Raw genomic sequence first — 50502 nt, 5'->3', positions numbered from 1 at the left:
GGATTACCCCCCACAATTGCGTGGGGGGTAATTCTATTTGCGAGAATTCATGGCCGAATTCTCAAGCGTGGTCGTATCCGGTAGAAAGGCATACGTGGCTCAGGACAGGCAAGGCGGCAACGGCGGGCGCCGTCCGCGTTCTTCGGCACCGCGCACCTCGGGCCCTGACCGGGCTCGGCGCTCGCAGCCGAAGCCCGATCGCGAACCGTCCGGCCCGCGGCTCCCGGAGACCGTCGAGGCCAAACAGCTTTCCCCCGAAATACGCCGAGAGCTCACAACTTTGGACCGTGCCACCGCGGATCTGGTGGCTCGCCATCTGGTGGCGGCCGGCGAACTTCTCGTCGACGATCCGGAGGCCGCGCTCGCGCATGCCAAGGCCGCCAAGACCCGCGCGAGTCGTATCGCGGCCGTACGGGAAGCCGTCGGCATCGCCGCATACCACTGCGGCGACTGGGCGCAGGCGCTCGCAGAACTGCGCGCGGCACGGCGCATGGGAAGCCGCTCGCCGCTGCTGCCGCTGATCGCCGACTGCGAACGCGGCGTCGGCCGTCCCGAACGCGCCATCGAATTGGCACGCAGCGACGAAGCCGCGCAACTGAGCGGTGACGATGCCGACGAACTGCGCATCGTGGTGGCCGGCGCGCGGTCCGACCTCGGCCAGCACGAACAGGCGCTCGCGCTGCTGTCGTCGCCGCAACTCGACCCCACCCGCACCGGGCAGACCGCGGCCCGGCTGTTCTATGTCTACGCCGAGACCCTGTTGGCCCTTGACCGCAAAAGCGATGCGCTGCAATGGTTCATCCACGCCGCGGCCGCCGATGTCGACGGCGCCACCGACGCCGAAGACCGGATCACGGAGCTGAGCTGACGTGGGCGCGCTCGTTCAGGACCATGATTGTCTGCTGCTCGATCTCGACGGCACCGTCTTTCGCGGCCACGAGGCTACGACCGGCGCCGTCGAAACGCTCGCGACGGTCGACGCCCGCACGCTGTATGTGACCAACAACGCCTCGCGGGATCCGGCCGAGGTCGCCCAGCATCTGGACGCCATGGGCTTCGCGGCAACCGCCGACGATGTCGTGACCAGCGCGCAAAGCGCCGCGAACTTGTTGGGAAGCCAGTTACCCTCGGGCGCAGTGGTTCTCGTCGTCGGCACCGACGCGTTGGCGGCCGAACTACGCCGCGTCGGCCTCAAACCGGTCCGGCAGTGGTCCGACGATCCTGTCGCGGTGGTACAGGGACACTCGCCCCAGACTGGCTGGCCGGATCTGGCCGAAGCCGCGCTGGCCGTCCGCAGCGGAGCGCTGTGGGTGGCGGCCAACGTCGACCTGACGCTGCCTTCCGAACGGGGCCTGCTGCCGGGCAACGGTTCGATGGTGGCGGCACTGCGCGCGGCAACCGGCGCCGACCCGCAGGTGGCCGGCAAGCCGCAACCCACGATCTTCGCGGATGCCTTGGCACGCGGTGACTTTCGCACACCGCTGGTGGTCGGCGACCGGCTCGACACCGATATCGCAGGAGCCAACGCTGCCCGTCTGCCCAGCCTCATGGTGCTCAGCGGGGTCAGCACCGCCGACGACCTGGTGCGCGCCGCGGCAGCCGAGCGACCCGACTACCTCGCCGCCGATCTGCGCTCGCTCTACGCCCGCCCCGACGCGCTGCGCATCGACGCGCACCCCGCCTGGCGTGTCGACGTCGACTCCGGCGAAGTGGTCGTGCACTCCACCGGACGTGATCCCGCCGATCCGCTGTCGGTCGTGCGGGCCACCGCCAACGCGGTCTGGACCGCCGATCTCGACGGGGCCACCCTCACCGTGACCGCCGGTGACGACACCGCACGCCAAGCACTGCACCGGTGCTCCCTGCTCAGTCCGTCGCATCGACTAGCGTGAGTACCGATATGAGTACCGACCCGGACCAGATCCGCGCTCAGATCGCCGCACTGCTGGCTGATCTGCCCGACCCCGCCCAAGACGGTGTCGAGCTGGCCGACGCCGACGTTGACGCCCTCGCAGCCCGGCTGGAAGAGGCCCACGAACTGCTGGTCCAGGCGCTGGAATCGGTCGAGAAGGGATGACCGTCAGTGACGCGGCGGGCACGTGTTGATGCCGAGCTGGTGCGACGCGGGCTGGCCCGCTCCCGCCAGCAGGCAGCCGAGCTGATCGGCGCCGGACGGGTGAGCATCAACGGTATGCCCGCCGCAAAGCCGGCGACCGCGGTCGCCGTCACGGCCACCCTCACCGTCGAAGCCGACGAACGCAGCTGGGTATCCCGCGGCGCCCACAAACTGATCGGCGCACTGGACAGCTTCGGGCTGACGGTCGAGGGTCGGCGCTGTCTGGACGCCGGGGCCTCGACCGGGGGCTTCACCGAAGTCCTGCTGGACAGGGGCGCCCGCGAGGTGGTGGCCGCCGACGTCGGCTACGGCCAGTTGGCCTGGCCGCTGCGCCGCGACCCACGGGTGACAGTGATGGAGCGCACCAACGTGCGGGAATTGACCGCCGACGCCATCGGCGGCGCCGTCGATCTGGTGGTGGCCGACCTGTCGTTCATCTCACTGTCCACGGTGCTGCCGGCGCTCACCTCCTGTGCCGCCGCCGACGCCGATATCGTTCCGATGGTGAAGCCCCAGTTCGAGGTCGGCAGGGACCGCGTCGGCGCGGGCGGTGTGGTCTCCGATCCGCGCCTGCGCGCCGAGGCGGTGCTGGCTGTCGCCGATCGCGCGGCCCAACTGCGTTGGCACACCGTCGCTGTCACCGCAAGCCCGTTGCCCGGCCCGTCCGGCAACGTCGAATACTTCCTGCACCTGCGTGCCCGCACAGACCGCGCCTTACAGGGCGAGACGCTCACGCAGGCGGTGGCCGACGCCATCGCGGAGGGTCCGCTATGACCAACGGCCGCGCTGTCCTCTTGGTCGCCCACACAGCACGCGAAGACGTCACCGAGGTGGCGCGTCGCGTGCACAAGGTCCTCGGCGACAACGGAATCGGGCTACGGATGCTGTCCGCGGAAGCCGTGGACCACCGCGGGCCCGCCAACCTGTCACCCGATGACATCCGGGCCCTCGGCGTCGAAATCGAGGTGGTCGACGCCGATGAACGCGCCGCCGAAGGCTGCGAACTGGTCCTCGTCCTCGGCGGCGACGGCACGTTCCTGCGGGGCGCCGAGCTGGCCCGCAACGTCGAAATCCCGGTGCTGGGCGTCAATTTGGGCCGCATCGGGTTCCTCGCCGAGGCCGAGGCGGACTCCATCGACAACGTGCTCGAGCGCATCATCAAACGTGACTACCGCGTGCAAGAACGGATGACGCTCGACGTCGTCGTGCGCGTCGAGGGCAAGATCGCCGACCGTGGCTGGGCCCTCAACGAGGCCAGCGTGGAGAAAGGCCCCCGGCTCGGGGTGCTCGGCGCGGTGCTCGAGGTCGACGGGCGTCCCGTGTCTACCTTCGGCTGTGACGGTGTGCTGGTCGCGACGCCGACCGGATCTACCGCTTGGGCGTTCTCCGCGGGCGGACCCATCGTGTGGCCGGACCTGGAGGCAATCCTGGTGGTGCCCAACAACGCCCACGCGCTGTTCGCGCGGCCGATGGTGACCAGCCCTGATGCGGCGATCGCGATCGAGATCGAGGGCCACGGCCACGACGCGCTGGTCTTCTGCGACGGCCGCCGCGAGATGGTGGTACCTGCCGGCGGCCGCGTCGAGGTCACCCGCTGCGGCACCCCGGTCAAGTGGGTTCGTCTCGACAGCGCACCGTTCACTGATCGTCTGGTGCGCAAGTTCCGGTTGCCGGTCACGGGGTGGCGCGGACAGTAGTGCTATCTGAGATCCGCATCGAGGCGCTGGGCGCCATCGGCACCGCAACCGCCGAGTTCGATCGGGGGCTCACGGTGCTGACCGGCGAAACCGGCACCGGCAAGACGATGGTGGTCACCGGCCTGCACCTGCTCGGCGGGGGCCGCGCCGACGCCACCCGCGTGCGCACCGGAGCCAACCGCGCAGTGGTCGAAGGCCGGTTCACCACAACCGAACTGGGCGACGGGGTGGCCGCAATCGTCGACGAGATCCTCGACACCTCGGGAGCCGAACGCGACGACGACGGCAGCGTCATCGCCGCCCGCTCGGTCAGCCGGGACGGGCCGTCACGCGCCTACCTCGGCGGGCGCAGCGTGCCGGCCAAATCGCTGAGCAGCTTCACCACCGAAGTGCTTGCGCTGCACGGCCAGAACGATCAACTGCGACTGATCCGTCCCGACGAACAGCGTGGCGCGCTGGATCGCTTCGCCGACCTCGACACCAAACTCAAGCGTTACCGCACGGTGCGCGACGACTGGCTGGCGGCGCGCAGGGATCTGACGGAGCGCACCGACCGCGCACGCGAAATGGCGCAGGAAGCCGATCGGCTCAAGTTCGGTCTCGACGAAATCGACGCTGTCGCACCGCAACCCAGCGAGGACGACACGCTCGTCGAGGACATCAGGCGGCTGTCGGAACTCGACGCGCTGCGCGAAGCCACCCAGATCGCTCGCGCCGCGCTGGCCGGTGCGCCTGAGGACGACCCGTCGCACGACGCCACGTCGGCGACAGAGCGCGTCGGGCAGGCCAAGTCCGGGCTGGAAAGCACCGACGACCCCGCTCTGCGAGCACTCGGCGACCGGCTCGGTGAAGCGCTGACGACGATCACCGACGTCGCCTCCGAACTCGGCGACTACCTGTCCGAATTGCCCAGCGACGCCAGCACGTTGGAAACCAAGCTGACCCGGCAGGGCGAACTGCGCACGCTCACCCGCAAATACGCCGCCGACATCGACGGTGTGCTGCAGTGGGCCCGCGACGCCCGTGACCGCCTGGTGCAGCTCGACGTGTCCGAAGGGGCGCTCGCGGAGCTGGAGCGCCGCGTCGCGGAGCTGCAGACCAAGGTCGTCGCCGCCGCGGCCGAACTCACCAAGGCGCGCACCAAGGCCGCCAAGGGCATGTCCAAAGCCGTCACCGAGGAGCTGGCCGGCCTGGCGATGGCAGGCGCCGAGTTCACGGTCTCGGTGGCTCCGCTGCCGGCACGGGCCGACGACTCCGCGCCGCTGACCCTGCCGTCGGGACAGACGGTGCACGCCGGTCAATACGGCGTCGACGCCGTCGAGTTCGGTTTCGCCGCCCACAAGGGCACCGAGCTGCTCCCGCTGAACAAGAGCGCCTCCGGCGGCGAGCTCTCGCGCGTGATGCTGGCCCTGGAAGTGGTGCTGGCCGCCTCGGCCGAGGGCACCACGATGGTGTTCGACGAGGTCGACGCCGGCGTCGGCGGCCGCGCCGCGGTGCAGATCGGACGTCGGCTGGCCCGGCTGGCCCGCACCCATCAGGTCATCGTCGTCACCCATCTGCCGCAGGTGGCCGCCTACGCCGACGTACATCTCATGGTCGACAGCGGTAATGGCCGCAGCAAGGCCAGCGTCGTGCGCCGCCTCGACGACGAGGACCGGGTCGCCGAATTGGCGCGCATGCTCGCCGGATTGGGGGACTCCGACAGCGGCCGCGCGCACGCCCGCGAACTGCTCGACGCGGCACAGAAAGAGCGTGTCGGCTGATCGACACTGCGGCCAGATCGTCAAAACCGCGAAAGCGGCGATCTCTACGCAGTCTCGACACCTCGACGTGTTGCAATTGTGACAAAACATAACTTGTGGGGCTGGTGTTACGGCGCGCCTCCGACGGATAACGCCGGTGCCTCGACAGAATCGCCGCATGAAGATGTCTGCCCTGCTATCTCGTAATGCCAGCTCACGCCCGGGCATCACCGGCACGGCCCGCGTCGACCGCGACATCGAGAGGCTGTTGCGACGAATCACGCCGGGCGACATCGTCGTCATCGACGCGCTGGACCTGGATCGGATCACCGCCGACGCGCTGGTGGAATCCGGCGTCACCGCGGTCGTCAACGCCTCGCCGTCGATCTCCGGGCGCTACCCGAACCTCGGCCCTGAGGTGCTGGTCGGCAACGGCGTCACCTTGTTCGACAACACCGGCGAGGAGGTGTTCAAGAAGGTCAAGGACGGCGCCCGGGTGCGCCTGCACGACGGCGGCGTGTACTCGGGGGACAAACTGCTGGTGCAGGGGGTGGAACGCACCGACCACGACATCCACGAGCTGATGCATGAGGCCAAGAGCGGGCTGGTGGCCCACCTCGAAGCCTTCGCGGGCAACACCATCGAGTTCATCCGCAGCGAGAGCCCACTGCTCATCGACGGGATCGGCATCCCCGACATCGACGTGGACCTCAACCGCCGCCACGTGGTGATCGTCGCCGAGGACACCAGTTCCGCCGCCGACCTCAAGGCGCTCAAGCCGTTCATCAAGGAATACCAACCGGTGTTGATCGGTGTGGGCTGCGGCGCCGACGTGTTGCGCAAGGCGGGGTATCGGCCTGCGCTCATCGTCGGCGACCCCGACAAGATGAGCGCTGACGTGCTGCGCTGCGGCGCGCAGGTGGTGCTGCCCGCCGACGCCGACGGCCACGCGCCCGGGTTGGAACGGATCCAGGATCTGGGTGTCGGCGCGATGACGTTCCCGGCCGCCGGGTCGGCCGCCGATCTCGCGCTTCTGCTCTGCGATCACCACGGCGCCTCGCTGATCGTCACCGCGGGCCACAGCGCAAGCATCGAAGAGTTCTTCGACCGCTCACGCCAGCAGAGCAACCCGTCGACGTTCCTCACCCGGCTGAAGGTGGGGGAGAAGCTCGTCGACGCCAAAGCCGTCGCCACCCTGTACCGCAGCAGGGTGTCGGGCGGGGCGATCGCGATGCTGGTGCTCGCGATGATGGTCGCGGTCATCGTCGCCCTGTGGGTGGCTCGCGCCGACGCGGCCCTGCTGGACTGGGTCGCGGATTACTGGAACCGGTTCCTGCTTTGGGTGCAGGGCTGGGTCACCTAGGAGTAGCGTGTGATATCCCTACGCACACACGCGATCTCACTTGCCGCTGTCTTCCTCGCCTTGGCGATCGGCGTCGCGTTGGGATCCGGTCTGCTGTCCAACACGGTGCTGTCCGGTCTGCAGAGCGACAAACGCGACCTGCAGCACCAGATCGACACGCTGAACACCGACAAGAACGCGCTCAACGAAAAGCTCAGCGCGGCCGATGAATTCGATGCGCAGATGTCTCCGCGGATCCTTCGCGACACGATGAGGGACAAGTCGGTGGTGCTGTTCCGCACGCCCGACGCCACCGACGGTGACGTCGACGCGCTGACCCGGTTGATCGGACAGGCAGGCGGAACGGTCACCGGAACCATCGCGCTGACCCAGGAATTCGTCACCGCGAACTCGTCGGAGAAACTGCTGTCGGTGGTGAACTCGCCGATTGTGCCCGCAGGCAAGCAGTTGAACACGTCCTCGGTGGACCAGGGGTCGCAGGCCGGCGACCTGTTGGGCATCACGTTGCTGATCAACCGAGACCCGAAGGTCTCGCCGGTCGACGATATGCAGCGCGACACCGTGCTGGCGACGCTGCGCGACACCGGTTTCATCACCTACGGCGACCAACGGATCGGCTCGGCCAACACCGCGCTGGTCGTCACCGGCGGCGCGCTCGGCGAGGACGCCGGTAACCGCGGACCCACCGTTGCACGGTTTGCGGCCGGGTTGGCGCCGCACGGTTCCGGCACCGTCCTCGCGGGCCGCGACGGCTCCGCGTCGGGCACCGCGGCCGTCGGGGTGGCGCGCTCGGACGCCGGGCTGAACTCGGCGGTCACCACCGTCGACGACATCGACGTCGAGGCCGGCCGGATCACCTCGGTGCTGGCGCTCAGCGACCTCGCCAACGGCGCCCGGCCCGGTCAGTACGGCATCGGCACGGGCGCGACGTCGGTCACCGTGCCGCAGTAACGGCCCTCGGCGCGTCCCCGACGCTCAGGCCCCCGGCGCGTCCCCGACGCTCAGGCCTCCGGCGCGTCCCCGACGCGGTGTCGCCCTCGGTGTTAGGGTGGGGTTCCGTGGGCTGGCAGGCCCCAAGCTCTAGGAACGGCCTAGAAAAGTAAGCCCTGCCCGTCGTCACGGAGGTTGCTCTTGCCAGCGTTACGCAAGCACCCGCAAACCGCCACCAAGCATCTCTTCGTCACTGGCGGGGTCGTTTCGTCCCTCGGCAAGGGCCTGACGGCGTCGAGCCTCGGCCAACTGCTCACCGCCAGGGGTCTGCACGTCACGATGCAGAAGCTCGACCCGTACCTCAACGTCGACCCCGGCACCATGAACCCGTTCCAGCACGGTGAGGTGTTCGTCACCGAGGACGGCGCCGAAACCGACCTCGACGTCGGGCACTACGAGCGGTTCCTGGACCGCGATCTGACCGGCTCGGCCAATGTCACGACGGGACAGGTGTATTCGACGGTCATCGCCAAGGAGCGCCGCGGCGAGTACCTCGGTGACACGGTCCAGGTCATTCCGCACATCACCGACGAGATCAAGCGGCGCATCGTGGCGATGGCCGAACCCGACGCCGACGGACATCGGCCCGATGTGGTGATCACCGAAATCGGCGGCACGGTCGGCGATATCGAGTCGCTTCCGTTCCTGGAGGCCGCCCGGCAGGTCCGCCACGAGGTCGGTCGGGAGAACTGCTTCTTTCTGCACTGCTCGCTGGTGCCGTTCATGGCGCCGTCGGGTGAGCTCAAGACCAAGCCGACGCAGCACTCGGTGGCCGCGCTGCGCAGCATCGGTATCACCCCGGACGCGTTGATCCTGCGCTGCGACCGCGATGTGCCCGAACCGTTGAAGAACAAGATCGCGCTGATGTGCGACGTCGACGTGGACGGGGTGATCTCCACGCCCGACGCACCATCGATCTATGACATCCCCAGGGTGCTGCACCGCGAGGAACTCGACGCCTACGTGGTGCGCCGGTTGAACCTGGCGTTCCGTGACGTGGACTGGACGCAGTGGAACGATCTGCTGCAGCGTGTCCACGAGCCCCACGAGACCGTGCGGATCGCGTTGGTGGGCAAGTACATCGACCTTTCCGACGCTTACCTTTCGGTGACGGAGGCGCTGCGGGCCGGTGGCTTCAAGCACCGCGCGAAGATCGAGTTGCGCTGGGTGGCCTCTGATGACTGCGAATCCGAGAACGGGGTCGCGGCGGCACTCGACGACGTGCACGCGGTGCTGATCCCCGGCGGGTTCGGTATCCGCGGTATCGAAGGCAAGATCGGCGCCATCAGCTACGCCCGCAAACGCAAGTTGCCGGTGCTCGGGTTGTGCCTCGGCTTGCAGTGCATCGTCATCGAGGCGGCGCGCTCGGTCGGGCTCACCGAGGCCAACTCCGCCGAGTTCGACCCCAAGACACCCGATCCGGTGATCTCCACGATGGCCGACCAGCGCGACGCGGTCTCGGGTGCGGCCGACCTCGGTGGAACCATGCGGCTAGGTGCCTATCCGGCCGTGCTCGAACCGGATTCGATTGTGGCGCAGGCCTACGAAGCCACCGAGGTGTCCGAGCGTCACCGGCACCGCTACGAAGTCAACAACGCCTACCGCGACCGCATCGCCGAAAGCGGGCTGCGGTTCTCCGGAACCTCGCCGGACGGCCACCTGGTGGAGTTCGTCGAGTACGACCGCGATATTCACCCGTTCATCGTCGGCACCCAGGCCCATCCCGAGCTCAAGAGCAGGCCCACCCGGCCGCATCCGCTGTTCGTCGAGTTCGTGCGGGCGGCGCTGAACTACAAGGCAGAGGAACGGCTTCCGGGCATGGACATCCCGGAGCACGCGAACGGATCCGAGCATCCCGAGGAGATCGGGCAACTGCTGACAGAGCCCGAACTGCAAAAGTCGCAAGTCCGTGGCTGAGCACGACTTCGAGACCGTCGACTCCGAGACCCTCTACGTCGGAAAGATCTTCGCCCTGCGTGCCGACGAGGTGCGGATGCCGGGCGGTCACACCGCGCGACGCGAAGTCGTCGAACACTACGGCGCGGTCGCGGTGCTCGCGCTGGACGACGAGCGCAACGTCATGCTGGTCTACCAGTACCGCCACCCGTTCGGCCGCCGGCTGTGGGAGCTTCCGGCAGGCCTGCTCGACGTCGGCGGCGAGCCGCCGCACATCACCGCCGCGCGCGAACTGAAGGAAGAAACCGGTCTGGCCGCAACGACATGGCACACGCTCGTCGACCTCGACTCGGCGCCGGGAACATCCGACGAGAGCGTGCGCATGTATCTGGCCACGGGGCTGACCGACGTCGGCAGGCCCGAAGCCCACGACGAGGAAGCCGACCTCAAGCTGCAGTGGTTTCCGCTCGAGCAGGCGGTACAGATGGTGCTGTTCGGTGAGGTCGTCAATTCCATTGCGGTAGGCGGAATTCTGGCCGCACACGCGACGGGGGACCTGTCGTCGCTGCGGCCCGTCGACACGCCATGGACAGACCGTTCGACCGCGTTCGCGCGCCGCAAAGGCATGTTGTGACCACTTTTCGCACGGCGCTCGACGACCAGGTGCAGGGCTACCTCGACCACCTGACCATCGAGCGCGGCGTCGCGGCCAACACGTTGAGCTCCTACCGCCGCGACCTGCGGCGCTACACCGAACACCTGACCGGCCGCGACATCGACGACCTGGCCAAGGTGTCCGAAACCGACGTCAGCGATTTCCTGGTCGCGCTGCGTCGCGGCGATCCCGAGGCCGGAACGGTCGCCCTTTCGGCGGTGTCGGCGGCGCGCGCGTTGATCGCCGTACGCGGCCTGCACCGGTTCGCCACCGCCGAGGGGCTCACCGAGAACGACGTGGCCTGCGCCGTCAAACCGCCGACGCCGAGCCGGCGCCTGCCCAAAAGCCTGACGATCGACGAGGTGCTGGCGCTGCTGGAGGCCGCAGGCGGTGACAGCGAGGCCGACGGGCCGCTGACTTTGCGTAACCGGGCGCTGCTCGAGGTGCTCTACTCGACCGGCGCCCGCATCTCCGAGGCCGTCGGCCTCGACGTCGACGACGTCGACACCCAGGCCCGGTCGGTGTTGCTGCGCGGCAAGGGCGGTAAACACCGGCTGGTGCCGATCGGCCGACCCGCGGTCACCGCGCTGGACGCGTACTTCGTGCGGGGCAGGCCCGATCTGGCGCGTCGCGGCCGCGGCAACGCGGCGATCTTCCTCAACGCCCGCGGCGGACGGCTGTCGCGCCAAAGCGCATGGCAGGTGCTGCAGGACTCAGCCGAACGGGCCGGCATCACCGCCGCCGTATCGCCGCACGTGCTGCGGCACTCGTTCGCCACGCATCTACTCGACGGCGGCGCCGACGTGCGCGTCGTGCAGGAACTGCTCGGCCACGCGTCGGTCACGACGACGCAGATCTACACCATGGTGACCGTCACCGCGCTGCGCGAAGTGTGGGCAGGCGCCCATCCGCGGGCCCGCTAGCCGCCCAGGTACTCCGACTCCAGCACCAGGTCGGGCAGCATCGACTGGTACTCGACGTGGGTCTTGTGCTCGATGGTGCGCCACAGCTTGCCCTGCTGTTCCCGCATGTACGCCCGGTACTTCGGTGCGCCGGGGACCAGGACGTTGTCGGCGACGACGACCGACCCGGGATGCAGCCAGCCACGGTCGAGCACGCTCTGCAGATCGGAGAGGTACGCGCGTTTGTCGTGGTCGATGAACATCACGTCCAGCGTGCCCGCCGCGAAACCGTGGTCGTCGGCCAGCGCATCGAGGGTCTTGCCGCCGTCACCGAGCGTTCCCACCACGCAGGTGACCCGGTCGTCGACGCCGGCGTGCGCCCAGATGCGCCGCGCCACTTCGGCGTTGGCCGCGGAGAACTCGACGGAGAACACCTTGGCCGACGGCGCCGCGCGCGCCAGGCGCAGCGCGCCGTACCCGCAGTAGGTGCCGAGTTCGAGCACCAGACCGGGGTCGGCGCGGCGGACGGCGTCATCGAGCAGGGCGCCCTTTTCCTCGCCGACGTTCATCAGCATCGACTTCTGATAGGCGAATTCGTCGATGGTGGCAAGCACGTGCTCGACGTCACCGCGGCGCGCGTGGCGCACCACGTACGCCGCGCAGGCCTGCTCGCGGCCGTCGCCGATCTGGCCGGTCTTCGCGAAACCGGGCATGCCCATCGCGAAGCGCCATACCGACCAGCGTAGGAACGGCAGTTTCTGCTTGAGCGCCATGGCGACACTTTATGCCTCGGTGCGGCCCTATCGCCCCGCATGTGCCCAGCGGGTCTGCCTGACCAGGGACGCTTGTCCCGTTAAACTTGCCCGGATGTTCGCCATGCGGGTGCTGTGCCTGACCAGGGGTGGTCGCGCATGAGCGACGACGGCGAAAAAGCGGTGGGCCTGACCGGTCGTCCGCCCCGTCCGGTCCCCGAGCCCAAACCCAAGTCCGTGCACGGTCCGGCCAAGGTCATCGCGATGTGCAACCAGAAGGGCGGCGTCGGCAAGACCACGTCGACCATCAACCTGGGCGCCAGCCTCGCCGAGTACGGCCGCCGGGTGCTGCTGGTGGACCTGGATCCACAAGGCGCCCTGTCGGCGGGTCTGGGAGTTCCGCACTACGAGCTCGAACACACCGTGCACAACCTGCTCGTCGAGCCGCGGGTGTCGATCGACGACGTCATCGTCAACACCCGGGTCAAGGGCATGGACCTGGTGCCCAGCAACATCGACCTGTCGGCCGCCGAGATCCAGCTGGTCAACGAGGTGGGCCGCGAACAGACCCTGGCCAGGGCGCTGTACCCGGTGCTGGACCGCTACGACTACGTGCTGATTGACTGCCAGCCGTCGCTGGGCCTGCTCACCGTCAACGGTCTGGCCGGCAGCGACGGGGTGATCATCCCGACCGAATGCGAGTTCTTTTCGCTACGCGGGCTGGCGCTGCTGACCGACACCGTCGACAAGGTGCGCGACCGGCTCAACCCCAAGCTGTCGATCAGCGGCATCCTGATCACCCGGTATGACCCCCGCACCGTAAACTCCCGCGAAGTGATGGCCAGAGTTGTGGAGCGGTTCGGCGACCTGGTGTTCGACACCGTGATCACCCGGACGGTGCGCTTCCCGGAGACCAGCGTGGCCGGTGAGCCGATCACCACATGGGCACCCAAATCCAGTGGTGCGATCGCCTACCGGTCGTTGGCTCGCGAAGTCATCGACCGGTTTGGCGCGTGAACGCCCAGACCGAACCGGACCAATCCGAACAGTCGGGTTTCCAGGTCCGGCTGAGCAATTTCGAGGGCCCGTTCGACCTGCTGCTGCAGCTGATCTTCGCGCACCGCCTCGACGTCACCGAGGTCGCGCTGCATCAGGTGACCGACGACTTCATCGCCTACACCAAGGCGATCGGCCGCCAGCTCGAACTCGACGAGACCACCGCGTTTCTGGTCGTGGCCGCGACGCTGCTCGATCTGAAGGCCGCCCGGCTGCTGCCCGCCGGCGAGGTGCACGACGAAGACGACCTCGAACTGCTCGAGGTGCGTGACCTGCTGTTCGCGCGGGTGCTGCAGTACCGGGCGTTCAAGCACGTCGCCGAGATGTTCGCCGAACTCGAGGCCGCCGCGCTGCGCAGCTATCCGCGGGCGGTGGCGCTGGAGGACCGCTACCAGGACCTGCTGCCCGAGGTGATGCTGGGCGTCGACGCCGACAGCTTCGCGCAGATCGCAGCGACCGCCTTCACGCCCCGGCCGGTGCCCACCGTGGGCACCGAGCACCTGCACCAGGTGGCGGTGTCGGTGCCCGAGCAGGTCGCTAACCTGATGGGGCTGCTGGAGCGCCGCGGGGTGGGGCAGTGGGCGTCGTTCCGCGACCTGGTGGCCGACTGCGGGGCCCCGATCGAGATCGTCGGTCGGTTCCTGGCGCTGCTCGAGCTGTACCGGGCCAGGGCAGTAGCATTCGAACAACCAGAACCGCTTGGTGTGCTCCAAATTTCGTGGACCGGAGAACGTCCGACCGAGCAGCACCTCGCGGCGGAAGTGGACCACTATGACTGACGACAACGACGCCGAAACCGCGACCGATCTCGACCTCGGCATCGACGTCGCGACCGTGCCGGAGTTGGAGGATTCCGAACTGCACGCGGTGTTGGAGGCGCTGTTGTTGGTGGTCGACACCCCGGTCACGGTCGAGCAGCTGGCCGCCGTCACCGAACAGCCCGCCGACCGGGTCGCCGAGAAGCTGCAATCGATGGCCGATGAGCTCACCGCCCGCGACAGCGGCATCGATCTGCGCGAGGCCGGCGGCGGCTGGCGGATGTACACCCGGGCTCGCTACGCCCCCTACGTCGAACGGCTGTTGCTCGACGGGGCGCGTTCGAAGCTGACCCGTGCCGCGCTGGAGACGCTGGCGGTGGTCGCCTACCGCCAACCGGTGACCCGAGCGCGGGTCAGCGCGGTGCGCGGCGTCAACGTCGACGCCGTGATTCGCACGCTGGTGGCGCGCGGCCTGATCACCGAAGCCGGCAACGACCCGGACTCGGGTGCGGTGACCTTCGCGACCACCGAGTTGTTCCTGGAACGCCTCGGTTTGACGTCGCTGGCCGATCTGCCCGACATCGCGCCGCTGCTTCCCGACGTCGACGTGATCGACGACCTGAGCGAATCGCTGCACGACGAGCCGCGGTTCCGCAAGCTCAACGGGGCTCCGTCACCCGAGCAGCCGATGTCGTTTGATGTGGACCAGGATTCGGATGGCTGAACCTGACGGTGTGCGGCTGCAGAAAGTGTTGTCCCAGGCCGGAATTGCGTCGCGCCGCGTGGCCGAGAAGATGATTCTCGACGGCCGCGTCGAGGTCGACGACCAGGTGGTTACCGAGTTGGGCACGCGGGTGGATCCGGACGCTTCGGTGATCCGCGTCGACGGCGCCCGGGTCAAACTGGACGACACCCTGGTGCACCTGGCGATCAACAAACCCAAGGGGATGCACTCGACGATGTCTGACGATCGGGGCAGGCCGTGTGTCGGCGACCTGGTCGAGCACCGGGTGCGCGGGAACAAGAAGCTCTTTCACGTCGGGCGACTCGACGCCGACACCGAAGGGTTGATGTTGCTGACCAACGAGGGTGAACTGGCGCACCGGCTGATGCACCCGTCCTACGAGGTGCCCAAGACGTATCTGGCCACGGTGCTGGGCTCCGTGCCGCGTGGGTTGGGACGCACGCTGCGCTCCGGTGTCGAGCTGGACGACGGGCCCGCCAGCGTGGACGATTTCGCCGTGGTCGACAAAGCGCCGGGCAGAACGCTGGTGCGGCTGACCCTGCACGAGGGACGTAAGCGGATCGTGCGTCGACTGCTTGCGGCGGTGGGCTATCCGGTGGAGGAACTGGTGCGCACCGAGATCGGCAGCGTGTCGTTGGGGGATCAGCGGCCGGGCAGCATCCGGGTGCTCACCCAGAAGGAACTCGGTGAGTTGTACAGGGCGGTCGGACTGTGAGCGCGACGCTGGTGATCGCCATCGACGGCCCCGCGGGGACCGGAAAGTCCACGGTGGCAAGGGATTTAGCGCGCGCCCTGGGGGCGCGCTATCTCGACACGGGGGCGATGTACCGGATCGTGACGCTGGCCGCGGTGCGCGCCGGAGTGGATCTGCACGACACACCGGCCATCGAGACCGTCACCCGGGATGTGCCGCTGTCGGTCGGATACAACCCCGACGAGGACAAGGCTTACCTTGACGCAGAGGATGTTTCGGCCGAGATCCGCGGGGACGCGGTGACCAAGGCGGTCTCGGCGGTCTCCGCGGTGCCCGCGGTGCGGGCCCGGCTCGTGGGGCTGCAACGCGAACTGGCGTCGGGCCCCGGCAGCATCGTCGTGGAGGGCCGCGACATCGGCACCGTGGTGCTGCCCGACGCCGACCTGAAGATCTTCCTGACGGCCTCAGCGCAGGAACGCGCGCGGCGGCGCAACGCACAGAACGCGGCTGCCGGCTTGGCCGACGACTACGAATCGGTGTTGGCCGATGTGCAGCGGCGCGACTACTTGGACTCCACGCGCCCGGTGTCACCGCTGCGGGCCGCCGACGACGCCGTGGTGGTCGACACCAGTGATCTGTCGGCCCCCGAGGTCGTCGCGCGTCTGCTGCAGCTTGTCCGCGACCGTGCGGGGGCCACGCCATGACCGGTGACGGCACCTGGAGCGACGAAAGCGATTGGCAGGTCGGCGCGGACGATATCGCCGAGGCGGTCGAGGAGGCCGCGGCGCCACCGCCGGTGGTCGCCGTCGTCGGTAGGCCCAACGTCGGCAAGTCCACGTTGGTGAACCGGATCCTGGGCCGCCGCCAAGCCGTCGTGCAGGATGTGCCCGGCGTGACCCGCGACCGGGTGTCCTACGACGCGCTGTGGTCGGGCCGGCGGTTCGTGGTGCAGGACACCGGCGGCTGGGAACCCGACGCCAAGGGGCTACAACAGCTGGTGGCCGAGCAGGCGTCGGTGGCGATGCGCACAGCCGACGCGATCATCTTCGTGGTCGACGCCGTGGTCGGCGCGACGACCGCCGACGAGGCGGCGGCCCGGTTGCTGCAACGCTCCGGCAAGCCGGTGTTCTTGGCGGCCAACAAAGTTGACAGCGAGCGAGGCGAAGCCGACGCCGCCGAGCTGTGGTCGCTGGGCCTCGGCGAACCACACATGGTCAGCGCGATGCACGGCCGCGGGGTGGCCGATCTGCTCGACGAGGTCATCGACGCGCTGCCCGCGGTGTCAGAACTGGCCTCCAGCGGCACGGGACCGCGTCGGGTCGCGTTGATCGGCAAGCCCAACGTCGGCAAGAGCTCGCTGCTGAACCGGCTCGCCGGCGACGAGCGGTCGGTGGTGCACGACGTCGCCGGCACCACGGTCGACCCCGTCGACTCGTTGATCGAAATGGACGGCAAGCTCTGGCGGTTCATCGACACCGCGGGGCTGCGGCGCAAGGTCGGCCAGGCCAGCGGACACGAGTTCTACGCGTCGGTGCGCACGCACGGCGCGATCGACGCCGCCGAGGTGGCGATCGTGTTGATCGACGCGTCGCAGCCGCTGACCGAGCAAGACCAGCGGGTGCTGTCGATGGTCATCGAGGCGGGCCGGGCGCTGGTGTTGGCGTTCAACAAGTGGGACCTGGTCGACGAGGACCGCCGCTACCTGCTGGAGCGCGAGATCGACCGGGAGTTGGCGCAGCTGCAGTGGGCGCCGCGGGTCAACATCTCAGCCAAAACCGGTCGGGCCGTGCAGAAGCTGGTGCCCGCGCTGGAACGCTCGCTGGAGTCGTGGGACACCCGGGTGCCGACGGGACGGCTGAACACCTTCTTCAAGGAAGTCGTTGCGGCCCATCCTCCGCCGGTGCGCGGCGGCAAACAGCCACGCATCCTGTTCGCCACGCAGGCCACCGCACGTCCACCAACGTTCGTGTTGTTCACCACCGGCTTCATCGAAGCCGGCTACCGACGGTTCCTGGAGCGGCGGCTGCGGGAGACCTTCGGGTTCGAGGGCAGCCCCATCCGGATCAACGTGCGGGTCCGGGAAAAGCGCGGCCGTCCTCGCTAATTTGCGATTTCGGCGCGCTTATCGCCCGTCCGCGTCCATAACCGCGCCGAAACCGCTCGATTAGGGTTGGCCGGTGCCCGTCGTCAACATGATCGTGATCGCCTTGGCCGGCGTCGGCGCCGGTGCGATCAACGCGCTCGTCGGCTCCGGCACGCTGATCACGTTCCCGACCCTGGTGACGCTGGGCTATCCGCCGGTGACGGCGACCATGTCGAACGCCGTCGGGCTGGTGGCGGGCGCTGCATCCGGCACCTGGGGGTACCGGCGCGAGTTGCGGGGCCAAGGCAAACGGCTGGCGTGGCAACTGCCGGCCTCGTTCGTAGGCGCGGGGCTGGGCGCGTGGCTGCTGCTGCACCTGCCGGAGACGGTGTTCGAGCAGGTGGTGCCGGTGCTGCTGGTAGTGGCGCTGGTGCTGGTGGTGGTGGGCCCGCGGATTCAGGCATATGTGCGACGGCGGGCCGAGTTGGCCGGGCGCTCGGCCGACTACGTCTCCGCCGGGCGGATGGTCGCGCTGGTGGCCGCCACGTTCGCGATCGGCGTCTACGGCGGCTACTTCACCGCGGCGCAGGGCATCATGCTGATCGCGGCGATGGGCGCACTGCTGCCCGAGGACATGCAGCGGATGAACGCGGCCAAGAACCTGCTGTCGTTGGTGGTCAACATCGTCGCCGCGGCGTCATACACGCTGGTCGCGTTCGACCGGATCAGCTGGGCCGCGGCAGGGTTGATCGCGGGTGGCTCGCTGATCGGCGGCTACCTCGGCTCGCACTACGGGCGGCGGCTGTCGCCGAACGCGTTGCGGGCGGTGATCGTCGTGGTGGGAACAATCGGGCTGTACCGATTGCTCACTGTGTAGACGTCTTCGGTAAGCTGCGTTGATCCGCGACCGCGAGAGGGAGACAGGTGGCTGAACGCCAGTTCCGCATTGCACCGTCGGCCCTCTGCGCGCTGGAGCCGTTCTGGCCGTCACGGCGGCTGATGGCTTTCGACGAGTGGTGTTGCGCGCGCATCTGACGCGCCCACTAGTCCCTCCGGTCACGCCTGCTCGTGACCTCTTAGTCGAAAGCTGCCGAACCTATGCGTTCGCTTCTGATCTTCGCCCTCGTCGGCGTTGGCGCCCAGCTGGTCGACGGTGCCCTCGGCATGGCGTTCGGCGTCACCGCCTCCACGCTGCTGGTGCTCAGCGGTGTCGGTGCCGCGCAGGCCAGCGCCGCGGTGCACCTCGCCGAGGTCGGCACCACGCTGGCGTCCGGACTGTCGCACTGGCGGTTCAAGAACATCGACTGGTCGATCGTGTTGAAGCTCGGGGCGCCCGGGGCCGTCGGAGCCTTCCTTGGTGCCACGGTGTTGTCGTCGTTGTCGACCGAACACGCGGCCCCGTTGATGGCCGCAATCCTGATGGCCATCGGAACCTATGTGGTGCTGCGGTTTTCGTTGCGCAACCCGCCGGTGCTGCGGCACGGCGAGACCCCGCACCGGGCGAGGTTTCTCAGCCCGCTGGGGCTGTTCGGCGGGTTCATCGACGCGTCCGGCGGCGGCGGTTGGGGCCCGGTGACGACGAGCACGCTGCTGTCGCGGGGCAAGACCGCGCCGCGCACGGTGATCGGTTCGGTCAGCGCATCGGAATTCCTGGTGGCCGCTGCTGCGTCGGTGGGCTTCGTGATCGGCCTGCGCGACGAGTTCATCTCCAACCTGCCGATCGTCGCGGGTTTGGCGATCGGCGGGGTGATCGCGGCGCCGTTCGCGGCCTGGTTGGTCAGCAGGATCAGCCCCGCGCTGCTGGGCAGCGCGGTCGGCGGCGTGATCGTGCTGACTAACAGCCAAAAGCTGGTGCACTACTTCGGCATCGAATGGCCATGGTCGACGGGTGTGTACGCGACGATCACCGTGGCGTGGGCGACGGCGCTGGTGTTCGCGTGGCGGACGTCGCGCGCCCCGCGGTTCGTGCCCGACGAGCAGGCGCCGGAAGTGGCCGAGGACACGGCGACGACGGCGAAGCCGGGTTGGGGAGAGCCCAGCGCCCTGCGGTAGGCTTTTGACCGCTGCCGGCGATCCCGGCGGCGGTCGCGGGCTGTGGCGCAGCTTGGTAGCGCACTACACTGGGGGTGTAGGGGTCGCAGGTTCAAATCCTGTCAGCCCGACACAGAAAAGGTCTTTGACCTGCTCTTTTCTGAAGAGCAATAATCGAACCCAACGCCCCGCATCGAGGAGCTTGAAACACACGTCGCCGTCCCAGATCGCAGGCACCATCCGGTAGCCGCATCTGGCGGCGTACCCGTCGATGCGCGTCCGCTCGGCGACGATCACCCCGGAACCTCGATCCAGGACCAAAGTGGGCACCCATCAACGCTAAGACGCGGCGCGCGCCTCGAAGTGCAGAAAGTTCAAAGCACGAGAGTGAGTTGTTCTACACGTGCGGTGTTGATGGCGTCGCTTCTGGGGCCGAGGGAATGACTTTGATGGCGACTGCGGCGGCGATGGCGAGTAGGACCGCGGCGATGAGGGAGACAGCTTGGACCCCAAAAGTGAAGGCGTGCTGGGCTTCTGCGAGGAGGTCGGATGAGTTCTTCAGCTGGTAGGCGGCGCTGGCCAGGGAGTCGTGGAGGGCGTCGCGGTCGGGGGCGCTGATGTGTTCGGGGAGCCGCAAATTCGCGCGGTAGATGATGGTGTGCAGGGTGCCCAGGACGGCGATGCCGAGGGCGACACCGAATTCGTAGGCGGTTTCGGAGATCGATGCGGCGGCTCCGGCACGTTCGGCGGGGGCTGCGCTGACCACGGCATCGGTGGAGAGAGTCATCGCGGCCCCGACACCCAGGCCGATGACGGCCAGGGAGATGCCCATGCCCCAGTAGGTGGACCATCCTTCGGTGATGGCCAGGCCGACCAGTCCGAGGGCGGAGAGGCCGAGGCCGGCGGCGATGGCGCGGCCGCGGCCGAGGCGGGTGAGCAGGTAGCCGACAATTCCGACGACGACGACGATGGCGATGGTGGCGGGCAGCTCGGCCAGACCGGCCTGGAAGGGGGTCATGCCCATGACGAGTTGGAGGTGTTGGGAGAAGAAGAACATGACGCCGATGAAGGCGAAGATGGCGATGGTGTTGGCGGCGACGGCGCCGCTGAACGCGGGCAGGCGGAACAGGCTGACATCGACGAGGGGTTGGGTCAGGGCGCGTTGGCGGCATAGGAACGCCCACCCGGCACCAACGCCGAGCGCGATGGTGGCGGGTACGGTCCAGTCCAGCCCAGTGCCCACAGCGTGTTTGACGGCGAAGACGATCGACACGATCGCGGTGACCGACAGCGCCGCCGAGTACAGGTCGAGGCGGGTGCCGTCACGGTTTCTCGATTCGGGGATGAGCACGATGCCGGCGACCACGACGAGGACCATCAGCGGCACGTTGATGAGAAACACTGAGCCCCACCAGTAATGCTCCAGCAGGAACCCGCCGACAAGCGGGCCGAGCGCGGCGCCGCCGGTAGCACCGGCCGTCCAGGCGGCGATCGCGGTGGTGCGCTGCACGGGATCCTCGAACAGGTTGCGCGCGATCGAGAGTGTCGAAGGCATGATGGTCGCGCCGGCGACACCGAGCAGCACGCGCGCGGCGATCAACATCTCGGGTGTGGTCGAGAACGCGGCCAGCGCGGAGGCCAGACCGAATCCGACGCTGCCGATAAGCAGGAGCCGTTTGCGGCCGATGCGGTCGGCGAGGTTGCCCATCGTGACCAGGAGCCCGGCCAGGGCGAAGGAGTAGACGTCACCAATCCACAGCATCTCGGTGGCGGTGGGGGCAATGTCGGCGGTCAGCGCCGGGACGGCGAGGTAGAGCACGGTGCCGTCGATGGCGAGCAGCACGGTGGCGAGCATGAGGACGCCGAGTGCGGACCATTCGCGCGTCCCAGCTCTTACCGGTGCAGCGGCTACGTGGAGCGGGGCGTTCACGCGGTAGTGGGCTTTCCGGTGAGGGTGACGGGAAGGTGCGACATACCGCGCAGGCTGACGTTGGGCCGGTAGGTCGGCTCGCCGGCAAGCTGGGCGTGCGGGAACCTTCTGGTCAGTGCGGTGAGGGCAGCGGCGGCTTCGAGTCGGGCCAGGGGTGCGCCGAGACAGAAGTGTGCGCCGTGGCCGAAGGCGAGATGGCGGAACGCGGGCCGGTCGGGGTCGAATTCGTCGGGGCGGTCGTACTCGGCGGGGTCGCGGTGCGCGGCGCCCAGCAGCAGTACCGCGGAGTCGCCGGCGGGCACCACGGTGTCGCCGATGATCATGTCGCGCTCGGCGATGCGGTCGGACAGTTGCACCGGTGGATCCCAGCGCAGCGTTTCCTCGACCACAGCGGGCATCCGGTCGGGGTTCTCGGCGGCGGCGCTCCACTGGCCGGGGTGGGTCAGCATGGCCAGTGCGGCGTTGGCGATGAGGTTGACCGTGGTTTCATGCCCGGCGACGAACAGCAGCTCGCAGGTGGCCACGATCTCGTCCTCGGTGAGGTGCTCGCCGGATTCTTCGGCGGCGACCAGGGCTGACATCAGGTCGTCCCGCGGCGCGCTGCGACGCTGGTGGATCAGTTCGCGAAGGTAGTCATACATCCACGTGGCGGCGTCAAGACGTTCTTGCCGGCCCTCGTCGAGATCGCCGACAGCCGGGAGAAAGTCATCAAGGCCCTGGGCGATGAGCTTGGACGCGTGCCCGAAGCGCGGTTCGTCCTCGACGGGGACGCCCAGCAGCCGGCAGATCACGATAACCGGCAGCGGGTAGGCGAGGTCTACGACGACATCGCCGGTGTCAGCGACGCGTCCCAGGAGATCATCGACGATGGTGGCGATCTCCGGTTCCAGCTCGCGAATCCTGCGCGGGGAGAACGCCTTTTGGACCAGTTTGCGTAGCCGGGTGTGATCGGGCGGATCAAGGATCAGGAAGCTGTGGGTATCGAAGTCCGCAGGGTCGGCGCCGTCGCCGATGGCGTTGCGGACCATGGTGGATTTGCGGCGGTCAACGGCTCCGTCGGGGTGGCGCAGGATCTCGTCGCAATCGGCGTAGCTGCCGAAGACGACCATGTTGAATTCGGGCAGCGCGAACGGCGCGGCGTGAGCGGCCGCGCGGAACGCCGGGTACGGGTCGGCGCGCACGGCCGGGTCGAAGATCGCTTCGAAGCGCCCCTGGGGGCTGGTGGGGGTCGTCGAGGAGGACATGCTGGGTCAGCTCGCTTTCTGCATCATCGCGGTCGAGGTGGGGGTACTCCCGTGACGCATGACCGGCGGGTGGGTATCGGGACCGTTGGTGGTCGCGGTTGTTTCGCCCCAGCCGGGCGGCTGGAGCAGGTAATTGACGCGCCGACGCCAGGTCTTGGCGGTCCACACGTCCCGGGCTGCGCGGGCCAGTTCCCAGTAGTTGACCTTCTTTCTGACTGGCGCGGCGCTTGAAGCGGCGGCGCGCGACACCCCAATCATGTCTAGGTCAACTGACTAGGTCAAGTGACCTAAAGGTGATGTGCGTCCTCATCTGTTGGCGCTGGATGCGTGACCAGCAGTTTCGGTGGTCTGGCAGACTAGCCGTCATGACCGGCTCTGCGGCGCGAAGCACCGAGCGACGTGATACGAGCAAGCGCGATGCCTTCGTCGCGGCGGCGGTCCGGGTGATGGCACGAGACGGCGTGGCGGCGTTGACGACTCGCCGTATCGCCGAGGAGGCGAACCTGCCGCAGGGGATATTCCATTACTGGTTCGCCAGCAAGGCCGAACTCCTCGAAGCCGTGCTCTACGCAGTGATGGCCGACGCCGCCACTGCCGCCGCACCACCGGATGTCAACGACGATCCGGCCGCTAACTGGAAGGCAGCATTCCAGAAGATCCGTGAGGACGAGGCCGGTCGCCAGCTCGGCGCCTACGAACTCACCGCCATGGCCGTGCGCAATCCCGAGCTGAAGGACATGGCGCAAAAGCTCTATCAGAGTTATCACGACATGGCTCGCTCCGACGTTGCTCCACTAGTCGATGAACTCAACGCAGGCGGAGCCGAACTCGACGTCGACCTCACCGCAAGCCTCATCGCAGCGCTCTTCGACGGCCTCACGTTCTCGTGGCTGGCCAACCCCGACGGACCGCCCCCAGAGAATGTGCTCGACCTCGCTTTTCGGCTCCTGCGCAACGCCAGCACGGCTAGCGCAGCAGCGGCCCGCCGCAGATAGAAGCCGGCCAGGGCAACGAAGGTAATTGAGGTAGACGCAACGCATGTGCGGATAGTGCCGCCTTTGCATGCGCGACAAACTAATTCGCCCCAGGTCCGACTGTGGGTCACGTGGTCGCAGGTTCAAATCCTGTCAGCCCGACCATTTTCTTTCTGTTGCTCGACGGCACGTAGTACTACTCATGACCGCCGACCGAGTTTCCGGGCATTCTGAACGCATGCCGCTGACCACGCATCTGTCGCGCGTCGACAAGCTCGCCGCCGAAACCCCGCCGGACCGGGACCGCGCCATCGACGTCGCCCGGTTGGGCGCGCTCCTCGTCGTGATTTTCGGGCACTGCGCGCTGCTGCTGGCCACCATCGACAGCGGTGGTGTCCGGATCGGCAACATCCTCGGCGAGATCCCGGCGCTGACCCCGATCACCTGGGTGGTGCAGGTGATGCCGCTGTTTTTTCTCGCCGGCGGCGCCGCGGGGGCTTACGGCTGGCACACCGGACGAGCCTGGGGCACGTGGCTGTTCACCCGGGCGCAACGGCTGTGCCGGCCGGTGTTCTGGTATCTCGCGGTGTGGTCGGCGGCCCTGTTCGGCGTGCGGCTGACCCTCGGTGCGGAGTCCGCGGCCGATCTGGGCCGCGAATCCGTCGCGCTGCTGTGGTTCCTCGGCGTCTACCTCGTCGTGCTGGCATTCGTCCCGCTGCTGACCCGCCTCGACAGCGGCCGCGCCACCGCCGTCGTCGTCGCCGGGCTCGTCGCCCTGGCCGCACTCAACGACGCGATCCGCATCGCGACCGGCACCGCCATGGCCGGCGTCGCCAACTTCGTCGTCGTCTGGCTCATCGCCGTGTCGATCGGCGTCGCGTACGCCCGGCGGCTGATCGGGCCCCGGACGGCGCTCGGGGTCGCGGTCGGTGCGCTCGCCGCACAGATCACGCTGGCGATGGTCGGCCCCTACGAGGTGTCGCTCGTCGTCACCGGAACCGAGCGGTTGTCCAACGTCTCACCGCCCACCCTGCTTCTTGCCCTGCACTGCACCTGGATGTCATGCGCATTCGTCGCCGCCGCCGGCGCGATCCAGCGGTGGACACAGCGGCCACGCATCTGGTACGTGGTGGCCGTCGGCAACGGGGGAGCGATGACGCTGTATTTGTGGCACATCGTCGCAATCGCGATCGCCGCGTTCTCACTGCACGCCGTCGGCCTCGATGCCTATGACGTTGACGCAGCAGGGTTTTGGGGTCGCCTGGCGCTGCGGGCCGCGGTGTTCGCAGTGGTGATGTTCGCGATGTTCCGCCTGCTGTCACCGCTGGAGCACCGTCGGCTGCCGTGGTGGGACGCACCCGTTTCGGGTACCGGCGCGCGATCCGTGGCGGCGGGGGTGCTGGTGATCGCGGCCGGGGTGGCGCTGCTGCTGCTGGCCAAGAGCGGTCTGACCGGATCGGCCGGCTGGACCTTGCTCGGCTGCTTCGTCGGCACAGCCGCCGCTGCCCGAATCTGCTTGTGCGCTAAAGCTTGACGAGCCACGCGTCAGTCCGGCACCGTCTCTGAGGTCAACCGTTGCAGGTTTTCACGGGCAGAACGCGATGAGCGCGTTCTGCACCGCTCGCTCAGCGATATCCGTCCGGATGAACTCATCGGTTTGGACGTCTGGGTCGTCCGCGGAGACGGCGTGGCCCGAACCGCCGTCGGACCCGACGTACTTACCAACCGGATTTCCCGCGGTGGCGTCGTTGAAGGCCTCGACGGCCGCATCGACCTGGTCGGCAGGTAGCTTCTGACTGAGCAGGGCGGCGTTATCGCGATAGTTCCTCGGGCCCACGATCGCGCACATTTCCGGAAACTGCTCGGCGATCTGGTTCGCCGCCGTGACCAATTGCTGGTCTGTGATATCTGCGCAAACCAACGGGCTCGAGGTACCCCACTCGTCGAGGAACCTGGCGCCGTCGCTGCCGTACTGTGGCGCGCCACCACCCGGCGACGCTGTGCCGTGATCGAAGGCGCCGATCACTCGCATACCGGAAGTGCACGATGACGTCCCTTGTCCGTCTGGCTGTTGGCTCTGACTTCGCACACCGCTCTCACCGCTGCTGCAACCGCTCGTCAACGCGGCCGCGCCGAGCACCACTGAAACTGCAACGACGATCCACCTGCCGAATACGCTTACCCCACTTGACAACCCAAGACCCCTTCTTTTGTCGTGCCAAGGATATCGCCACATTGCACACAGCATCGGCTCTTTAAGGCGCAAACGCCTCCGCAATTACGCAACATTCTGTATGTTAAATGCCGTCCGCTTGCCCGTCGACGGAATCGAGTGTCATGTCGGTAACTCCACGCAGTGACGAGGCCTTCGACGCGCTGCTCGGCATGTTTCGCGACCTCGGGGAAGTGGTCCGCGAGGACGCCCGCGGTGACCGCGAACGTCTGGAGGGCTACCGCGTGCTTGCACGGATCATCGCCCTGTGCAGCGAACTGTCGCTCGACGTCGATCCCGAGGCGCCGCGGTTCTTCCCGATGGCGACGCCTTTTCGGCAGGTCGGCGGGCCGAACCCCGACGGCGAGTACGACCTGTGCGCGCTGACCCCGGGCCGCTCCTACCGGGTCCGCGGCCGCCGGGAGAAGGTGACCTATCTGGGTTTTCAGGTGATGGCCGGCACCGGCCTCACACCCCGCCGCCAAGCGGCGTATGTTTCGGACACCGACCTGACCGTCGGCGCCGACGGTACCTTCGAATTCGTGCTCGCCCCAACCGATCCCGGCACCGGCGAACACTGGGTGCCGATCCCCGACGACGCCTCGGCCATCGTCGTGCGGCAGTACGTCTCCGACCGCCAGAACGAGCAGATCGCCACCTACGAGATCGCCCAGATCCAATCAGCACAGCCCGTCGCCGCGCTCACCGACGAAACACTCGCCGACCAGCTGAGCGCGTTCATGTGGACGGCCTACAAGCTGATGACGCTGCACCGCACCGTCTTACCGAACCTGCTGGACGAACCCAACAAACTGGTGACGGCGCAGGCGGCGGCGCTGGGCTCGGAGAACACCACCCCCGACAACCTCTACATGCTCGGCGCGTTCGACCTGACCGACGGCCAGGCTCTGCAGCTCGACATCGAACCACCCGAAACCCGCTACTGGTCGATCACCCTGGAGAACGTCTGGCACGAGTGCCTGGAGCCGTTCCGCACCCGCAGTTCGGGCACCCAGGCCTCATTTGAGCCCCGCGCCGACGGCACCGTGCGCGTCGTCCTCGCCGGCCACGACCCCGGTGTGCCGAACTGGCTCGACACCGGCGGACGCCGCCGCGGCTTCATCGTGCTGCGCTGGCTCGACAACCCCGACCCACCCCGCGTCACCACCACCGTCCGCAACCTCACCGAGGTCACCGCATGAAATCCCAAGAGCTCATCGAATCCGCCATCGACACAACGGGTCTCACCGACTTCGGCGACGACGCCCTGTTCGGTGGCGACGGCTGGCGCACCGCGCTGGACGTGCTGGTCGACTCGCTCACCCGCGAGGCGAACCTGCATGAGATGGGGCAGTTGGTCATCCAGGGTGAGCTCAGCCAGTACCTGGTCAATCGGTTGCGTATCGTCGACCACCACCGCAGCCACCCCGAGATCCGCGAGCGCGACATCACCCCGCCGATCGTCATCATGGGTCAGGCCCGCACCGGCACCACCATGCTCTTCGACCTGCTGGCACAGGATCCCGACCACCGCGTGCCGCAGACGTGGGAGGTCGACCACCCGCTGCCGCCGCCGCGCACCGAGACCTACCTGACCGACCCGCGAATCGCCCAGACCGAGGCGACATTCGAGCTCGTCGACACCGTCATCCCCGAGTTCCGCGCCGTGCATCAACTCGGCGCCCAACTGGCCCAGGAGTGCGTGCGCATCACCGCAAGCCACTTCGTCTCCGCGATCTTCCCCACCCAGTACCAGGTGCCCTCATACCTGCAGTGGCTGCTGTACGCCGCGCAGGAGCAGGGACACGTCGCCGGCTCCTACACCTGGCACCGGCGCTTCCTCGAACTGCTGGCCAGCGAAGCCCCCGGCACCCGCTGGCTGATCAAAACCCCGTTTCACTGCTGGACGCTCCCCGAACTGATGGCCGAATACCCACAGGCGCTGCTGGTGCAGACCCACCGCGACCCCGCCAAGGTGATGGCGTCGACCACGAGCCTGCTCGCCACGCTGCGCAAGCTGGGCACCGACGACATCGATCAGCCGAGGATGGCCGCCGAGTTCTTCGAGTTCATCCTCGGCGGGCTCGAGCGCAGCGCCGACGCCCGGATCACCGGCGTCGTGCCGGGGGAGCGGGTGGTCGACGTCGCGTTCGCCGAGCTGATGAACGACCCGATCGGCGCCGCCAAGACCGTCTACTCCTCGTTCGGGTGGACGTTCTGCGCCGAGGTCGAGGACGCCATGACGAACTTCCTGCGCACCCACGTGCGCGAGGGCCACGGTCATCCGTACACGTTCGAGGCCACCGGCCTCTCGCTCGACGCGATCCGCGAACGCACCGCCCGCTACACCGAGTACTTCGCCGTCGCCGAGGAGTTGAGCTGACCCGCGCTGCCAACACCGGCCCGGGCCGGCCCCGCGATCCCCAACGGCACGAGGCCGTGCTGTCCGCCACCCGGGAACTGCTCGACGAACGCGGTTACACCGCGCTCACCTTCTCCGAGGTCGCCAAGCGCGCGGGCGTCACCCGGCAGTTGGTCTACCGGTGGTGGGCGGTCAAGGCGTCGTTGGTCTCCGAAGCGCTGTTCGGTTTCGGCACACCCGAGTGGCCGACAAGCTATTCGGGGCCGCTGGGGGCGGATCTGCGGATGTTTGTCGGGGCCATCGTCGACTACGCGTGTCGAGCCGATGTGCGGGCCGGTATCGCGGGGCTGATGACCGATGCCGACCCCGATACTCCGCTGCCGGGTCTGGTCGAGGGCCTGCTAGCTCCGTTGCGCACGTCACTGAGGGCGCTCGTCGATGCCGGCGTCGGTCGGGGTGACACGCGACCGGACGTCGATATCGATTTGACGCTCAACACGATCCGCGGTGCGGTGACGATGCACCTGCTGGCCGATCAGACCCCGCCCGATGTGGTGGTCGACCACGTCACCCAGCTCATGACCTGGGCGCTGACGCAGCCTTAGCGGCGGCGGTGTCCGGCTGGGGCACCTCGGTTTTGGCCCGTACAGCGATCAAGCCGCCTCCGATCACCAACGCCATGCCCACGTACATGTAGGCCGTCGGCGGTTGCTGCCAGACGATCCAGTCGATCAGCGCGGAGAACACGATCACCGAGTAGATGAACGGGCCCACCTTCTCTGCCGACGCGTAGCGATAGGCCACCACGATGAGAACCTGGGAGAAGAGTTGCGCCACACCAAGACCTACCAAACCTGGGAGCGCACCCGTGGGAATCGGTTGCCAGTCGAAGACGGCGATCGGGATGGTCATCACCGTCGACAGCAGAAAATAGTAGAAGAGAATCCTGGTGACCGGTTCGGTGGCGCCCAGCCATCGCACCGACATCATCGCCACGGCCAGCAGCAAAGCCCCGGTGAGCGCAGACAAGTCGGGGATACCGAAACCCTGGTTCTGCGGTTGCAGCACAAGGATCACCCCGCCGAAGCCGACCGCTGCCCCGAACCAGGTGGGCGCTGCGACCCGCTGCCGGGTCACCGCCCAGGCGATCAGCGGCATCCACAGCGGGGCGCTGTAGGTCAGCACCGTCGCGTTCGCCAACGGGATCGCCATGATCGCGAAAAACAGTGCGTACCAACACCCGGTGCCGGCAGCGGCCCGCAGGATGTGCAGCCCGACCTTGTCGGTTCGCAGCGACGACCAGCCGCCGCGCCACACCACCGGGATCATCACCAGCAGGCAGATCGCATTCTGGAACAGCAGAAGGACACCGGTCGAGGTGTACTGGCCCGAAATCTTGGCGAGCATGCCCACCAGCGCAACGCAGAAGAACGCCGCCGTCGTGAGAGCCGCTCCGGCAGCAAGGTTTTCGGTCCGGTACCCGGTTGGGCTACCGGCCAATGTCGGCGCTGCCCGTCTTTTCCAGCTGGGGCGTCGAGCGCTTCATGACGCCGTTGAGCAGCCGCGGCGACACGATATCGAGAGCCCGCAGCGGCAACGTCTTACGCGGTGTGATGCGCACCGGGCGTGCCCGCGCCGCCACCACCATCCACTCCGCGGCCTCGTCGGCGCTGAGCGCAGCCAGCCCGTCGTACGCCCGGGTGGGCGCGATCATCGGCGTGGCGACCAGCGGGTAGTAGATCGTCGTCGAGCAGATACCCAGCTCTGCCAGCTCGTTGTCGATCACCCGGCTCACCGCGCTCAGCGCCGCTTTCGACGCGTTGTAGACACCGAACAGCGGCGAGGACTCCGGCATCACCCGCCAGCTCGACACGTTGATGATGTGCCCGTCGCCGCGTTCGAGCATTCCGGGCGCCACCCCGCGGATCAGCCGAAGCGGCGCGTAATAGTTGAGCGCGATCGTGCGCTCGACGTCATGCCATCGGTCCAGCGATTCGAGCAGTGGCCTGCGGATGGACCGGCCGGCGTTGTTGATCAGGATGTCGACCGGTCCGACGTGTTGCGCCAGTTGATCGACGGCGTCGAGATCGGCCAGGTTCACCGGCATCGCGATCGCCGCGCCACCACGTGCGGTGATCCTCGCGACCACGTCGGCGAGGAGGTCCTCACGGCGCGCGACGAGGATCACGGTGGCGCCGTGTGCCGCCAGCTTCTCGGCGGCCACCTCACCGATGCCCGAAGACGCCCCCGTCAGCAGGATGCGCTTTCCGCGCAGATCGACCGGTGCGCGCGGCGTCAAGCGCGGCAGCGGGCGCATGCCGGCCAGCCGGAGCGCTTTGCGCACATTCTGTACCGAAAGCCGGTGCACCGCAGATGTTCTCGCCGAACCTGGGCCGACGACCAGGCCCGGAAGGATGGTCTCGATCGCGCTGGGGCCATCGGTTCGTCGTCCGGTCATCGGCCCCACCCCTCACTCGACCGGCGGTCGATTCCGCAAGCATATGGTCGGCCGAGTTAATTACGCGACACAACGAGGGCAATTGGTCCGTCAGCGTGGGCGCGCGACGATCACCGGCTTATGCACGGCCTGCACCACCGCCGAGCTGACCGAGCCCAGCAGCATGCCGGTGAACCCGCCGCGGCCACGGCTGCCGACGACCACCAGCTGCGCGGACTCAGCGTGCTCGATGAGTTGGCGTGCCGGCTCATCGCGCACCACCACCGGCCTCACCGTCACGTTGGGGTACCGCTCCCGCCACGCTGCCAGGTGATCGGTCAGCCGTTGCTCCTCGTGGGCCTTCACCGTCTCCCAGTCCAGCCCGGGCAGATCGATCACGGTGTCACTCCACGCCTCGAGCGCCACGACGTCTACGGCCCGCAGCGACGCCGCCTCGAACGCGATGTCGGTGGCGTAGTCGGCGCCCGCGGATCCGTCCACGCCGACCAGAACCGGTGCGGTCGCGGTGTCCGGCGTCGCCGATTCTTCATCGCGGATGACGGCCACCGGGCAACGCGCACGGTTCACCAGACCCGACGTCACGGAGCCGAGCAGCAACCTGCTGACCGCCCCACGGCCCTGGTTGCCGACCACGAGCATGTCGGCGGCCTCGGAGATCTCGACCAGGGTGGGCACAGTGGACCCGAAGAACACACTCGTGTTGACCTTGGCGGGTCGGCGATCGGTGGAGTGGGCCTCGACGAGCTCGACCGCGTCCTTTATATAGCGGCCGACCATCTCCTGTTGCCACTGTTGCAGGTCGACGGGCAGCGCAACGTGCGGGGACGTGGTGATGATCGGGTTGATCACGTTCACCAACGTCAGCGCGACGGCACGCAGCGCCGCCTCCCGCGCCGCCCAGCCGATGGCCACCTTCGACGTCGACGATCCGTCGACGCCGACCACGATGCCGGGATTCTCGATCAGAGCCGTCACGTCAGCCTCCTCGGTGCTCGGCGGAAAGCCGGTGGCCACAAGTGTGCACCGTGGACTGGCTCAGGAGACGGGTTGGTCACCTTTCAAGGCTCCGTGGCAGACCCAGCCCTCGGGGACCTGCGCGGTCGCGACCAGTTCGGTCAACTGGTCACGGTCGGCGGCCAACAGTGACTCGTCGGCCTGCGGATAGAGGATCCGCTCTTCCTTCCAGTTGTGCGATCCCAACTGGGTCAACAGTTCACGGCACAGCTGCACTGCGGTGTCGGTGCTGCCCCGGGCGACACAGTCTTCGAGTTGGTCCAGCAGCGGCCACATGTGCGCGTGCTCATGCACCATCACCATGACCGGGCCCACCATGCCCGCCGCCCGCAGCGGCGGAAACAGGTACTCCTCCTCGAGGTAGATGTGCCGCCGCAGCACGGCCACCGCGTTGCGCAGTGCGTCGCGGTGCTCATCGGTGATGCCCGCGGCGTTATCGGCGAACAGTTCGATGCCGCGGTCGATGATCTGGTGCTCGTGTTCTAGAGCGGCGCTCACCGTGTCACTCATGCCGACTCCCGGGCCAGCAATTGGGCGTTGACGCTGATCTTCGCGCCGGCGAACAGCCGCGACACCGGGCACAGCGCCGCGGCCTCATCGACTACCTTCTGAAAATCGGCGGCTGCGATCCCCTCGACTTCGGCCGTGATGTCCAGCGCCGAGGAGACGATCGTCGGCAGCCCGTCGACCTCGTCGAGCGTCACCGTCGCCTGCACGTCCAGCCGTTGCGGTTCGACCTGGTGTTCACCGAGTTTCAGCGCAAGCGCCATCGAGAAGCACGATGAATGCGCTGCGGCCGCCAGTTCTTCGGGGCTGGTCTTACCGTCGGGCTGTTCGGTGCGTGCGGCCCAGGTGACATCGCGTCCCGTGAGCGCCCCGCTGCCGGACTCCATTCGCCCAGAGCCGGTGGCCAGGGGGCCTGTCCAGACGGTGCGCGTGGTGCGATCAGCGATAGCCATGAGTTGTCTTCCCTTCAGCGACGACGGGGCTGGAGCCCCCGATTTCTACAAATATGTTTGTAGAAACGCTACTCCAGTATCGGCGTTACCGCGAGGACTGGGCCGCGAGTTGTCGGCGCAACTGCTTGGTCTCTTCGAATTTGGCGGTGACGTCGCGTAGCGTCGCCGCGAAACCCCACATCTCACCACGGACCTCGTCGCGCAGGGGATGGATGGTGAACTCGACCGAGATGGTCCGACCGTCGCTTCGTAAGGCGGGTACCGCGAGCAGATCCCCGGCGCCGTAACGGCTTTGCCCGGTGGCCATGACCTTCTTCCAGCCCTGCCAGTGCCGCGCCCGTAACCGCTCCGGGATGATGAGATCCAGCGACTGGCCCACCGCCTCATCGGCGGTGAAGCCGAAGATCCGTTGCGCCCCAGCGTTCCAGAAGGTGACCACACCCTCGCTGTCGGCCGCGACGATCGCATCGGGCCCGGACATGATCGCTGCCGCGATCGACGCTTCGTCCATTTCGCCATCTCCCGCTTCGGATTCGAGGACCCAGTATTGCATTAGGCAAGTCTTGCGTTATGCGCGGCTCGATGTCTGCAGCGCGGCGGCATCGGGGTTTCCGCCCCGGGGACACGGTCCGACCACTTAGGCTCCAGCCATGTCGATCGACCGTGCCGCGCTCATCGCGGGCAGCATCCGTCTCGCGTCAGGCATCTCATTTCTCGTCGACCCGCTGGCGGCCAACCGGTTGTGGGGCGCCCCTGACGACACGACGCCGACTACCCGACTGCTGTTGCGCTCGATGGGCTATCGCGACGCGCTGATCGGTGGTCTGCTGACCGCGGCGGCGCTGCGCGGACGCAACACCCGGGGTTGGTTCCTCGCCTCCGGAGGGGCCGACGCCGCCGACCTGCTCGGCGGGATAGGGGTGCACGACGAGATGAAGCCGTCCCAGCGCGCCCTCGGCCTCGGGGGCGCGGTCATCGGGATCGGCGTCGGGCTGTGGGGCGCTACCCGCAGACGCCCGCAGGCAGACGGGACTTCAGCGTCTGGCTAGCGGTTCGGGCCACGGCACCGGTCTCGGCCTTTCGCGCACCACCTGCGGCCACCAGAACCACTTGCCCAGCAGCGCTGCAATCGAGGGCGTCATGAAGGCGCGGATCACCAACGTGTCGAACAGCAGGCCCAGCCCGATCGTCGTACCGACCTGAGCGACCACGGTCAACTCGCTCACCACCATCGAGAACATCGTGAAGGCGAACACCAGGCCCGCGGCGGTCACCACAGATCCGCTGCCGCCCATCGCCCGGATGATGGCCGTGTTGACCCCGGCGGGCAGTTCTTCCTTCAGCCGCGCCACCAGCAGAAGGTTGTAGTCGGCGCCGACGGCCAACAGGATGATCACCGCCATGGCCATCACCATGAACTGCAGTTCGATACCCAGGATGTGTTGCCACAGCAGCACCGAGAGCCCGAAGGACGCGCCCAGCGACAACACCACGGTGCCGACGATGACCCCCGCCGCGACGATGCTGCGCGTGATCAGCAGCATGATCGTGAAGATCAGTGCCAACGCGAGGATGCCGGCGATCATCAGGTCGTAGCTGTTGCCGTCGCGCATGTCCTTGAACGCCGCCGCGGTACCGCCGAGGTAGATCGTGGAACCCTCCAGCGGGGTGCCCTTGATGGCTTCCTTGGCGGCCAGCTTGATCGCGTCGATGCGGTCGATGCCGTCCGCGCTGAGCGGGTCACCTTCGTGGTTGATGATGAACCGCACCGCGTGCCCGTTGGGCGAGATGAAGTTCTCCATGCCCTTCTTGAAGTCCTCGTTGTCGAAGATCTCCGGCGGCAGGTAGAAGGTGTCGTCGTTCCACGAGTTGTTGAACGCATCGCCCATGGCGGACTGGTTCTCCGACATCGCGGCCTGCTGATCCTGCATGCCCGCCTGGGTGGCATGCATGGTCAGCATCATCTTCTTCATGTTCTTCATCGTCTGGATCTGCTCGGGCATCAGCGCAAGCAGTTGCGGCATCAGCGCATCGAGGCGTTCCAGTTCGGGCAGCAGCGCCTGGACGTTGTCGGTCATGACGTTGACACCGTCGATGGTGTCGAAGATCGACCGCAGGGTCCAACAGACCGGGATGTTGTAGCAGTGCGGTTCCCAGTAGAAGTAGTTGCGGATCGGCCGGAAGAAGTCGTCGAAGTTGGCGATGTGGTCGCGCAGTTCGACAATGTCGACGGTCATCGTCCGGGTCTTTTCGACCATGCTGTGGGTGGTCGCGTTCATCTCGGCCATCAACGACATCATTCGGGTCATCGTGTCGATGGTCGTCTGCATCTCCTCGGCCTGCACCAGCATGTCGTCCATGCGGTCCTGCATGTACTTGCGGTTCAGGTCCTGGGTGACGCTGCCTAGGCTGATCTGGGCCGGGATCGTGCTGAACTCGATCGGCTTGCCGTTGGGCCGCGTGATCGACTGCACGCGGCCGATGCCCGGCACGTCGAACACGGCCTTGGAGATCTTGTCGATCACCAGGAAGTCCGCCGAATTGCGTAGGTCGTGGTCGCTTTCCACGAGCAGCACTTCGGGGTTCATCGTGGCGGGGGAGAAGTGCCGTTCGGCGGCGGCGAAACCTTCGTTGGCGGGCAGGTCGGGCGGCAGGTACTGGCGGTCGTTGTAGTTGGGCTGGTAGCCGGGCAGCGCCAGCAGACCGACGAGTGAGATCGCGACCGTCACGAACAGGATCGGTGCCGGCCACCGCACGATGGCGGCGCCGATCTTGCGCCAGCCCCGAATCCGCATCGCACGCTTGGGTTCGAGCAGGCCGAACCGGCTGGCCACGATGATGATCGCGGCGCCCAGCGTCAGCGCGACGAACACCGCAGTCGTCATCCCGACCGCCAGCGGCACGCCGAGCGACTGGAAATACGGCAGCCGGGTGAAGGACAGGCAGAACGTCGCCCCGGCGATCGTCATACCCGACCCGAGCACGACGTGGGCGGTGCCGCGGTACATCGTGTGGAAGGCCGAAACCCGGTCCTGTCCTAACGTGCGCGCTTCCTGGTAGCGGCCGGTGAGGAAGATCGCGTAGTCCGTCGATGCGGCGATGGCCAGGGTGACCAGTAGGTTGGTCGCGAACGTCGAGAGCCCGATGAGGTCGTGATAGCCGAGAAACGCCACCATGCCGCGGGTGGCCGCCAGCGCAAGAACCACCATCGCCAGCGTCAACAGCACGGTCGTGATGGACCGGTAGACCAACAGCAACATCGTGATGATCACGGCAAACGTGACGAACTCGATGATGCGTACGCTGCGGTCGCTGGCGATCTGTTGGTCGGCCACCAACGCCGATCCGCCGGTGACGAAGACCTCGACCCCCGGCGGCGGTGGCGACTGGTCGACGATGTTCTGCACCGTCTCCACCGACTCGTTGGACAACGCCTCGCCCATGTTGCCGGCCAGGTACACCTGCACGTAGACGGCCTTGCCGTCGGCACTCAGCGCGGCAGCCTCGGTCAGCGGGTCGCCCCAGAAGTCCTGTACGTGCTCAACGTGTTTGGTGTCGGCTTCGAGCCGCTCGACCAGCTCGTTGTAGTACGCCCGCGCCTGGTCGCCGAGCGGTTCCTGACCCTCGATGACGATCATGGCCGAGCTGTCGGAGTCGTACTCCTCGAAGACCGTGCCGATGCGCTTCATCGCGATCACCGACGGCGCTTCGTCGGGGCTCATCGACACCGAACGCATCTGGCCGACGACCTCGAGTTGCGGCACCGAGACGTTGAGGACCGCGATCAGAAGGATCCAGCCGATGATGATCGGCACCGCCAGGCGCCGGATCCAGGTGGCCACGTTGGACCGCAACGGCTGCTGTGCTGCAGGCGCGGAATCGACGGTAGGGGTGCTCACCTAGCCAACACCTCGGCTGAGCTCCTCCCTCGGAGAGTTAGATCGTCTTAGTTTTTACCAGATACGGCTGGCCTACGGCGAACTACCTCTGCCGACCAGCCACGCCGGTGTACGACGCGGCAGTGCGCAACATTGTAGGGGCCTTAGCTGAGGGCAATTTCACCACGGCAGTAACACGACGGCCCCTGCACCGATATTCGCGTTGAGGCACGGCGGATCAACAGAGATGGGGCAGCGGTGCAGACAGCGCTCAAGCTTTCGATGACCTCGACCGGTATCTCCTGGGTACTGGTTGCCGCGACCGGCGCGAAGTCGACCGTCCTTGATCACGACCACGTCGACATCGCCTCCGACGACGGCGACATCACCGGTCAACAGGGCGCGGTGCGCGGCGCGCTGGCCATCGCCGACGCCAGCGGCTATGCGGTGAGATCGGTCTCGCTGCGATACACCGACGACGTCGAAGCGAACGCGTCACTGCTTCGGAAGTGGTTGCGCGACACGGGTTTGGACAATATCGATACCCCACCTGTCGCCAAGCCGGCCCGTCGGCGGCGCAGGTTCGGTTCGCCCCTGCGCGCGGCCGCCATCGTGGTAGGCGGTGTGATCGCGCTGTTCGCCGTGGCGCCCGAACTCGGCGGGGGGCCGGAAGCCTCCTCGGCGGACAGCGATACGGCACCCATCACCACGGTGGTGGCGGTGACGGTCGCGCCGCTGAACGCGCCGGCGTCGTCGCTGAAGACCTACACGATCCCTGACGTGGCGCCGGCGACGCGGCCCGCGCCCACCTACACCAGCGCGCCCGAGGCCGTCGTCGCCGCTCCCGATCCGGTTGCGCCCGTGCAGGACCCGATGGCGGAAGTGTTGAGCTCGGTGGTCAGCGCCCTGCCGTAATCACCAGGTCCAGACGGACGGGTCATGGGGCGGGTAGTCCGCGCACACCTCGGTGCCGTGCGCCACCACACCCTTGTTGTTGAAGAACAGCTTCGCCCAGTTGGGCCACGCGAACGCCATCTGCTCGTAGTAGATGTTGGTGGCGATGTTCTCCGAGTAGGCGCGGCGACCGGGGTAGTCCATCGAGAAGTACCAGTGGATCCGGTCCCGTGCGCCCTGCTGGACCTGGGGCGACTTGTTCTTGTAGTCGATCATGTAGCGCTCGTAGTACACCGGGTCGGTGTCACGCACCGCGGCCATGTACTGGTCGACCGTGCACGTCGTCTTGAGCATCCGGTTGGGGATCGGGTAGTCCTCGGTGGCGTCCGCGGACGCCGTTGCCGGAAAGAGCACGGCCGCGCTGACGGCCGCGGCCAGGGCGATGCTGACTTTGCGTAACACTTCTGGACTCCTTGTTAGCGCGCCGCGTCGTCGAGAATCGGCAGTTTGTCGGGGCAGTAGGTGCGCAGCGCGGCGCCGAGGAACTGCCACGCCTGTTCGGTGGTGCTGCCGCGCTGCAGCTGGTCGAAGATGAACTCCGCGGAGTCGTTGGCGTTGCGGTCGACGTCGTTGCGCAACCGCTTGCAGCTGATCTTGGCGATCCAGGCGTTGAAGTCGCGCTGACCGTAGATCCCGTAGCTGTGCAGCTCCGAGGCGAAGGCAGTGTCGACATCAGCGGATGCCGGCGCTGCGAACGTCAGTCCGGCCGCGGCCACGGCTATTGCGACCATCGAGCGCTTCAAAGCTGCCCTCCTTGTTGACCCGCCTGTGTGAACTCTTTGGGTTTCGGCCACGCCGATGGTACGGGTCGCTGACGGACCCGTTGAGGCCACCAGAACCATTTGCCCAACAACGCCGCGATCGACGGCGTCATGAAGGCGCGGACCACCAGTGTGTCGAACAGCAAGCCTAACCCGATGGTCGTGCCCACCTGGCCGATTACGGTCAATTCGCTGACCGCCATCGACATCATCGTGAACGCGAAGACCAGGCCCGCCGACGTCACCACCGAGCCGCTGCCGCCCATCGCGCGGATGATGCCGGTGTTGATGCCGGCATGTAGCTCCTCTTTGAGGCGAGCCACCAACAACAGGTTGTAGTCGGCGCCGACCGCCAACAGGATGATGACCGACATCGCCATCACCATCCAGTGCAGATCGATCCCGATGATGTGCTGCCAGATGAGGATCGACAGGCCGAACGACGCGCCCAACGACACCACCACCGTGCCGACGATCACCGCGGCGGCCACCACGCTTCGGGTGATCAGCAGCATGATGATGAAGATCAGCGCCAGCGAGGCGATGGCGGCGATCGTCAGGTCGTAGGTGTTGCCGTCGGCCATGTCCTTGAACACCGCGGCGGTCCCGGCCAGATAGATCTTGGATCCCTCCAGCGGCGTGCCCTTGATGGCCTCCTTGGCCGCCTGTTGGATCTGGTCGATCTTGGCGATGCCCTCCGGGGTCATCGGGTCGCCCTCGTGGGAGATGATGAACCGCACCGAGTTTCCGTCGGGGGAGATGAAATTCTCCATGCCCTTCTTGAAGTCTTCGTTGTCGAACACTTCCGGTGGGAGGTAGAAGGAGTCGTCGTTCATCGATGCGTCGAACGCCTCGCCCATGGCGCTGGAGTTCTCCTGCATGGCCGCCATCTGATCCTGCAGCCCCTTCTGGGTGGCATGCATGGTCAGCATCATCGTCCGCATGGTCTTCATCGTCTCGATCATCGACGGCATCAGGACGACCATCTGCGGCATCAGCTCATCGAGGCGCTCCATGTCCGGGAGCATGTCCTGGATGTTGTGGGTCATCGTGTCGATACCGTCGAGGGTGTCGAATACCGACCGGAACGCCCAACAGATCGGGATGTTGTAGCAGTGCGGTTCCCAGTAGAAGTAATTGCGGATCGGCCGGAAGAAGTCGTCGAAATTGGCGATGCTGTCGCGCATTTCGGCGACGCTGACCGTCATATCCTTCATCTTGGTGACCATGGCGTGGGTGACGTCGGCCATCTCCGCGGTCAGCGCCGACATCCGTTCCATGCTCGCGATGGTCTTCGACATCTCATCGGCCTGAACCAGCATGTCGGCCATGCGGTCCTGCAGATACTTCTGGTTCATCTGCTGGGTGGTGCCCTGCATGCTGATCAGGAACGGAATCGAGGTGTGCTCGATCGGCTTGCCGTCGGGCCTGGTGATGGCCTGCACGCGGGAGATTCCGGGAACCCGGAACACCGCCTTGGCGATCTTGTCGATGACCAGGAAGTCCGCCGAGTTGCGTAGGTCGTGGTCGCTTTCGACCATCAACAGTTCCGGGTTCATCCGCGCCTGCGAGAAGTGGCGGTCAGCGGCCGCGTAGCCCTCGTTGGCGGGCAGGTCCGCCGGCAGGTAGGTCCGGTCGTTGTAGTTGGTGTGGTAGCCGGGGAGGGCGAGCAGGCCGACCAGCGACAGCGCGATCGTGGCGACCAGGATCGGGCCGGGCCACCGCACGACAGCAGCGCCGATCTTGCGCCAACCGCGCACCCGCATCGCCCGCTTGGGTTCGAGCAAGTTGCCGAACCGGGAGGCCACGGTGATGATCGACGACCCGAGCGTGAGCGCGGCGAACACACAGGTCACCATGCCGATGGCCAGCGGGACACCCAGCGACTGGAAGTAGGGCAGCCTGGTGAAGCTCAGGCAGAACGTGGCGCCGGCAATCGTCAGGCCCGATCCCAACACGACGTGAGCGGTGCCGCCAAACATGGTGTAGAAGGCCGATTCTCGGTCTTCGCCGGCACCGCGCGCTTCCTGGTATCGCCCGTTGAGGAAGATCGCGTAGTCGGTGCCCGCGGCGATGGCCAACGTGACGAGCAGGTTGGTCGCAAACGGTGAGAGCCCGATGATTTCGTGGTAGCCGAGGAAGGAGACCACGCCTCGGGTCGCGAGCAACTGCAGCACGACCATCACCAGCGTGATCACCACCGTGATGATCGAGCGGTAGACGAGCAGCAGCATCGTGATGATCACCGTGAAGGTGACCGCCTCGATCAGCCGCATACTGCGGTCGCTGGCGATGTGCTGGTCGGCCATCAGGGCAGCCGGGCCCGTCACGTACGCCTTGACGCCCGCCGGCGGCGGGATGCCGGCCACGATGTCCTGGACCGCCTGCACCGACTCGTTGGCCAGGCTCTCGCCCTGGTTCCCGGCGAGATAGGCCTGGACGTAGACCGCCTTGCCGTCGTTGCTCTGCGCGCCGGCCGAGGTCAGCGGGTCACTCCAGAAGTCCTGGACGCTCTGGACGTGCTTGGTGTCGGCTTCCAGCTCATCGACGATCTTGTCGTAGAACGCGCGCGCGTCGTCGCCGAGGGGTTCTTCACCTTCCAGGACGATCATCGCCGAGCTGTCGGAGTCGTACTCCTCGAAGACCGTGCCGACCCGTTTCATCGCGATCATCGACGGCGCCTCTTCGGGGCTCATCGACACCGCACGCATCTGGCCGACCGTTTCCAGCTGCGGCACTGCGACATTCAGCACCGCGATGAGCAGGATCCAACCCAGGATGATCGGCACCGCGAACTTGCGGATCATCCTCGGGATGAACGGACGTTGGGTGTGCCTCGCCGGCGGGAAGGCGTCTGTCGGCGCCTCGCTGGACGGCACGCTCATGCGGATTTCACGTAGCAGAAGGTCTGGGCGCTGACGCCGGTGGAGGTTCTCTCGTCCTTGACCTCGTCGTCGACGGTGATCCGACAGGTGATCGACTGTCCGTCACCCTGAGCGACGATGTTGGGCGCCGCAGACGGGGCGGTCGTCTGCAACGTCAGGGTCCACGGCAGCGACGCGCCGTCGACGCGGATCGGTTTGGCGTCGAGATCGAGGTAGTTGATGTCGGCGTAGGAACCGGTGCCGAAGATCTCGTAGGTCACGACTTTGGGGTCGAACGGTTCGGGGTCGTCGGCGAACACCGTCGGCGTGGTGATGATGCCCTCGGCGCCGAAGAATGTACGGATGCGCTGCACGGTGAACCCGGCGATGGCGACCACGACGATGATGACGAGTGGGATCCACACCCGCTTGGCGAGGCGGATCACGTCATTCGCCTTCGACCGTTGCCGTCCATATATCGCGCCCCTTGATTTCGTATCGGCTTAATTCCGGCGTGCGTACTTAGCCGGTATAACTTCTCATTTCGGCCTAGGTTAGCTCAAGTTAGTGTGTTGCTGGTCACTCCCAATGTGACCTTGCGGTTTAGATCACCCGCCAGGGATTTCGAACCGTTGCAGGTGGCGGTCGATGAACGCCTGGGCCTCGGCGTGACCTCGGGTGATGCCCAGTCCACGCTCCAGGAGCAGCACCCGTGCCAGGCTGGTCAAGATCATCGACATGACCACCGGCGGAAACGCGTCGACGTCGACATCGTGGGCACGCAACACAAGTGCCATGGCGCTTTCCTCCGCGTCGCCGAACCGATCGGCATACGCCGCGATCTCGCTGCGAATCTCTTTGCGGTGGTTGGCCAACGCCATGAACTCCATCCACAGCTGGGCGCCGTGGGTGCTGTTGAGCCGCCACAACGCGTGCAGGGGTTGATCCCCGGCCGTGGCTTGGCGCTGTTTGGCGAGGTTGGCCTCGGCACCCGAGCGCAACACCGCGAGGTAGAGGTCGTCCATCGTCGGGAAGTAGTAGTGCACGAGGGCGGGCTTGACCCCGGCCTTGGCCGCCACGCGGCGTGACGTGGCTGCGGCGTAGCCGTCTTCCAACATCACCTGGGCGGTCGCCTCGATCAACGCCTGTCGCGTCGCCGACTCGCGGCGGACCCTTGACCCCTGCTCAGCGGGGCTGCTAGACATAGCCTCAGCATAAATGTTGGGCGATCGCCCAACAATCGAGGGAGCGTGGATGGCCGGTCGGGTAGCTGGCAAGGTTGCGTTCATCACCGGTGCCGCACGAGGTCAGGGACGCAGCCACGCGGTGCGCCTTGCCCAGGAGGGCGCCGACATCATCGCGATCGACATCTGCCGCGGTTTCGAGGGTTCGCCGGCGCCGGCGGCCACCCCCGAGGATCTGGCCGAGACGGCCGACCTGGTCAAGGGCCTCGATCGCCGTATCGTCACCGCCGAGGTCGACGTCCGCGATTTCGACGCGCTCAAGGCCGCGGTCGACAGCGGGGTCGAGCAACTGGGTCGCCTCGACATCATCGTGGCCAATGCCGGCATTGGCACCGTCGGCGTCAAGCTGCACAAGATGGGCGAGGGGTCGTGGCAGGAGACGTTGGACGTCAACCTCGGGGGCGTCTGGAAAACCGTCAAGGCCGGTGTGCCGCACCTGCTGGCCGGCGGCCGCGGCGGCTCGGTGATCATCACCAGCTCGGTCGGCGGGCTCAAGGCCTATCCGCAGGTCGGCCATTACGTCACCGCCAAGCACGGCGTCGTCGGCTTGATGCGGACCTTCGCCGTCGAACTGGGACACCAGTCGATCCGCGTCAACACCGTGCATCCGACCCACGTCAACAGCCCGCTGTTGATGAACGAACCGACCTACCGGATGTTTCGCCCTGACTTGCCCGACCCCGGACCCGACGACCTCGCACCGGTTTGTCAGTCCTTCCATTTCCTGCCGACCCCGTGGGTGGAGACCGAGGACATCAGCAACGCGGTGCTGTTTCTGGCCTCCGACGAAGCCCGCTACATCACCGGTGTCACGCTGCCCGTCGACGCCGGCAGCATGCTGAAGTAGAGGAACCGATGCGCGTCCCCGACACCGGCTCAGCCACCGACGTCTACTACGACCCCTACGACGTCGACATCACCGCCAACCCGTATCCGACGTACGCGCGGCTGCGTGAAGAGGCGCCGATCTACTACAACGAGCGCTACGACTTCTGGGCGCTCTCGCGCCATTCCGACGTCGACAAGGCCCTGGCGAACTGGGAGACGTTCTCCAACCAGCGCAGCGACATCCTGGAGCTCATCAAGTCGGACTTCGACATGCCCAAGGGCGTGATGATGTTCGAGGATCCGCCCATCCACACGATGCTGCGCGGGCTGATGTCGCGGGTGTTCACCCCGCGCCGGATGGCCGAAATCGAAGACCAGATCCGCCGCTACTGTGTCGGCTGCCTTGATCCGTTGGTCGGCTCCGGCGGCTTCGACATCATCGCCGAACTGGCGTCGATGATGCCGATGCGGGTGATCGGCATGCTGCTGGGTATCCCTGAGTCCGAACAGGTTTCGGTACGCGACGCCAACGATGCCAACCTTCGCACCAAGCCGGGCGCGCCGATGAAGGTCGTCAACGCCGACAAGATCGCCGACGGCAGCATCTATGCCGACTACGTCGAGTGGCGCTCAAAGAACCCGTCCGACGATCTGATGACCGCGCTACTCAATGTCGAGTTCACCGACGAGGACGGTGTGACGCGCAAGCTGACCCGCAAAGAGGTGCTGCACTACACCCAGGTGGTGGGCGGCGCGGGCAACGAGACGACCGGGCGGCTCATCGGCTGGCTGGCCAAAGTGCTTGCCGAACACCCGGATCAGCGCCGCGAGGTCGTCGAGGACCGGTCGCTGCTGACCCGCACCGTCGATGAGACGCTGCGGTTCGAGCCGACCGGTCCGCACGTCGCGCGGTACATGGCGCGCGATTTCGAGTGCTACGGCACGACGGTGCCCGCCGGGGCGGCGATGTTGCTGCTGTTCGGCGCCGCCAACCGGGACCCGCGCCGCTACCCCGATCCGGACACGTTCGACATCCACCGGCCCAACATCGCCCACCTCACATTCGGCAAAGGGCTGCACTATTGCCTGGGGGCGAACCTCGCGCGGCTGGAGGGCCGTGTCGCCCTGGATGAACTGCTGAACCGCTGGCCGGAGTGGGACATCGATTACGAGACTGCACAACTGGCGCCGACGTCGACCGTGCGTGGCTGGCAGCACCTCCGCATCGTGGTGTGAAAGCGCGCGAGTGGATTCCACCGTTTCGTCGATCTAGGGGTTTCAACTCAACGGCTATGGGGCAGGATGAGCGCATGAGAAAATTCGTTCGTCGTTCGACAATCGTCGCCGCCGCGTTCGCGCCGGTGGCCGCGCTGTCGGTGATGGCGTCGGCCGTCGGCGCCGCTCAGCCGCTCAACTGCCCGGCCGGAGAGTGGTGGGACCCGGTCGACAACGTATGTCGAGGACCGGTGGCGACCGTCCCGCTGGCCTGCGCCCCCGGCGAATACTGGAACCCGATCACGAACGTCTGTCGTCCGCTCGGCCAGTACTAGACCGCGCGGCCGCTCAGTCCAGGGCGTAGTCGATGACGCCGCGGATGAGCTTGCCGTCCAACAGGTCGGCGTAAGCGAGCGCGATTTTCGCCGAATGTGTTGTCTGCGCGGTCATCCCGGTCAGCACACACGTTCCGCCTTTGCGGGTCAGCTTGAGATAGGCGTTGACGTCGTCGCCGGCGATCAGCGACGGCGACGTCGTGCAGTATCGCCGCGCGACTGCAGATGCTCACATGCGACCCGCGGCGCGAAACGTCACCGGAAGACGCGTGGGGGAGCGAAACGGCATGCCCACGATTCTGGTGTCGTCGTCGGCGACCAGTTCGAGGTCGGTGACCCGGTCGAAGAGGCTGTTCAGCATCGCCCGGGTCTCCACCCTGGCCAGATGCAGGCCAAGGCAGCTGTGAATGCCGCCCGCAAACGAGATGTGGGGTTTTCGCGCCCGGTGGATGTCGAACACCTCGGCGTCGGGCCATCGTTTCTCATCGCGGTTGGCCGAACCCATGCACAGGTTGACCTGTGCGCCTTCCGGAATGCGCACGCCGTGGATCTCGACGTCGCGGGTGGTGTTGCGCGGCACCGAAACCAGCGGCGTCTCGTACCGCAGGCCCTCCTCGATCGCGGCCCCGATCAGGTCGCGGTCCTCTTGCGCCTCGTGCAGCTGCTCGGGATGGGTCAGCAGGAGATAGAGCAGGTTGCTCGACGAGCGGTAGGTGGTCTCGAGCCCGGCGGGCAACAGCAGCCGAAGAAACGAGATGATCGCTTCGTCGGTGAGCCGTTCGCCGTCGATCTCCGCGGCGACGAGGTCACCGATGATGTCGTCGGTGCTCGCCTTGCGCCGCTGGTCCACCTGGTCCTGGAAGTAGGCACCCAATTCGACGGATGCGTTGAGCCCGGCCTCGATGTCCTCGCTGATCGAGATGAGCTCCAGCGACAGCCGCCGGAACAGCTCCAGGTCCTGCTGCGGCAGGCCCAGCAGCGCGGCGGTGATGCGGGTGGGGAACTCGAATGTCAGCGCCTGGACCAGGTCGGCTTCACCGTCATCCCTGATCTCGTCGACCAGCCGGTGACAGATCGGGTCGATCAGCGCGGGCTCCCAGTAGTCAAGCGCGCTCTGCCGAAAAGCCTTGGCGACCAAGCTGCGATGGTCGTGGTGCTGCTTGCCGTGCATGCTCAGGATGGTCGGCCCGAGCACCAGCCCGATGGTGTTGTCGTAGAACTCCGACGCGAACGTGTCGCCGTCGCGGAACGCGGAGAACACGCTGTCGAAGTCGAACAGCGTCCACTCCTCATCGGAGACGAGCTCCGGGGGCGCCATCGAGGTGTCGCTGATCGGGCCGCGCCACACCGGTTCGGTCCTGCGCTTGTACGCGAAGAAGGCATAGGGGTCGCGTGCCACGTCGGGGGCTGTCGAATCATCGGAATCGATGCTGATCGTCACCTGCGCCTCCCGGGCAGCGCATCTTCGCGCACCAAGTATCTATCTTTACTATTTTAGGTAATCTAGGTCAAGGCGACCGAGGGGACGCGATGCAACGCCTTACGGTATGTGCGATCGACGACCTGCCACCCGGCACCATGAAGTTGGTGCAGGCCGGCAAGTTCGGTGTCGGTGTGTACAACATCGACGGCGCGCTGTATGCGATCGCGAACTACTGCGCCCACGAAGGTGCGCCGCTGTGCGCGGGTTACGTCGGCGGCGCCAACGAGTTCGACCCCGACGCGCCCGGGCAGGTACGGCAGACGCGGATCGGCCGCATCGCCCGATGTCCCTGGCACCAGTGGGAGTTCGACATCACCACCGGGATCAACCTGGCCGATCCCACCAAGCGGGTGCGGACCTACGACGTCGACGTCGTCGACGGGCAGGTGGTCCTGACCGCATGAGAACCCCGGTCATCGACGCCAACGTCCAACCGCACTTCCGGTACAACTCCGAGATCCGGCGCTACCTGCCCGCGGCGCACAAGCTGCGCGCCATCCCCGACGTCGAGCAGCCGTGGTACCAGGCCCCCGGCGGGGACTACCGCCAGGATCTCTACGGCGAGCACTACCCGGGCTCGGACCCCGACACGGTCGCGCGCTACCTCGCCGACAACGGCGTCGACGTGGCGATCCTGAACCCGTTGACCCGCGGCAACATTGCCGACTATCTGCTCAACAGCCGCATCTGCGCGGCGGTCAACGACTGGCTTGTGGAGCGCTGGCTGGAACCCGACACCACCGGCCGGTTCCGCGGCACCATCCGCGTCAACCCCGAGGACGTCAAAGGTGCGCTCGCCGAGATCGACCGGTTGGCACAGCACCCGAAGATGGTGCAGATCGGCGTGCCGCTGCAGTCGCGCGAACCGTACGGCAAGCCGGTGTTCGAGCCGATCTGGGAAGCCGCGGCCGCCCACGGCCTTCCGGTGGCCGTCCACATCAACGGCGGCAACGGAGTCGACTACGCGCCGACGTTCGCCGGGCACGCGCACACCTACCCCGGGTACGCCGCGTTCATGCCGCTCAACGGCTTCGTGCACCTGGCGACGTTGATCATCGAGGGCACCTTCGGTCGCCACGCCGGATTACGGTTCGTCTTCGCCGACGGCGGCTACGACATCCTCACCCCGCTGATGTGGCGGCTCGACACGTTCTGGTTGTCGATGCGCGACCAAACGCCGTGGGTCGACCGCTATCCGAGCGAGTATCTGCGCGAGCACGTGCGGTACTGCTCTTCGGCGCTCGACGGGCCGACGGACACCGGGCTCGCCGAGCGGTGGATGGACTACACCGACAAGGCCGGACTGCTGATGTACGGGTCGAACTATCCACACTGGTCGACGTCCTCGCCGGAATCGGCGGCCGCCGGGCTCAACGACGTCCAGCGGGAAAACGTGTTGTGGCGCAACGCCGCCGAGCTGTACGCCATGAGCGCCGAGGTGGAGGGGAGCCGGCTGTGACCACGATCGGCCACCAGGACGTCGCGGTCAGCATCGTCGACACCGACGTGCACCCGCTGCCCGTCTCGGTCGAGGTGCTGAAGTCCTACGCCCCCGCGCGTTGGAGGGACACCCTCTGGCCGGTCGGCAACGCGGTGTCGCCGATCCCGCACTTCTACGACACCCCGGATTCGTACAAGACCATGTCGTTGCGGGTCGACGCGGCGCCGCCGCGAGGTGGTGCGGCGGGAAGCGACCCCGAATTCGCCGCCAAACAACTGCTGATCGACGCCGGGGTGAGCATCGCGCTGCTGGAGCCGATGTGCGATGCGCAGTTACCGCAGGCCGAGCACATCCTCAAGGCCACCTACAACGACTGGCTGGCCGACGTGTGGTTGGGCGAGAACAATTGGCACGGCCGCTGGCGGGGCACGATCAGCGTCACCGCGCAGGACCCGGTGGCCTCGGCGCGCGAGATCGAACGCTGGGCCGGCCATCCGTACATGGCCGAGGTGCTGATGACACCGCAGACACGCGGAATCCCGTTCGGCAGCCCGCATTTCGACCCGATCTATGAAGCCGCGGTACGCCGCGGGCTTCCGGTGGCCACCCATCTGATGGGCCAGACGCCGTTCGAGCTGATCCCGATCTACCCCATCGGCAACCCGGCGCACTGGCATGACTTCTTCGCGTCCTGGCCGCTGCTCTACGCCGCCCACCTGATGAGCCTGGTGTTCGACGGGGCCTTCGACCGCTATCCCGAACTGCGGATCGTGTTCGTGGAGGGAGGCTTCACCTGGGCGATGCCCGTGATGTGGCGGATGGACCGGATCTGGGAGCAGCGCAAGGCCGATCTGCCGTTCGTGCGGCGCCGGCCCTCGGAGTATGTGCGCGAGCACGTCCGGTTCACCACCCAACCGCTGGAAGAGGTCGACGTCGCGGTGTATCGGGATTATCTGGAGATGATGGATCTCGGTGACAACCTGATGTTCTCGACCGACTACCCGCACTGGAGCTACGACGCGCCCGACTGGGCCATCCGCCGGTTTCCCGCCGATCAGCGCGAGCGCATCATGCGCGGCAACGCCACCGCGCTCTACGGTCTGCCGGCCTCGGTCAAGGCGCTCTGAAATCAGCTGCCCGCGCGGCGCTGTGCCTCCAACGGAACCACCGGTGGCCGTGCGGACGGGCCGCGGGTGACGGCGTGCAGCCTGATCTCGGGCAGGTCCACCGACGGGTCCAGGGTGTCCAGCCACACGACCGCCGCCGCGACGTCCTCTGCCCGGATCGCGTACATCTCGAACGGAACGTCTTGCAGCATCTCGGTTTCGACCGGGCCGGGGGTGACGACGTGCACGTTGATGCCGTCCCGGTCGACTTCCTGTGCCAGCGCCCCGGCGAACGCGTTCATCCCCGCCTTCGACGCCGAATAGGCGGTGCGGGCCCGCATCGGTTCGTGGGCCGCCGAGGACGAGACGAACACAAAGCGCGAACCCGTTGACATGTGCGGCAACGCCGCCGAGGTCACCACAAAGCAAGAATCCAGGTTGGCCGCCATGGTGGCCCGCCATTGTGCGAAGGTCTGCTTGCGGGCGTAGGTGCCGCCGAGGACGCCCGAGGCGTGCACCATCAGGTCGATCCGGCCGGCCGCGTCGACGGCGGGCTCAAAGGTTGCGGGTTCGCTCGCGTCGGCGACGACGTAGCGGGCGCCGATTTCCTCGGCCGCCGCCCGTAACGGCTCCTCGCGCCGCGCGGTCAAAAGCACGTCGTAACCGGCTGCGACGAGCCTTCGGCCACATGCCTTTCCGATGCCACCGCTGCCGCCGGTGATCACGGCCGTGCGCATACCCGACCCTGTCAGCGCTGGCGCTGCGCCAGCGCCTGCGGCGACAGTGCGACGATCCGCTGCTCGGGATCGCCTGCGAGCAGATAGGTCTGGGTATCGGCGACGTGACGCGCGGCCAGTTTCCTGGCACGTTCGGCGTCACCGGCCTCGATGGCGTCGGCGATCTTGGTGTGCACCCGCAATGCGATGCGGCGCTTGCTCAATGACGGGTACTCGCCGCGCGCGGCGGTTTCCTGGGCCCACCAGTTCAGGTGCCCGGTCCACAGCGTTTCGAGGCTGCCGACCACCGCGATCATCGTGTGGTTGCCGCAGCCGCGCACGATCTCGTCGTGGAACTGCCCGCCGATCTCGGTGAACCGCGCACCGTCGTCGATGTGCTCGGCCATGGCGTCGTTGAGTTCTTTGAGCTTGGGTATCAACGTCTTGCCGCGATCGGGGCGGCGCGCGGCAAGCGCGGCGCACATCGGGTCGAGTTCCTGCAGTGCGGTACCGAGGTCGGCGAGGGGCACGTAGTCGCTCTGCAGCAGCAGACCGAGCATGTAGGCCGCGCTCGCTTTGGCCGGTGCGTGCACGACGGCACCGCCGCGGTTGCCGCGACGCACCGATACCAGGCCCTCGGTTTCCAGGATTCGCAACGCTTCTCGCAGCGACACCAGGCTGACGTTGAACTGCTCGACAAGCAGTTCCTGGCGGGGCAGCAGGTCGCCGTCGACCAGTTCACCCTCGATGATCTGGCGGCGCAGTTCGTCGGCGACGATCTCGGCGGTCCTGCGTGCGCCAAGGCGCCGTCGCGCTTCGGGACCGATACCCAGCGTTGTCATGACACCGCAATGTTAACAGTGACAGCGCCGCCAGCTGGGCCGGCTATCCGCCAATAGTTACTAAGATGGCCAAAAACGAGGGAGGTCGTGCGTGTGGGCGACATAGCACCCACCCCGCTAGGTGACCTGCGCGTCGTGGAGGTCAGCGACCGCATCGCCGGCGCGTACTGCGGCAAGCTGCTGGTGGACGCCGGCGCCGACG

Annotated in this window: 53 protein-coding genes, 1 tRNA gene and 1 pseudogene (1 of these 55 cut by a window edge); 34 read left to right on the top strand and 21 right to left on the bottom strand. The window is 67.0% G+C overall.

What is annotated here, in order from left to right; all coding sequences use genetic code 11:
• Window positions 1-94: 94 nt before the first annotated feature.
• The 11 genes from ABQE93_RS20500 to xerD all read left to right on the top strand — a co-directional run bounded on the left by ABQE93_RS20500 (window position 95) and on the right by xerD (window position 11382).
• Window positions 95-868, top strand: coding sequence for a tetratricopeptide repeat protein (locus ABQE93_RS20500; RefSeq protein WP_448409767.1), 774 nt, complete (start codon window positions 95-97; stop codon window positions 866-868).
• Window position 869: 1 nt separating this feature from the next.
• Window positions 870-1892: an HAD-IIA family hydrolase gene (locus ABQE93_RS20495; RefSeq protein WP_448409769.1), complete on the top strand. Its 1023-nt coding sequence runs from the start codon at window positions 870-872 to the stop codon at window positions 1890-1892.
• Between the two features lie 8 nt (window positions 1893-1900).
• On the top strand, window positions 1901-2077 hold the full coding sequence (locus ABQE93_RS20490) for a hypothetical protein (protein WP_448394070.1): 177 nt from the start codon (window positions 1901-1903) through the stop codon (window positions 2075-2077).
• Window positions 2078-2083: 6 nt separating this feature from the next.
• Window positions 2084-2890, top strand: a complete 807-nt coding sequence (locus tag ABQE93_RS20485) for a TlyA family RNA methyltransferase (RefSeq protein ID WP_448409770.1) — start codon at window positions 2084-2086, stop codon at window positions 2888-2890.
• Window positions 2887-3813 carry an NAD kinase gene (locus ABQE93_RS20480; protein WP_448409771.1) on the top strand — a complete coding sequence of 309 codons (927 nt, stop codon included), beginning with the start codon at window positions 2887-2889 and terminating at the stop codon, window positions 3811-3813. Before ABQE93_RS20485 ends, ABQE93_RS20480 begins: the two co-directional genes overlap by 4 nt.
• Window positions 3813-5576: a DNA repair protein RecN gene (gene recN, locus ABQE93_RS20475; protein WP_448410048.1), complete on the top strand. Its 1764-nt coding sequence runs from the start codon at window positions 3813-3815 to the stop codon at window positions 5574-5576. Before ABQE93_RS20480 ends, recN begins: the two co-directional genes overlap by 1 nt.
• 157 nt (window positions 5577-5733) lie before the next feature.
• Entirely contained in the window at window positions 5734-6918 is a 1185-nt protein-coding gene (gene steA / locus ABQE93_RS20470) for a putative cytokinetic ring protein SteA (protein WP_448409772.1), read from the top strand.
• A 9-nt stretch (window positions 6919-6927) separates the two neighbouring features.
• Window positions 6928-7869, top strand: a complete 942-nt coding sequence (locus ABQE93_RS20465) for a copper transporter (protein WP_448409773.1) — start codon at window positions 6928-6930, stop codon at window positions 7867-7869.
• Between the two features lie 180 nt (window positions 7870-8049).
• Window positions 8050-9825, top strand: a complete 1776-nt coding sequence (locus ABQE93_RS20460) for a CTP synthase (protein WP_448409774.1) — start codon at window positions 8050-8052, stop codon at window positions 9823-9825.
• On the top strand, window positions 9818-10438 hold the full coding sequence (locus ABQE93_RS20455; RefSeq protein ID WP_448409776.1) for an NUDIX domain-containing protein: 621 nt from the start codon (window positions 9818-9820) through the stop codon (window positions 10436-10438). Before ABQE93_RS20460 ends, ABQE93_RS20455 begins: the two co-directional genes overlap by 8 nt.
• Window positions 10435-11382 (top strand): site-specific tyrosine recombinase XerD, encoded by a 948-nt coding sequence (gene xerD / locus ABQE93_RS20450; RefSeq protein ID WP_448412443.1) that lies wholly within the window; start codon window positions 10435-10437, stop codon window positions 11380-11382. Before ABQE93_RS20455 ends, xerD begins: the two co-directional genes overlap by 4 nt.
• On the opposite strand, the gene ABQE93_RS20445 is transcribed toward xerD, so the two are convergent.
• Window positions 11379-12134: an O-methyltransferase gene (locus ABQE93_RS20445; protein WP_448409779.1), complete on the bottom strand. Its 756-nt coding sequence runs from the start codon at window positions 12132-12134 to the stop codon at window positions 11379-11381. The genes xerD and ABQE93_RS20445 overlap by 4 nt on opposite strands.
• A 138-nt stretch (window positions 12135-12272) precedes the next feature.
• Between ABQE93_RS20445 and ABQE93_RS20440 the strand changes: the two genes are divergently transcribed.
• The 9 genes from ABQE93_RS20440 (at window position 12273) to ABQE93_RS20400 (ending at window position 19611) form a co-directional block, all read left to right on the top strand.
• On the top strand, window positions 12273-13130 hold the full coding sequence (locus ABQE93_RS20440; protein WP_448409780.1) for a ParA family protein: 858 nt from the start codon (window positions 12273-12275) through the stop codon (window positions 13128-13130).
• Complete coding sequence (locus tag ABQE93_RS20435; RefSeq protein ID WP_448409782.1) at window positions 13055-13948, top strand: segregation/condensation protein A; 894 nt, start codon at window positions 13055-13057, stop codon at window positions 13946-13948. The genes ABQE93_RS20440 and ABQE93_RS20435 overlap by 76 nt, the downstream gene beginning before the upstream one ends.
• Window positions 13941-14651, top strand: a complete 711-nt coding sequence (gene scpB, locus ABQE93_RS20430; protein ID WP_448409784.1) for an SMC-Scp complex subunit ScpB — start codon at window positions 13941-13943, stop codon at window positions 14649-14651. Before ABQE93_RS20435 ends, scpB begins: the two co-directional genes overlap by 8 nt.
• The gene (locus ABQE93_RS20425; RefSeq protein ID WP_448409785.1) at window positions 14644-15387 is read left to right on the top strand and encodes a pseudouridine synthase; all 744 of its coding nucleotides are present in this window, start codon (window positions 14644-14646) and stop codon (window positions 15385-15387) included. The genes scpB and ABQE93_RS20425 overlap by 8 nt, the downstream gene beginning before the upstream one ends.
• On the top strand, window positions 15384-16070 hold the full coding sequence (cmk, locus tag ABQE93_RS20420; RefSeq protein WP_448409786.1) for a (d)CMP kinase: 687 nt from the start codon (window positions 15384-15386) through the stop codon (window positions 16068-16070). The genes ABQE93_RS20425 and cmk overlap by 4 nt, the downstream gene beginning before the upstream one ends.
• Entirely contained in the window at window positions 16067-17470 is a 1404-nt protein-coding gene (der, locus tag ABQE93_RS20415) for a ribosome biogenesis GTPase Der (RefSeq protein WP_448409787.1), read from the top strand. Before cmk ends, der begins: the two co-directional genes overlap by 4 nt.
• 88 nt (window positions 17471-17558) lie before the next feature.
• On the top strand, window positions 17559-18326 hold the full coding sequence (locus ABQE93_RS20410; protein WP_448410050.1) for a sulfite exporter TauE/SafE family protein: 768 nt from the start codon (window positions 17559-17561) through the stop codon (window positions 18324-18326).
• Between the two features lie 221 nt (window positions 18327-18547).
• Window positions 18548-19501 (top strand): sulfite exporter TauE/SafE family protein, encoded by a 954-nt coding sequence (locus tag ABQE93_RS20405; protein WP_448409788.1) that lies wholly within the window; start codon window positions 18548-18550, stop codon window positions 19499-19501.
• A 36-nt stretch (window positions 19502-19537) separates the two neighbouring features.
• Window positions 19538-19611, top strand: a tRNA-Pro gene (locus ABQE93_RS20400).
• A gap of 266 nt (window positions 19612-19877) precedes the next feature.
• Here the strand turns inward: ABQE93_RS20400 and ABQE93_RS20395 are convergent.
• The 3 genes from ABQE93_RS20395 to ABQE93_RS20385 form a co-directional block, all read right to left on the bottom strand.
• Window positions 19878-21335, bottom strand: coding sequence for an MFS transporter (locus tag ABQE93_RS20395; protein WP_448409789.1), 1458 nt, complete (start codon window positions 21333-21335; stop codon window positions 19878-19880).
• Window positions 21336-21406: 71 nt separating this feature from the next.
• A complete protein-coding gene (locus ABQE93_RS20390) occupies window positions 21407-22654 on the bottom strand; it encodes a cytochrome P450 (RefSeq protein WP_448409790.1) in 1248 nt (415 codons plus the stop codon).
• A 6-nt stretch (window positions 22655-22660) separates the two neighbouring features.
• Window positions 22661-22903, bottom strand: a complete 243-nt coding sequence (locus tag ABQE93_RS20385) for a hypothetical protein (protein WP_448409791.1) — start codon at window positions 22901-22903, stop codon at window positions 22661-22663.
• A gap of 116 nt (window positions 22904-23019) precedes the next feature.
• Between ABQE93_RS20385 and ABQE93_RS20380 the strand changes: the two genes are divergently transcribed.
• Window positions 23020-23649 carry a TetR/AcrR family transcriptional regulator gene (locus ABQE93_RS20380; protein ID WP_448409793.1) on the top strand — a complete coding sequence of 210 codons (630 nt, stop codon included), beginning with the start codon at window positions 23020-23022 and terminating at the stop codon, window positions 23647-23649.
• Window positions 23650-23866: 217 nt separating this feature from the next.
• Window positions 23867-25162, top strand: a complete 1296-nt coding sequence (locus ABQE93_RS20375; RefSeq protein WP_448409794.1) for an acyltransferase family protein — start codon at window positions 23867-23869, stop codon at window positions 25160-25162.
• 51 nt (window positions 25163-25213) lie between these two features.
• Here the strand turns inward: ABQE93_RS20375 and ABQE93_RS20370 are convergent, their stop codons facing one another.
• Window positions 25214-25660 (bottom strand): hypothetical protein, encoded by a 447-nt coding sequence (locus tag ABQE93_RS20370; RefSeq protein ID WP_448409795.1) that lies wholly within the window; start codon window positions 25658-25660, stop codon window positions 25214-25216.
• A gap of 305 nt (window positions 25661-25965) precedes the next feature.
• Here ABQE93_RS20370 and ABQE93_RS20365 point away from each other — a divergent pair, with 305 nt between their 5' ends.
• The 3 genes from ABQE93_RS20365 to ABQE93_RS20355 are packed head-to-tail and all read left to right on the top strand — an operon-like array spanning window position 25966 to window position 28807.
• The gene (locus tag ABQE93_RS20365) at window positions 25966-27042 is read left to right on the top strand and encodes a DUF1214 domain-containing protein (protein WP_448409797.1); all 1077 of its coding nucleotides are present in this window, start codon (window positions 25966-25968) and stop codon (window positions 27040-27042) included.
• Window positions 27039-28223 (top strand): sulfotransferase family protein, encoded by a 1185-nt coding sequence (locus tag ABQE93_RS20360; RefSeq protein ID WP_448409799.1) that lies wholly within the window; start codon window positions 27039-27041, stop codon window positions 28221-28223. Before ABQE93_RS20365 ends, ABQE93_RS20360 begins: the two co-directional genes overlap by 4 nt.
• A 56-nt stretch (window positions 28224-28279) precedes the next feature.
• Window positions 28280-28807 (top strand): TetR/AcrR family transcriptional regulator, encoded by a 528-nt coding sequence (locus ABQE93_RS20355; RefSeq protein ID WP_448409800.1) that lies wholly within the window; start codon window positions 28280-28282, stop codon window positions 28805-28807.
• On the opposite strand, the gene ABQE93_RS20350 is transcribed toward ABQE93_RS20355, so the two are convergent.
• The 6 genes from ABQE93_RS20350 to ABQE93_RS20325 form a co-directional block, all read right to left on the bottom strand.
• Window positions 28779-29702: a DMT family transporter gene (locus ABQE93_RS20350; protein ID WP_448409802.1), complete on the bottom strand. Its 924-nt coding sequence runs from the start codon at window positions 29700-29702 to the stop codon at window positions 28779-28781. The two genes, ABQE93_RS20355 and ABQE93_RS20350, sit on opposite strands and share 29 nt — an antisense overlap.
• Entirely contained in the window at window positions 29692-30570 is an 879-nt protein-coding gene (locus tag ABQE93_RS20345) for an SDR family oxidoreductase (protein WP_448410052.1), read from the bottom strand. The genes ABQE93_RS20350 and ABQE93_RS20345 overlap by 11 nt, the downstream gene beginning before the upstream one ends.
• 180 nt (window positions 30571-30750) lie before the next feature.
• The gene (locus ABQE93_RS20340; protein WP_448409804.1) at window positions 30751-31635 is read right to left on the bottom strand and encodes a universal stress protein; all 885 of its coding nucleotides are present in this window, start codon (window positions 31633-31635) and stop codon (window positions 30751-30753) included.
• A 60-nt stretch (window positions 31636-31695) separates the two neighbouring features.
• Window positions 31696-32184 (bottom strand): hemerythrin domain-containing protein, encoded by a 489-nt coding sequence (locus ABQE93_RS20335; RefSeq protein ID WP_448409806.1) that lies wholly within the window; start codon window positions 32182-32184, stop codon window positions 31696-31698.
• Window positions 32181-32633, bottom strand: a complete 453-nt coding sequence (locus ABQE93_RS20330) for an OsmC family peroxiredoxin (protein ID WP_448409808.1) — start codon at window positions 32631-32633, stop codon at window positions 32181-32183. The genes ABQE93_RS20335 and ABQE93_RS20330 overlap by 4 nt, the downstream gene beginning before the upstream one ends.
• A gap of 85 nt (window positions 32634-32718) precedes the next feature.
• Complete coding sequence (locus ABQE93_RS20325; protein ID WP_448409809.1) at window positions 32719-33186, bottom strand: PAS domain-containing protein; 468 nt, start codon at window positions 33184-33186, stop codon at window positions 32719-32721.
• Between the two features lie 97 nt (window positions 33187-33283).
• Between ABQE93_RS20325 and ABQE93_RS20320 the strand changes: the two genes are divergently transcribed.
• Window positions 33284-33682: a DUF4267 domain-containing protein gene (locus ABQE93_RS20320; RefSeq protein WP_448409810.1), complete on the top strand. Its 399-nt coding sequence runs from the start codon at window positions 33284-33286 to the stop codon at window positions 33680-33682.
• Here ABQE93_RS20320 and ABQE93_RS20315 read toward each other — a convergent pair.
• The gene (locus ABQE93_RS20315) at window positions 33668-36532 is read right to left on the bottom strand and encodes an MMPL/RND family transporter (RefSeq protein ID WP_448409811.1); all 2865 of its coding nucleotides are present in this window, start codon (window positions 36530-36532) and stop codon (window positions 33668-33670) included. The genes ABQE93_RS20320 and ABQE93_RS20315 overlap by 15 nt on opposite strands.
• Before the next feature lie 261 nt (window positions 36533-36793).
• Between ABQE93_RS20315 and ABQE93_RS20310 the strand changes: the two genes are divergently transcribed.
• Window positions 36794-37426, top strand: coding sequence for a DUF7159 family protein (locus ABQE93_RS20310; RefSeq protein WP_448409812.1), 633 nt, complete (start codon window positions 36794-36796; stop codon window positions 37424-37426).
• On the opposite strand, the gene ABQE93_RS20305 is transcribed toward ABQE93_RS20310, so the two are convergent.
• The 5 genes from ABQE93_RS20305 to ABQE93_RS20285 form a co-directional block, all read right to left on the bottom strand.
• Complete coding sequence (locus ABQE93_RS20305) at window positions 37427-37867, bottom strand: DUF5078 domain-containing protein (protein ID WP_448394043.1); 441 nt, start codon at window positions 37865-37867, stop codon at window positions 37427-37429. It abuts the gene before it with no gap.
• Between the two features lie 14 nt (window positions 37868-37881).
• On the bottom strand, window positions 37882-38196 hold the full coding sequence (locus ABQE93_RS20300) for a DUF732 domain-containing protein (RefSeq protein WP_448394042.1): 315 nt from the start codon (window positions 38194-38196) through the stop codon (window positions 37882-37884).
• Window positions 38197-38204: 8 nt separating this feature from the next.
• Entirely contained in the window at window positions 38205-41111 is a 2907-nt protein-coding gene (locus ABQE93_RS20295; protein WP_448409813.1) for an MMPL/RND family transporter, read from the bottom strand.
• Complete coding sequence (locus ABQE93_RS20290) at window positions 41108-41536, bottom strand: MmpS family transport accessory protein (protein WP_448394040.1); 429 nt, start codon at window positions 41534-41536, stop codon at window positions 41108-41110. The genes ABQE93_RS20295 and ABQE93_RS20290 overlap by 4 nt, the downstream gene beginning before the upstream one ends.
• A 162-nt stretch (window positions 41537-41698) precedes the next feature.
• On the bottom strand, window positions 41699-42295 hold the full coding sequence (locus ABQE93_RS20285; protein ID WP_448409815.1) for a TetR/AcrR family transcriptional regulator: 597 nt from the start codon (window positions 42293-42295) through the stop codon (window positions 41699-41701).
• A gap of 49 nt (window positions 42296-42344) precedes the next feature.
• Here ABQE93_RS20285 and ABQE93_RS20280 point away from each other — a divergent pair, with 49 nt between their 5' ends.
• The 3 genes from ABQE93_RS20280 to ABQE93_RS20270 all read left to right on the top strand — a co-directional run bounded on the left by ABQE93_RS20280 (window position 42345) and on the right by ABQE93_RS20270 (window position 44712).
• Complete coding sequence (locus ABQE93_RS20280) at window positions 42345-43181, top strand: mycofactocin-coupled SDR family oxidoreductase (protein ID WP_448409817.1); 837 nt, start codon at window positions 42345-42347, stop codon at window positions 43179-43181.
• A gap of 8 nt (window positions 43182-43189) precedes the next feature.
• Window positions 43190-44398 carry a cytochrome P450 gene (locus tag ABQE93_RS20275; protein ID WP_448409819.1) on the top strand — a complete coding sequence of 403 codons (1209 nt, stop codon included), beginning with the start codon at window positions 43190-43192 and terminating at the stop codon, window positions 44396-44398.
• 74 nt (window positions 44399-44472) lie between these two features.
• On the top strand, window positions 44473-44712 hold the full coding sequence (locus ABQE93_RS20270) for a hypothetical protein (protein WP_448409821.1): 240 nt from the start codon (window positions 44473-44475) through the stop codon (window positions 44710-44712).
• A 13-nt stretch (window positions 44713-44725) separates the two neighbouring features.
• Here ABQE93_RS20270 and ABQE93_RS20265 read toward each other — a convergent pair.
• Window positions 44726-44908: pseudogene (locus tag ABQE93_RS20265) on the bottom strand (hypothetical protein); the annotation flags it as partial.
• A gap of 33 nt (window positions 44909-44941) precedes the next feature.
• Window positions 44942-46153: a cytochrome P450 gene (locus ABQE93_RS20260; protein WP_448409822.1), complete on the bottom strand. Its 1212-nt coding sequence runs from the start codon at window positions 46151-46153 to the stop codon at window positions 44942-44944.
• 89 nt (window positions 46154-46242) lie between these two features.
• On the opposite strand from ABQE93_RS20260, the gene ABQE93_RS20255 reads away from it, so the two are divergent.
• Genes ABQE93_RS20255 through ABQE93_RS20245 form a run of 3 tightly spaced genes read left to right on the top strand, consistent with a single transcriptional unit; the run spans window position 46243 to window position 48763 of the window.
• A complete protein-coding gene (locus ABQE93_RS20255; RefSeq protein ID WP_448409823.1) occupies window positions 46243-46599 on the top strand; it encodes a Rieske (2Fe-2S) protein in 357 nt (118 codons plus the stop codon).
• On the top strand, window positions 46596-47654 hold the full coding sequence (locus ABQE93_RS20250; RefSeq protein ID WP_448409824.1) for an amidohydrolase family protein: 1059 nt from the start codon (window positions 46596-46598) through the stop codon (window positions 47652-47654). Before ABQE93_RS20255 ends, ABQE93_RS20250 begins: the two co-directional genes overlap by 4 nt.
• Window positions 47651-48763: an amidohydrolase family protein gene (locus ABQE93_RS20245; RefSeq protein WP_448409825.1), complete on the top strand. Its 1113-nt coding sequence runs from the start codon at window positions 47651-47653 to the stop codon at window positions 48761-48763. The genes ABQE93_RS20250 and ABQE93_RS20245 overlap by 4 nt, the downstream gene beginning before the upstream one ends.
• Window positions 48764-48765: 2 nt before the next feature.
• On the opposite strand, the gene ABQE93_RS20240 is transcribed toward ABQE93_RS20245, so the two are convergent.
• Window positions 48766-49479, bottom strand: coding sequence for an SDR family oxidoreductase (locus ABQE93_RS20240; RefSeq protein ID WP_448409826.1), 714 nt, complete (start codon window positions 49477-49479; stop codon window positions 48766-48768).
• An 11-nt stretch (window positions 49480-49490) separates the two neighbouring features.
• On the bottom strand, window positions 49491-50300 hold the full coding sequence (locus tag ABQE93_RS20235) for a FadR/GntR family transcriptional regulator (RefSeq protein WP_448409827.1): 810 nt from the start codon (window positions 50298-50300) through the stop codon (window positions 49491-49493).
• Window positions 50301-50393: 93 nt separating this feature from the next.
• Here ABQE93_RS20235 and ABQE93_RS20230 point away from each other — a divergent pair, with 93 nt between their 5' ends.
• Window positions 50394-50502, top strand: partial view of a CaiB/BaiF CoA-transferase family protein gene (locus tag ABQE93_RS20230; protein WP_448409828.1) — the start only. It continues 2192 nt past the right edge of the window; only the first 109 of its 2301 coding nucleotides appear in the window; its start codon is at window positions 50394-50396; its stop codon lies off the right edge, out of view.

This window comes from Mycolicibacterium sp. XJ662 (genome assembly GCF_053484035.1).
This window is presented reverse-complemented; position numbering and strand designations above follow the sequence as displayed.

Bases quoted from the DNA above. Each gene is read 5' to 3' on its own strand.
- ABQE93_RS20375 (WP_448409794.1), top strand. From the start codon at position 23,867: ATGCCGCTGACCACGCATCTGTCGCGCGTCGACAAGCTCGCCGCCGAA.
- ABQE93_RS20445 (WP_448409779.1), bottom strand. From the start codon at position 12,134: ATGGCGCTCAAGCAGAAACTGCCGTTCCTACGCTGGTCGGTATGGCGC.
- ABQE93_RS20390 (WP_448409790.1), bottom strand. From the start codon at position 22,654: ATGTCCTCCTCGACGACCCCCACCAGCCCCCAGGGGCGCTTCGAAGCG.
- ABQE93_RS20285 (WP_448409815.1), bottom strand. From the start codon at position 42,295: ATGTCTAGCAGCCCCGCTGAGCAGGGGTCAAGGGTCCGCCGCGAGTCG.
- scpB (WP_448409784.1), top strand. From the start codon at position 13,941: ATGACTGACGACAACGACGCCGAAACCGCGACCGATCTCGACCTCGGC.
- ABQE93_RS20380 (WP_448409793.1), top strand. From the start codon at position 23,020: ATGACCGGCTCTGCGGCGCGAAGCACCGAGCGACGTGATACGAGCAAG.
- ABQE93_RS20330 (WP_448409808.1), bottom strand. From the start codon at position 32,633: ATGGCTATCGCTGATCGCACCACGCGCACCGTCTGGACAGGCCCCCTG.
- ABQE93_RS20250 (WP_448409824.1), top strand. From the start codon at position 46,596: ATGAGAACCCCGGTCATCGACGCCAACGTCCAACCGCACTTCCGGTAC.
- ABQE93_RS20275 (WP_448409819.1), top strand. From the start codon at position 43,190: ATGCGCGTCCCCGACACCGGCTCAGCCACCGACGTCTACTACGACCCC.
- ABQE93_RS20295 (WP_448409813.1), bottom strand. From the start codon at position 41,111: ATGAGCGTGCCGTCCAGCGAGGCGCCGACAGACGCCTTCCCGCCGGCG.
- ABQE93_RS20240 (WP_448409826.1), bottom strand. From the start codon at position 49,479: ATGCGCACGGCCGTGATCACCGGCGGCAGCGGTGGCATCGGAAAGGCA.
- ABQE93_RS20360 (WP_448409799.1), top strand. From the start codon at position 27,039: ATGAAATCCCAAGAGCTCATCGAATCCGCCATCGACACAACGGGTCTC.
- ABQE93_RS20320 (WP_448409810.1), top strand. From the start codon at position 33,284: ATGTCGATCGACCGTGCCGCGCTCATCGCGGGCAGCATCCGTCTCGCG.
- ABQE93_RS20370 (WP_448409795.1), bottom strand. From the start codon at position 25,660: ATGCGAGTGATCGGCGCCTTCGATCACGGCACAGCGTCGCCGGGTGGT.
- ABQE93_RS20410 (WP_448410050.1), top strand. From the start codon at position 17,559: ATGATCGTGATCGCCTTGGCCGGCGTCGGCGCCGGTGCGATCAACGCG.
- ABQE93_RS20310 (WP_448409812.1), top strand. From the start codon at position 36,794: ATGACCTCGACCGGTATCTCCTGGGTACTGGTTGCCGCGACCGGCGCG.
- der (WP_448409787.1), top strand. From the start codon at position 16,067: ATGACCGGTGACGGCACCTGGAGCGACGAAAGCGATTGGCAGGTCGGC.
- ABQE93_RS20405 (WP_448409788.1), top strand. From the start codon at position 18,548: ATGCGTTCGCTTCTGATCTTCGCCCTCGTCGGCGTTGGCGCCCAGCTG.
- ABQE93_RS20435 (WP_448409782.1), top strand. From the start codon at position 13,055: ATGGGCACCCAAATCCAGTGGTGCGATCGCCTACCGGTCGTTGGCTCG.
- ABQE93_RS20300 (WP_448394042.1), bottom strand. From the start codon at position 38,196: ATGGTCGCAATAGCCGTGGCCGCGGCCGGACTGACGTTCGCAGCGCCG.
- ABQE93_RS20270 (WP_448409821.1), top strand. From the start codon at position 44,473: ATGAGAAAATTCGTTCGTCGTTCGACAATCGTCGCCGCCGCGTTCGCG.
- ABQE93_RS20425 (WP_448409785.1), top strand. From the start codon at position 14,644: ATGGCTGAACCTGACGGTGTGCGGCTGCAGAAAGTGTTGTCCCAGGCC.
- steA (WP_448409772.1), top strand. From the start codon at position 5,734: ATGAAGATGTCTGCCCTGCTATCTCGTAATGCCAGCTCACGCCCGGGC.
- ABQE93_RS20280 (WP_448409817.1), top strand. From the start codon at position 42,345: ATGGCCGGTCGGGTAGCTGGCAAGGTTGCGTTCATCACCGGTGCCGCA.
- ABQE93_RS20235 (WP_448409827.1), bottom strand. From the start codon at position 50,300: ATGACAACGCTGGGTATCGGTCCCGAAGCGCGACGGCGCCTTGGCGCA.
- ABQE93_RS20325 (WP_448409809.1), bottom strand. From the start codon at position 33,186: ATGCAATACTGGGTCCTCGAATCCGAAGCGGGAGATGGCGAAATGGAC.
- ABQE93_RS20395 (WP_448409789.1), bottom strand. From the start codon at position 21,335: ATGCTCGCCACCGTGCTGCTCGCCATCGACGGCACCGTGCTCTACCTC.
- ABQE93_RS20490 (WP_448394070.1), top strand. From the start codon at position 1,901: ATGAGTACCGACCCGGACCAGATCCGCGCTCAGATCGCCGCACTGCTG.
- ABQE93_RS20480 (WP_448409771.1), top strand. From the start codon at position 2,887: ATGACCAACGGCCGCGCTGTCCTCTTGGTCGCCCACACAGCACGCGAA.
- ABQE93_RS20440 (WP_448409780.1), top strand. From the start codon at position 12,273: ATGAGCGACGACGGCGAAAAAGCGGTGGGCCTGACCGGTCGTCCGCCC.
- ABQE93_RS20335 (WP_448409806.1), bottom strand. From the start codon at position 32,184: ATGAGTGACACGGTGAGCGCCGCTCTAGAACACGAGCACCAGATCATC.
- ABQE93_RS20255 (WP_448409823.1), top strand. From the start codon at position 46,243: ATGCAACGCCTTACGGTATGTGCGATCGACGACCTGCCACCCGGCACC.
- ABQE93_RS20365 (WP_448409797.1), top strand. From the start codon at position 25,966: ATGTCGGTAACTCCACGCAGTGACGAGGCCTTCGACGCGCTGCTCGGC.